A 57671-nucleotide genomic window follows, 5' to 3' on the forward strand; every position below is an offset into this window, starting at 1 on the left:
CCGTCACCCCGAGGAAACGGACCACCTCCCCGCCATGCCCCTGCTCACCGCCATCGCCGTCGGCCTCGCCCTGCTAAATGCGGCCCCGGCACCGCCCACCCCGACGCCGGGGCCTTCGGCTGCGGTGACGTGGGGAGTGGCGCCGTCGAGCGCGAAGGGCCCGAACGGCCGGCCGGCCTTCACCTACAAGCTTGACCCCGGCACCACCCTGACCGACTACGTCGCGGTCACCAACCACTCGAAGCGCCCGCTCACCCTGAACCTCTACGCCAGCGACGCGTTCACCACCGCACAGGGCGGCTTTGACCTGCTGGCCGGCGGCCAGCAACCCACCGACGTCGGCTCCTGGGTCCGCCTCACCCAACGCAGCGTGACCATCCCGTCGACGTCCCGCCTGAACGTCCCGTTCACCCTGACGGTGCCGCGCAACGCCACGCCGGGCGATCACGCCGGGGGAATCGTCGCCTCACTCGCCGCCACGACAGCGGACGCGCAGGGCAACCAGGTCGCCGTCGACCACCGCGTCGGCGCGCGGATCTACCTGCGAGTGACCGGTGAGCTGCAGCCGGCACTCACCGTCGAAGATCTTCAGGTACGGCACAGCGGCTCGCTCGACCCCCTTGCCGGTGGCACGCTCACCGCCACCTTCACCGTCCGTAACACCGGCAACGTCCGGCTCACCGGGCGGCCCTCGCTCGGGGTGGTTGGCTTGTTCGGCCTCGGTCGGCGTTCCGTGGACGCGGCGACCCTGCCGGAGATCCTGCCCGGCGGTGAACTGACCACGACCGTACGCATGACGAACGTCCCGCCGCTGTTCCGGCTGACCGCGAGCGCTGCCATCGCCCCAGCCGCCGTGGGCGGCCAGGTCCTCGACCCACCGCCAGCAGTCGACACGGCGCGGGTCACCGTCTGGGCGGTGCCCTGGTCGCAGATGGTCCTGCTGGTCCTGCTCGCCCTCGTCGGCTGGGCGCTGATCGCCGCTCGCCGACGGCGGGCGCGACAGATCGCGCGGGCGGTGGCCGCCGCCCGGGAGCAGGGCCGCGCCGAAGCCAGCCGGGAGACCGCACGGACCTCCGGCGACCAGGACGCCGCGGTCCCCGCCACGATCGGTGCGAGCGCCCCGGCCGGTGGCGACGGCGCGACGACGTCCGACCGCCCGACGTCGCAGGCGGATCGTCCCGACCAGGGCCGCAACAACCGACGACCGGACATCGACCACACGGGGAAGGACAAGGAGTGACACGGTCACCCCGTGCCTGTCCCCGGATCGCGTCGGGCGGCGGCAACGCCAACGGCCACGCCGTCGCGATGCGCACGACGACACCACCACGTCGCCTGGGGAGCAAGCAATGACGATAAGAAGCATGCGTGCCGGCGCCGCCGGCCTCGCCTTGGCCGTGCTGGCCGTGACCGCAGGGACGACGCCGGCGGCCGCGGAACCGGCCGGGGTTACCGCTGTCGGTGCGGACCTGGTTTCCCTGGCGCTCGATGGTGAGTCGATGTCGCTGCGCATCCGGGACGCCGCGCAGGTAGCTCGCGGTGTGCCCGGGCATGACCCGGCCGAGGTGATACTCGGCCCGGACGGCGGCCTTGCCGGCCGGGTACCGCCTGGAAAGGCTTTCGCCTTCCTTGGGCCGCCGGGACACCCTGTGTGGTCACTGTCCGCCGGCGACACCGGGTTTCCGGCCCTGGACACCACCGGGGTACGCCGCGGCGCCGTCGTCCACGACACGGTGACCCTCAGTCTGCGCTCGGTCGAAGGGCCGGGAAGGTTCACCGCCTACACACTGGCGGGCATCGAGGAGGCCACTGCGCTGTTCGGCAGCGGCGCGAATGTGACCCGGTCGGTGCAACTGCCGGCGGCAACGCGCACCGGCGGTGTGGTCTGGGCCTTCGACGCCGCCGGCGACTACCGGCTCACGCTGGCCGCATCGGCGGCCCTGCGCTCCGGCAGGACGGTCAGCGCCGAGGCGACGTACCGGGTCCGCGTACCCGCGATCGCCCCGGCCGGGCAGATACTGCCACCGGCTGCGCCGCAGCAGATAACCCGGTCCGAGCAGCCGACGGCGCGGACATTCGCCGCTCCCGCCGCCGAGTCGAAGCCGGCTGCGGCACCGAAACCCGCCGCCGCGCCGGCACCGCTGGCCGCGAAGGCGGCGGCCAGCACCGCGACGGGGGCCCGGCAGGTGATCGCCGACGGGCACGTCGACATGGGCCCGCAGCTCGCGGGGGACGCGTGGACCATCCGGATCAAGGACGACCGCACCAGCCCCGCCGTGTGGCGGGAGATCGCCGACGTGGTCCTGCAGGTCAAGGACAACGCGAAGATCACCGTTCCGGCCGGGGCGGACTTCCTCGGCAAGCCGGGTGACACGGTGTGGCTGCTGCCGCAGTCCCAGCAGGCTGGCATCGTCTGGCCCGGCTGGAACACCCAGCACCCGTCCGTCGTGTCCGGCGTCAAGGGCAACGTCACCTGGACGCTCAAGGGCGTCAACGGGCCGGGCCGGTTCGCTCTCTACCTGACCGGCTCGTTCGGCGAGGCCGACGTGCTGTTCAACTCCGCCAAGGCGTTCCCGCAGCAGCTGAGCGTTCCGCTGAACACCCATGCGCACGGAAACTGGGCGTTCAGCAAGCCCGGCCTCTACCGCCTGGCGGTGCAGATGAGCGGCACCACCACCGGAGGCAGGGCGGTCACCGACACCAAGACGCTCACCATCGCCGTCGGCGACAGCACTGACCCGACCAGCGGCTTCGGACCTGGCAGCGGCTCCGGAGGCGGCGGGGACAAGGACGGCGAGGACCGGGGCGGTGCTGGCCGTCTCCCGCGCACCGGCACCGGTTGGGTGCTGTCGGCCGGCGCGGCCGGCGTGGTTCTCGTCGCCGTCGGGGTGCTGCTGGTGCTGCTCACCCGTCGCCGCCGCGCCGGTCTCGCCGACACCGCAACGGCGAACACGTGAGCCCGCGGGTCGCGCCACGGCTGCGACGGGCAATCCTGCCGCTGCTGATCGTGGGGCTGGTCGCCGGTTGCCGGTCAGAGGTGGCGTTGAGCGCGAACGACGAGCGCCTCCAGGTCATCACGACCACCGGAATTCTGCGAGACCTGGTGAGCAACGTCGGCGGTGACCGGGTAGCGGTCACCTCGTTGGTGCCGGACGGTGCCGACCCGCACAGTTACGAGCCGTCGCTGCGCGACATCCGCGACGTCGTCTACGCCGACGTCGCGTTCAGCAACTACCTGCTGCTGGAAGAGCAGGCCATCATCAAGGCCCTGGATGCGAACCTGCGCGACGGCGTACCGAACATCTCGCTGGCCGAGGGGGCGGTGAAGTACGCGGCGGAGATCATCCCGCTGGTCGAGGACGTGTCGCTGGACGCGATCTGGCTGGGCATGCGGGTACGCGGCACCGGTGCGGCGCAAGGGGCGAACCGCGCTTCGGATGTGTTGCTCAGCGCAACCTCGGCTGACGGTCCGGGTGATGTGGTCGCGTACCTGACCGAGTCGTTCGGCAACCCGTCGTTCTACGTCGACTCCACCGACGGGTTCAATCCCGCCAACGGCTTCCGCGACGACACCGCCACGCTGCCGCCCGACGCGCACACGCACATGAGCTGGGCGTTCACCAAACCAGGTGTCTACCGGCTGACCATGCGGGCGCAACTGTCCGTCGACCCGCAGTCGCCGCCGGTCCCGATGGGCGAGCAAGTGTTCACGTTCGCCGTCGGGGTGGATCCGCACTCGGTGCCGGGCATGGCCGGAGCGGCGGTGCTGAATTCGGGGCACGCCGACCTCACCGTCGACCTCGACCAACGGCGGCTCTACCTGTTCGCCGACCCCGAGGGCAGCGGCGAGGCGAACCAGCGGGTCTACGACCCCGCCCGCACCGTCATCGAGGTACCGAGCAAGGCGCTGCTCGAGGTGCCCGGCGACCGGAAGTTCCGGTTCCTCGGCCGGCCCGGTACCCAGGTGTACCAGCTTCCGCAGGCGGTCCTCGGCAAGCACGTGCACGGCGAGATCGACCCGCACCTGTGGCAGAACGTCCGCAACGCCATCTCCTACACCGAGCTCATCCGCGACACCCTCATCGGGGCCGATCCCCAGGGCGCGCCGGCCTACCGGGCTAACGCCTCGGCCTACATCCGGGAACTGGAAAAGCTCGACACCTACGTGCGGGACACCATCGCCCGGATTCCGCCCTCGCGACGGCACCTGGTCACCACGCATGACGCGTTCGGCTACCTGGGGCAGGCGTACGGCGTCCAGATCTCCGGGTTCGTCACCCCGAACCCTGCCGCCGAGCCGAGCCTTGCCGACCGCCGCCGGCTCACCGAGACGATCCGCAACCTCAAGATCCCCGCGGTGTTCCTGGAGCCGAACCTGGCGGCCCGCTCCACCACCCTCAACGAAGTCGCCCGGGAGGAAGGGCTGCGCGTGTGTGCGATCTACGGCGACACCCTCGACCGCGACATCACCAGCTACGCGCAGATGATGCGGTTCAACGCCGAATCGCTGCACGACTGCCTGACCACCGACAAGCAGGGGAGAAACCAGTGACGGCAGGACGGGCGCGACACCGCACCCGCGCATCCGGAATGATCGCGCGCTGCGCGCTGACGATGCTGATTTTGCTGACCACGGCACAGACTGCCGCGACGGCGAAGGAGCCTACTCCGGGCCTCAGCCAGTCGATCGCCGCCGACCAGCCTCTCACTACCGGCCGGGCGGAACTCTCCGCCGGACACGTCGACATCGGCCCCCGCTACGTCGACAACCAGTGGACGCTGCTGATCCACGACGGCACGCAGGCACGGCCGGTGTGGCGCAACCCCGACGAGACCGTCCTGCGGGTCTCCGACGCCGCGCTACAGACTGTTCCGGACGACCCGGCGTACGCCTTCCTCGGCGTCGACGCCGGCAAACGGGTGTACGTGGTGCCGCAGGTGCAGAACCCCGACGTCGTGTGGCTCGGCTGGAACACCCAGGACCCCCGGGTGATGCAGAGCATCGACCGTGGGGTCACCCTGACCCTGCTCGGCGTGCGCGGACCGGGGACCCTCACGACGTATCTGCAGTCGGGTAACTTCGCCGCGCCCCAGCCGCTGTGGCGCTCCACCGAGTCGAAGGCGCAGCCCTTCTGGGCCGAGGTCAACACCCACACCCACGCCAACTGGGTCTTCACCGCCCCTGGGGTCTACCTGATCGCGGTGCAAGTGTCCGCTGACCTGGTCGGCGGCGAGACGGTGTCGGCGACACGCACGCTGCGCTTCGCTGTGGGAGACGCCACCAGCGCCGACGAGGCGTACGCCGCCACCGCGGACATCCCCGCGCCGGCGGGTCAGGCATCGCCCGCCGGTGACCGGGCCGAGGCCGGCGAACCGGCCGGTGAGTCCAGGACCGTGCTGCTCGTCGCGTTGGTGGCAATAGCAGCCCTGCTCGCCACCGGCCTGGTGCTTCTGCTGCTGCGCGGACGAGGCGCGAAACGGCGGGCCGAGCGAGAACGCCTGACCTCGCTGTCCGGAGGTGACCGTTGAGAGCGCTGGAGGTTGATCAGCTGGACGTGGACCTCGGCGGCCGGCCGGTCCTGCGGGACATATGCCTGCACCTGGATCGGGGCGAGCTGGTCGGATTGCTCGGTCCGAACGGCGCCGGGAAGACCACCCTGCTGCGCGCCATCCTGGCACTGACCCGCACCCGCGCCGGCCGGGTGCTGGTGGAGGGCAAGCCGTCGCGTCCCGGCCGATCCGAGATCGGCTACGTCCCCCAGCGCCACGAGTTCACCTGGGACTTCCCGATCTCTGTCGAGCACGCCGTGATGAGTGGCCGAACCGGCCGCCTGGGTCTGCTCCGCCGCCCCGGCGTCGCCGACTGGCGGGCAGTCGGCGACGCCCTGGACCGGGTACACCTCACGGAGCTGCGCCGCCGACCGGTCGGTGAGCTGTCCGGTGGGCAACGCCAACGCGTCCTGGTCGCCCGGGCCCTCGCCCTCGCGCCGCGCATCCTGCTGCTCGACGAGCCCTTCACCGGACTGGACATGCCCACCCAGGAACTGCTGGGTCAGTTGTTCACCAGCCTCGCCGGCGAGGACCACGCGGTGCTGATGACCACCCACGACCTCGTCGCCGCGGTGGACACCTGCACCCGCCTGGTCCTGCTCAACGGCCGGATCATCGCCGACGGACACCCTGCGGACCTGCAGGACGCCGAACTGTGGACGAAGACCTTCGGCGTGAGCGAAACCTCTCCGCTGCTGAAACTCGTGAGGGCGACCTGATGTCGATCACCGATTTCCTCACCGACCTGCTCAACCCCGACCTCGCGTTCCTGCCCAAGGCACTGGCGATCGCAGTCATGTCCAGCATCGTCTGCGGCGTCGTCGGCTGCTACGTCGTACTCCGAGGAATGGCCTTCATCGGCGACGCCGTGGCCCACGCCGTCTTCCCGGGCATCGCGGTCGCCTTCGTCCTGCAGGGCAGCCTGGTCCTCGGCGGCGCCGTCGCCGGCGTCGCCACCGCACTGCTGATCGCGATCTTCGCGCAGAACCGGCGCGTCAAGGAGGACTCGATCATCGGCGTCTTCCTGGTCGGCGCGTTTGCACTGGGCATCGTGATCATCTCGCAGGCCCCCGGATACGCCGGGTCGCTGCAACAGTTCCTGTTCGGCTCGATCACCGGCATTCCGGACCGAGACCTCTACCTCGTCGGCGGCGCCGGCCTGGTCATCCTCGGCCTGGTGCTCGCCCTGCACAAGGAATTCGTCGCAGTCTGCCTGGACCGGGAGATGTCCCGGTCCATGGGGCTTGCGGTCTTCTGGCTCGACATCGTGCTCTACGTCCTGGTCACCCTGGCCGTGGTGATCTCCCTGCAGACCATCGGCAACATCCTCGTGCTCGCTCTGCTGATCACTCCCGCTGCCGCGGCCCGCCTGCTCACCGACAGACTTGGTGTGATGATGCTGCTCGCCCCGGTGATCGGCGGCGCGTCAGCGACCGTCGGGCTGTACCTGTCCTGGAGCTACGACACACCGGTCGGCGGCACCATCGTCCTGGTCGCCACCGCCATCTTCCTCGCCGCCTGGCTGATCGCCCCCCGACACGGCCTGTTGACCAAACGGTGGCGGCGTCCGAGTGGGCAGGAACCCACTGACGTCACACGACCCATGCCGCTGTCCGACCTCGCTCACCCGCAGGACCCGTCACTTCCCGTGCGATAGACGAAGCCGCAAGAGTCCGGGACGGTGAGCAACCCGGTCTCCGGGAGCCGGCATCACCTTCAGGGAGGCAAACCTGGCCGGTGTCGGGCGTGAGGTGCGCCCGGCAGCTCCCGGGAGCGAGGCGCTGCCGGCCTGAAGTACCCCTGCCCGACACCACCGTCCAAATTCGTGGCCCGGCCACCGGAGACAATACGAACGCGATTGCCAGTTCACGCTCCACTGAGGAGCACGAAGCTCCGGCGGGCGGATCAGGGGAGCCGTGGCGGTCTCGGTGACGAGGCCGCCACGTCGGTATGGGCTCCGACCCGATGACCCGGGCGGTTCCTTGAACGCCACCATCAAGACGGGTGCTCCGTCCCCCGGTAGCGCCGCGCCTGCAGTGTCCAGACATGTCGCCGCGGCGCACGTACTCGCCCGAATGCCGTGCCGGTGCAGCCATGACCGCCTCCACCGATCAGCCCTTCCCAGTGTTATCGAGAACGACTATCGTTTGCAACTACTGTGGTCCAAAGGGGACCTCAGGGGGAAGGAGTTCTTCGTGCGCAAGCCCGTCCGCCTGCTGCTCGCCTCCGGGGCGGTGACCGTGGCGCTGCTCGCGGCAGCGCCACCGGCGCAGGCCACCGTGGTGACGTTCAGTTCCGGGCACGTCGACCTGGTCGATATCGCCTACGAGGCCGGCGAGCTGGAGCTCGGCGTCCACGACGAGGACAACGACGTCGAGTACGCCACCGACGAGGTCAAAATCGTCGTGAAGCGGCAGGCCAAGGTCACCGTCCCGAACGATCCCGCCTTCGGTTTCCTTGGCACCCCTGGGGTGTCGAAGGTGTGGATACTGCCCGAGATCCAGAACACCGACCTGATCTGGCCCGGCATCGCCGCCGAGGAGATCGAGCCGGGTACCTTCACCGCCGACGCGCTCACCCTCAACGTGCAGTCGGTCAGCGGACCCGGGCAACTCGCCATCTACACCGAGAACGCCGTCGGGCAGCCCAACATCCTCGCCGACAGCGGCGACGGCCTGCCCGACACCATCGCCCTGACGGCCGGCGACCACCTGCACGCCAACTGGGCCTTCGACCGCGCCGGCATCTACTGCATCACCCTCCGTGCCACCGGCACCCTCGCTGCCACCGGACAGCAGGTCACCAGCGAACCGGCCACCCTGCACGTCGTGGTCAGGGCGTGAGCGCCGTGCGTAGCCATAACCGTTTCCTCGCCGGTCTCGCCCTGACCGCCGCGCTGCTTGTCGGCACCGCCACCGCCACCCCGGCAGTCGCGGCGCCGATCGTGCTGTCCAGCGGCCACGTCGACGTCATCGACGTCGACTACGCCGGCGGCGCGCTGACCGTCAACCTGCTCGACGACACCGTCAGCCCGTCGGTGGAGCGCAACCCCGCCGACGTCGTCCTGCGCGTCCCCAACACCGCCAAGGTCACCGTCCCCAGCGGCAGCGCCTGGTCGTTCCTCGGCACCGGCGGCCAAGCCTGGGTGCTGCCCCAGGCCAGCACCGCCGGACTGCTCTGGGGCGGCTGGAACACCGCCGAAGTGCCCAGCGGCGTGTTCCAGAACAACCGCGTCACCTTCAAGCTCACCAACGTCACCGGTCCGGCCGGCTTCAGCGTCTACACCGTCTCCGGCGGCACCCCGACGGTGCTGTTCGACAGCGGCAACGGACTGCCCGACAGTCTCAACGTCAACCGCAACATCCACGCCCACGCCAACTGGGGCTTCGACGCCGCCGGCACCTACACCGTCACCTTCGAAGTCACCGGAGTGCTCGCCTCCAACGGCAGCACCATCAGCTCCGGTGCCAAAACCTGGACCTTCGAAGTCCTCCCCTGACCACCGCCACACGCAGCAGCCGCACCAGACGTCCGCCGGGGTAGGGGGTACCTGAACAGCGGCGGACCCGGCCGGCGCGAGCCCACCACCCACCCGGGCCTCGCGCCGGCCCCTACTTCCGCCGGCACGCACGGACGGCAAGAAGTGGCCGGCCTAGCGAACTCGGCGGCGGACGGACTCGCTGACGACGCCCGCGACGGTCTTGACGTGTGCGCCCGCTGGCCGGCGGGCCCGCCGCGCAGTCCAGGTGCATCGATAAGTGCGGCGAGGACGATCAAGGCTTAGCCACCCGGCCTTTCCTCCGGTGATGCCGTGCGGTCGGCCTCTTCTGCACGGTCCGGCGGTGATACCTCGCTCGTACGGCTGCCGAGGCGATGGCACGGGTTGCCAACCATCAACGTGTAGGTAGGGGATGAGCCCTTCGTTGGTCGGGTCGGTGCCGATGCGAGTGCTGCGTCGGCCAGTGACTTCTATCCACGTGTCGGGGACGAGCCCGGCAGGTGCCTTACCGGTCAGGCCGACCTTGATCGGTCTGCCGTCCGCGGCGCAACAGGATACGACAATCCGCGCCAGCAGGAGCCGGCCGTCCGGACCGGTCGCGACGAAACCGGTCAGCCGGACCCTGCGGCCGACAAGAGAGGTACCGGCGTCCATCGAGGCCCGGTGGGCGGACTCGTACAGGGTGAGCGTGACGGGATCCTCGGCAGGCAGCGCCCGGATCGACACCTCCGGCGACGAGTGCAGCACGGTGCCGGTCTGCTCCGCCCGGTAGGCGCCCAGCGCTGGCGGCGCCAGCAACGTCAGCGCGAGCACGGGCAGGACGAGCAGCCAGGCAATCGTCGGGTTGTGCTCGCCGCCGTGCTGATGGCCAACCGAGCTCTCACCGTCGCTGACGGTGGCCCGTGTGTCCGCCAGGTCCAGGTCGTAGCGCAATGCGCCAGGGCGGCGATCACCACTGTGCCGCCAGCGACCACCAGCAACGGGCGCAGCGGCTCGCCAACGTAGCGCAGGTGCAGGTCGGTCATTCCCGCCCGCAGCACGGTGGCACCGAGTACCAGGAGCAGGAGCGACTGAGTAAATCGGTGCACATGTCCTCCCAGCTCAGGACAGCAAGACCGCGCCGACGGCGGACGCGAGCCCGATGGCCACGGCCAGTGTGGCGGGTACGAAACGGTGGGTGGATGGAGCACCGAACACGCCGGCCTGCATGGTGATCAGCTTGAGGTCGACGGCGGGGCCGACGACCAGGAACACCAACCGCGCGGTCAGGGAAAACTGCGACATCGACGCCGCGACGAAAGCGTCTGCCTCTGAACAGAGTGACAGGATCACGGCCAATGTGGCGAGGACCAACACCTCGAGGACCCAGTCGCCGACAACGAGACCAAGAGCCCGTTCCGGTAGCAACACGTTGACACTCGCGGCGGCAGCCGCGCCGACGACCAGGAATCCGCCGGCGTGCAGAATGTCGTGGCGCAGCGACAGCCAGAACGCTCCCGCGCGGCGGGTCTCCTCAGGTCGGTTCGGTAGCCTGATCCAGTCCGTGCGGCCCCAGCGCAACCACAGCCAGCCCATGGTGACGGCCACCGTCATGCTGGCGAGGCCACGCGCCAGCACCATCTCCGGGTTGGCCGGGAACGCGACCGCGGTAGCCGTGAGCACAACCGGGTTGACTGCCGGCGCGGCCAGTAGGAACGTCACCGCGACCGCCGGCGTCACGCCTCGGCGCATGAGCGCAGCACCCATCGGTACGGCGCCGCACTCACAACCCGGAAGCAGCACACCGGCGGCGCCAGCAACCGGCACCGCGAGGACGGATCGTTCCGGCAGCGCCCGCGCCCAGAACGACGGAGGAACGCACGTAGCGATGGCCGCGGACAACACCACACCCGCCACCAGGAAGGGCACCGCCTGCACCAGCACCGAAACGAAGACAGTGGTCCACGTTGCCAGCAGCCGAGCGCCGAGACCGACAGCGAACGGCGACTGCCCGACCACCAGAAGTACTAGCAGTGCCGTCACGACCACGACTACGGCGATGCCGCCCCCGCTGGGTGACCCTCGGCGTCGCCGGCCGCGCCGACGGCCGGCATGAACGGCCCGTGCTGCCCCGACCGCGCCGTGTGCCCGTCCGGCTGGTCATTGGGGAGGTCCGTCTCGCCGCTGAGCTGCCCGGCCGCACCCACGTGTGGCTCAACCCCATGACGGACCCCAGCGTTGCGGGCGGCACCGCATCAAGTCCAAGCGATAGATGGGCGCCGCACCACCGGCTATCCCCGCCGGGCTCCTGCGCGCTCTGGCCAGCGACGCCATCCGGTCGAGCCTTGAGCGCCACTTCGGTGTGAAACTGGCCTTTCCAGAACTGTCACCGTGTCGCGGCGTTCCGGCTCTCCGCCGTCGACTGCGACACCTACTGCCGCTTCGTCTCCGTTCGCGGCCTGTTGCTCAATCAGTCTCCCGAGCTGCGTGACTGCTGACCCGGCCACCGCCCGGCGAGCAGGCCTAACGTGGACGTCCACCTGTTCCTGCTCGCCGGGCTCGTCGTGGCTCGACCTATCCGCGGTGCTGGCCGATGCGCAAACGTGGGGTGGTGCATGGGATGGTCGTCTTGACAGGCACGGTTGTTAGATACCCCCCGGGGGTATATGGTGCCGAGTGGAGGTGGACGGCATGAGACACGGACACACAACCCACGCCGATGCCGCAGTCATCACTGGTCCAGGGCAGCATCACGGCCATCAGATGCCGGTGGGTGAGCATCACGCCGGTGGACCGCACGACGGGCATCCGGGCGGCGCTGCGCCGGCGGGTGACCACCACGGCGACCACCACGACCATGCGGGGTACGGATCCGCCGGTGGGCACGGGGATCATGACAAGCACGCGGGGCACGATCCGGAGCAGTTCCGGCGCAAGTTTTGGCTGAGCCTGGCGCTGACGGTTCCGATCGTGGTGACCAGCCACATGGTGATGGGCTGGTTCGGCTACACCCTCGACTTTGCTGGCGTGAGCTGGGTTGGCCCGGTTCTCGGTTCGGTGGTCTTCTTCTACGGAGGCTGGCCATTCCTGGTCGGCGGCGTCCGTGAGGTACGCGACCGGGCGCCGGGGATGATGCTGCTGATCTCGATGGCGATCACGGTGGCCTACGTTGCTTCGATGGCCACCAGCCTCGGCGCGTTCGATCTGGATTTCTGGTGGGAGCTGGCCGCGCTGGTCACGATCATGCTGCTGGGTCACTGGCAGGAGATGAAGGCCATCGGCCAAGCGCAGGGTGCCCTCGCCGCGCTGGCGGCGCTGTTGCCCGACGACGCCGAACGGGTCGACGATGACGGGACCGTGCATCAGGTGTCGGTGTCCGAGCTGCGGGTCGAAGACGTGGTGCTGGTTCGTTCCGGTGGCCGCCTGCCGGCCGACGGCCGGATCGTCGACGGTGTTGCCGAGTTGGACGAGTCGATGATCACGGGGGAGTCCCGGCCGGTGCTCCGCAGCGTGGGGGATCGAGTCGTGGCCGGGACGGTGGCTACCGACTCCGCGCTCCGTGTTCGGGTCGACGCGGTCGGGGAGGACACCGCGCTGGCCGGGATCGGCCGGCTCGTGGCGCAGGCGCAGGCCTCCAGCGGTCGTGCGCAGGTTCTGGCTGACCGGTTCGCCGCGATGCTCTTCTACATCGCCACTGTTGCCGCGCTGGTCACCTTCGCCGCCTGGTGGGCGCTGGGTGACCTCGACCAGTCCGTGGTTCGGATGGTGACGGTCCTGGTCATCGCCTGCCCCCACGCCCTCGGGCTGGCCATCCCGCTGGTGATCGCGCTGTCCACCGCGGTGTCGGCGAAGGCCGGCATCCTGGTCAAGGACCGCCTCGCCCTGGAACGGATGCGTACCGTTGACGCGGTGCTGTTCGATAAGACCGGCACCCTGACCAAGGGGGCGCACACCGTCACCGCCACGGCCGCCGCCAGCGATGTGAGCGAGGACGAGGTGCTGCGCATCGCTGGCGCCGTCGAGGCCGACAGCGAGCACCCGCTCGCCAAGGCTGTGGTCAAGGTCGCGCAGGACCGGGGGTTGCGGGCGGTCGCCGGGAACTTCCGATCCCTGACCGGTCGGGGGGTTCAGGCGATCGTCGACGGCACCACCTGGGCGGTGGGTGGTCCCGCCCTGTTGCGGGAACTCGGCGCGCAGGTGCCCGAAGAACTGGCCAGCGTCACGCGGGGATGGTCGGCCCGCGGCGCGGCGGTGCTACATCTGATCCGCCTGCCGGAGACCGGCCAACCGGCCGCTGTTGGCGCGTTCGCTCTGGAGGACGAGGTCCGTCCGGAGGCCCGCGAGGCCATTTCCGACCTGCGCGAACAGGGCGTCAAGAAGATCGTCATGATCACCGGAGACGCCCGCCCGGTCGCCGAGGCGGTCGCCGCCGAGCTGGGCTTCCGGCCCGGAGTCGATGAGGTCTTCGCCGAGGTGCTGCCCGCGGACAAGGACAGGGCGGTCGCCGACCTGCAGGCCCGGGGGCTGACCGTGGCGATGGTCGGCGACGGGGTCAACGATGCGCCCGCCTTGGCCCGCGCCGACGTGGGCCTGGCCATCGGGGCCGGCACCGACGTGGCGATCGAGTCCGCCGGGGTCATCCTGGCCTCGTCCGACCCGCGTGGTGTGACCGGCGTGATCCGGTTGTCCCAGGCGTCGTACCGGAAGATGATCCAGAATCTGACCTGGGCCGCCGGGTACAACGTGGTGGCGATCCCGCTCGCCGCCGGCGCCCTCGCATGGGCCGGGGTCACGCTGAGCCCGGCGGTCGGTGCGGTGCTGATGTCCGCCTCCACCATCGTGGTAGCGCTGAACGCCCAGCTGCTGCGCCGGGTCAAGCTCACCCCCGGACAGTACTGAAACAGTAAGGATGGCGGCCCGGTCGGATCATCCGACCGGGCCGCCGCACGAGCTTCGGACGGGCGTAGCCGAGTCGGACCCCGGCTCAGGGCATCATCGGCTGCCACGTCACGCCCGCGTCGACGCTGCGCAGCACCCGACCGTCCTGGGTGGCCAGGTAGATCACGTTCTCGTGCACGGTGAAAGCGGTCGGGGCGCCCGGAGCGCGACCGGCGGCGGACGACCACGTCGCCGCCGCGTCGACGGAGCGCACCAGCGTGCCGTCCGCCATGACACCCACCAGCTCCCGTGGGGACCAGTGCAGCAATACCGCAGGCGGGCCCTCGGCCGGCGTCCAGGTGCGGCCGCCGTCGATGGAACGGCGCATGCCCTCGTCAGTGGTTGCCAGGAGGGTGTCCGAACGGTAGGGATCGACCGCCAGGTCGTAGGCATCGAGCCTGGATCGGGTCTGCCAGCTGACCCGGTCACTGCTGGCCAGCAAGGCGCCGCTGGTCGAATCGAGCCCGTACACGACGCCGCCGGAGGAGCGCAGCACGTGGAAGTCGGCCTGCCCGGCCAGAGACAGACTCCGCCAGGAACGGCCGGCATCGCTGCTGTGAATCAACCCCAGGTGCGCTGGCCCGTCATCGTCGGGGGCCGGGTGACCGGAGGCGAGGAACTCGTCGGGGCCGGTCACCGTGAAGCCCATAGTGTCCTGCCGGCCGTCCCCGACCCGGATCGCCTCACCGCCGGAGAGCCGGAACACGCCGTGGTGGGTGGCCACATACAGCTGACCGTCGGCGGGGTTCACGCCGAGTCCGTGCACGTGGCTCAGCGCACCACTGTCCGCCGCCGTCGAGGCGGTCGACGAGGCGGTGTCTCCACGCCATCCGGCTGCGGTGGCTGCGGCCGTAACCAGCAGAAGGACGCCGGCGGCGACGCCAAGCCACGCCATCGGATTCTGTCCCTTGTGGGCCACACCCAGCTCCCTTGCCTCGACACCGTGATCTGCGCGGGAAGCGCGGGACTGCCCCGCCGCAGCGCACCGATGGTAAGTCATCTACTATTGCCCGATAGTAGTGCCGTCGTGAGGGGTCACGGTGCAGACATGACCGCGACGGGTCGGGTGCGCGCCCTCCGCTGGCGCAGCGAGGAGGTTGCGGGTGCCTCAGGTCACGGCGGCGCCTGACCGGGCGATGCGGCGTGCCGCATCGGTGACTGCGGCTGTGGTACTGGCTGCGGTGGCCGGATTTGTGCTGCGGTTCGATCCCACCGACCGCGTCGCCGACCCGACCGGCCCGTGCCTGTGGCATTCCGTCACCGGCATCAACGGCCCAGGCTGTGGCGGCACCCGCATGTTCTACTACCTGGTGCACGGCAACCTAGCCGAGGCCGCTCGTCACCACCTGGCTGCCTTGGTTGCGGTCCCATTCCTGGCGTACCTTGGCCTACGCTTCCTCGCCTCGGCCTGGCTCGGGCGCGAACTACCCGCGCTGCGCCTGCCGACCTGGGTCTACGGGGCCTACATTGCCGTCTTCCTGCTCTATAGCACGGTGTTGCGCAACCTGCCGTGGACGCCGTTCTCCTGGTTCGACATCCCCAACCTGACCCCGTGACCCGCCAACCGTCAGGCGTTCCACCTCGCCCGGCCACCCTGCACGTTGGGCCTCTCCGCCGGGCACGGATAGTCGCCACTTTATACCGCCTATCATCCTGGACCGGTACAGCACCCGAGCGCCCGGTCAGGTTGGTCAGCCTGCTGCGGTTGTTGCTGCTCGTCCTGCTGTCCCTCGGTGTCTGCGGAATGCACACCTTCGGCCACGGCGGCCACGCCGCGAGCACGCACGAGACCACGGCGGCGGAGGGTGTGCTCCACGGCGCGCTCGCCGCTCCCGTTCAGGACGACTCCCGCGATTTCCACCTGATCGCGCAGGTCGACGAGTCGACGACCGGCGGCAGCACCAACCTGGACCTCTTCACGGTGTGCCTGGCGATTCTCAGCGCGTTCGGACTGACCGTCGGACTGGCGCTGCTGCGTGGGCAATCCCACCGCGACAGGTCTGTTGCCCGGACTCGTCTCGCAGTCCACAGGGGTGGGCGTAGCCCCCCGGTGCCGTTGCTGGGCCTGCGCGTCGCCGCGGTGTCGGTGCTGCAGATATAGGAAGCGCTGCCGGCCAAGCCGACATACCTATATCCGCTCACCATCAACCCGAGAGGGATTCCTTCACCATGAAGCGCACCATCGTGATCCGTCGCGCCCTGCTGACCGGCGTCACCCTGTCCGCTCTCCTCGCCACCACCGCGGCATGCGGCGACGACATGAGCGGCATGGACCACGGCAGCGGCAACAGCCCGACCGCCGCCTCGTCGGCTTCGGAGCAGACCAGCGCCACCGCCAACGACGCCGACGTCATGTTCGCCCAGATGATGATTCCGCACCACCGGCAGGCCGTCGGGATGGCCGATTTGGCGTCGACCCGCGCCAATGACCCTGAGTTGAAGGACCTCGCGACGAAGATCAAGGCCGCGCAGGATCCGGAGATCGTGACGATGACCGGTTGGCTGACCGCGTGGGCCAAGCCCACCGCCGCCCCCGAGGGGCACGACATGCACGGCACCGGCCCGTCCGGCATGCCGGGCCTGGCTGACGACGATGAGATGAACAAGCTCAAGGCGGCCAAGGGCACCGAATTCGACAAGATGTTCGCCCAGATGATGATCGTCCACCACAACGGCGCCATCGAGATGGCCAAGACCGAGCAGGCTAACGGTGCCAATCCGGAGGCCAAGGCTCTCGCTGCGAAGATTGAAGCGGACCAGGCCGCCGAGGTGAAGACCCTGCAGAAGATCCTCGACCGCCTGTAAGGAACGACGACACGGCGGCCGGACCCACCGCGGGTCCGGCCGCCGCGCCAGGTGGCCGACCGGTCCTCGACCCTGACAGTTGACAAACGCCCGTCTCGGTCCTGTCCGCGAGGGTTGTCGGATTCGCAGGGTGCAGGAACATCCGGTGACATCCCTGCGCCATGATCACGGAATGCCTTCGGCCGTCGCCGGTTGCGCAGGTGTAGACCGGAGCAGCGTCGTCGGGCGTTCGCCGCGGCCTCGGCCTTCCTGCTTCAGGCCGGTGGTGGCCGACAGCACGGCAGCGCAGCGCAGCAACCCCGTCCGGTCTGCACCGCGATCCACCAAACGCCGGTTCGGCGTCGACCCGCATTGCGTCCAGCGCGCAGGGCAAGATCCAGAGTCAGGGCGAGCTGGCTTCGAAGCTGGGCACCACCGTCGCCGGGACGGCCTCGGCGTTCGACGTCACCCGGGTCCTCAACGAAGAGCTCGGCAAGGACGTCTACCAGACCGGCGAGATCCCGAACGACATGGCTACCGTGGACGAGGTGCGGCGCCTGAGGGACGACCTCACCACTGCGATCGACAACGACCGCGTTGCCGTGCTGAATGTCATCGGGGCGGGCATCGACGTGGACGGCTGTCGCGAGACTTTCCGGTCGGGCACTACCTGACGGTGGTGGCCTATGAGGGCGACCAGGTGAAGATCGTCGACCCGTGGCAGCCGGTCGCGACGACACCTACTGGATATCCGTCGGCGAGCTGGCTGAGTGGGCTGCCCCGCGCGGTTACCCCGCCTGACACCCACGATTGATCCGAACGCGGCGGCCCTGCACACGGCCGCCGCGTTCGGCTCTCCCGCCGGCCCTGCGGGGCGCAGACGGAGGCACGGGCGCTGCAATGTCAGCGTAGGCTGACGTGGATGTGGGAGGCGTTGTGTCGTTGAACGGCCTGGGCGAGTTGGAAGCCGCCGTTATGGACGTGCTGTGGCAGACGGACGAGCCACTGCGGGTGCGCGAGGTGCTCAACAGGCTGACCGGACGGACCCTGGCCTATACCACCGTCATGACGGTGCTGGACAACCTGCACCGCAAGCAGTGGGTGTTGCGCAACAAGAGTGGTAAGGCCTACCACTATCGGCCGGCCGGCAGCCGGGAGGAACTCGTCGCTCGAACCTTGCGGCGCATGCTGGAGACCAGTCTCCAACCGGATGTGGTCCTGCTGCACTTCGCCCGTTCGGCCTCTGACCGGGAACTGACGGTGTTGCGGCAGGTGCTCGACGAGCGGTCGGATCGCCGGTGAGCCCGGCCATCGCCCTCGTCGTCGGTGCGCTCGTCGTAGCCTGGCTGGCCCCCGCCCTGCTGGAGCGCGCCGTCGGCCGGGTTCGTGATCCGGTCGCCGTGTTGCTCGCCTGGTGGGGCAGTCTGGCCGCAGTGCTGCTGACCTTCGCCGCCGGTGTGGTGCTGCTGCTCACACCCGTCAACAGCGTCGAGGCCTGGGCAGGGCATCTCGCGCACCACTGTTGGCTCGCGGTGCGCCATGGCCGACTGCCGGTGCACGACGAGCTCCTCGGGGTTGCCGGCATGGTGGGGGGTGCTGTGCTGACCACGCGATGCGTAGTCGTGGCCCTTCGGCAGTGGCGTGCCCAGCGCGAGTCCCGACAAGCGCACCAGGACTTGGTGACGCTGCTTGGTGAAACCCTGACGCCGGAGTGCGAACCGGTGCTGTGCGTTCCACACGGTGCGCCACTGGCCTACAGCGTTGGTGGCCGCCGGGGACTACTCGTCGTCAGCGCCGGCGTCCTGCGGCTACCGGCAGCGCAACGCGCGGCGGTGCTGTGCCACGAGCGGGCGCACCTGCGCGGCCGTCACCATCTGATCGTCGCCCTCGCCGAGGTCCTCGCCGCGGCCGCACCATGGGCGCCGCTGACCCGCCGCGCCCCGCGCGCCATGCGACTTCTGGTCGAATTGTGCGCCGACGCCGTCGCTGCGCGCGCCTGCGGCGCGCCCGCAGTTCGCGCGGCGCTGATCGCCCTCAATGGCGCGCCGCACCCCGCGCCTGCCCTGCCGATGGCTGCAGCGGACGTGCCGACCCGGCTGCGCCGCCTGCATACCAAGGCGGCGGACTACCCGACGTCGGCCCGTGTCGCTCTTCCGCTGGCCGCGGTGTTCGCGCCGGCCCTGGTCAGTGCCGTCACCGCCATCATGTTCTGCGGCTGAGGTTGGTACGCCGCTGATCGTAGGGCGACGTCGTCGTCACCGACGAGGCGGTTCTGAGCGCGATGACGTTCCTGTTCGACCGGATGAAGCTCGTCCGAGCACGAAGGCCACATCACTGGCGCCGCGGATTGGCTGCCCATCTAACTTCGTGGTGGCCAACAGCCTGCGATTGCAGGGTCTTCAGTGCTGTCAAGTAGCAAACCACGGGCGGCAGGGCGTGGGCCGCATCTCGCCGGCCCTCGTCGAGACGGCGAGAGGCGGCTCACGGCAACATCGCACCCAGTAAACGGAATTGAGGGCCTGCAGTTTGTGGCGCAGCGACGTCCGCGGGTGCGCCGAGGCCTGATACGTCGGCGGCGCGCTCGCGCGGCCAACCTCGCACCGGGCGTTACAGCCAGCCGCGTTCCTTGGCCAGCAGCGCAGCTTGGAACCGGTTTCCGGCGCGGAGGCGCCGCATCAGGTCCGCCACGTGGGAGCGGAACTTGCGTAGCGAGATGTTCAACGCGCGTGCCGCTACCTCGTCCTTGTCGTACAAGGCGAGCGCTTGCAGCACCTGCCGCTCGATGGCGGACAGCGGTGGATCGGTCAACTCGCGGGCGCGCGCCCACATGCCCTCGAACATGTCGATGAGGGCTGCCACCATGCCGGGTTGGCGGACCAGCAAGGCTCCCACCGAGACGTCCACAGGGTCTACCTGTATTAACGCAATTGCCCTGTCGGAGATAGAGACGCGCCTGTTGTATTCGGCGGTCACTCGGTGCAGGTCGCCGAGGGCGTGTTGCTGTTGAGCGTAGGCCATCTGGTCCGGCTGGCCGAGACTGTCTATTCCGATGAGAGTCCGGCTGATGAGCCCGTTGGACAGGCGTTTCCGGAAGTGCTGGACAGTTGTGTTGCTGATCCCGTGGCTCATCGGCGCGGGTTTGATGTTCATGAGTTCTCGTGATGAGGCGGACATTTCCCTGGCGCGCCGGTTGACGTTGTGCATGCCCTCGATCCGCTCGACGAGCTCGACAGGGCGGCCGCTGCGTTGCTCCTCTGTCAGGTCACGCACGATGTCCCACGCAGCGCTGAGCTGGTTGAGCTCGCGTGTGGTCTGTTCCATACGACGCCGGATGAGGAGGTCGACGGCGACGGTGGGCGAAACGGGTGCCAAGCCGTCGTCGATGATTCCCATGGTTTTTAGCCGGGCGACGACGGTCGGCGCGTGGGGGATGCCGAGGTCGGCGGCTGCGGCGTCAACGCTGGCGCCGGGCGCTCGCAGGAAGTACCGGTACACCCGTTCCTGCTCCGCCGTCAACCCGAGGCTGGCCAGATTCACCTCCACCTCCCTTCAGCGTGCTTGTGCAGCTTCGTGCAGCGTCCGTGCATGTTATTCACCTTCTCTCGATTCCGGCCTTTCGCCATCCTCGGCAGTGAGCACGAACACCCGGCTCTCGCCGGGGGATGACGGAGGTAGCCATCGATGGAATCGCATTCGCTGACCTCAGGCTCGTCTGCGATGAGCGTGCCCAAGAGGGCCTCCATTCCGACTGGCTCACGTGTGCGACGTGCTTGTGCACACGCCCGCCTGCCGTCGAAGGATCGAGCTAACGGTTGCCGGGATGCATGGCAGGCACGTGCCATGAAGGTGACGCGGGACGTGAGGTGCCTGCTCGCAGAGACGGGCACGCCGACGGCCGGATCGCGGCACCGTAGCGCAGGGCCCGATCCGCCTCACGATCCCCGCTGACGGCTACACCGCCACCAACCCTAACCACCCCCGTATGTGCGGCCCGACGCTGTCAGGGCCGGAAAGGACTAGTGATGTCACCGCATCCGCGTCGCTGGTGGGCACTCGCGCTCATCGCCGCCGCCCAGTTCATGGTCATCATGGACACCTCGATCATCGGGGTAGCGCTTCCGCGTATCCAGGAGGATCTCGGTTTCTCCCAGGAGAACCTGTCCTGGGTCTTCAATGCGTACGTCGTCGCGTTCGGCGGGCTTCTGCTGCTCGGCGGGCGCCTGTCTGATCTGTTCGGCGCCAGGCGAATGTTCGTCGCCGGTTGGCTGGTCCTTCTGGCCGGTTCCGCCGTGGCCGGTGCGGCCGGCACCGTCGGCGTCGAGTTGTTCGGCCGTGTCGTACAAGGTGTCGGCGCCGCGCTGATCGCACCGTCGTCGCTGACCCTGTTGATGATGTTGTTCGGCGCCGACCCGAGGGAACTGACCAGGGCTCTGGCCCTGTACGGGGCGGCGGCTCCCGCCGGTGGCACCGTCGGAGTCTTCCTCGGCGGTCTGATCACCGAGTACATCTCCTGGCCCTGGGTGTTCTACATCAACATCCCGATCGCGGTGTTCGCGGTGCTCGCCACTCCGAAATTGATGCCCTCCGCCGGGCCGGGGGCACGCGGATCCATCGACCTGCTTGGCGCGCTGACGGTGACCAGCGGTCTCGGCCTGGCCGTCTACGCGGTCGTGCAGGCACCCGAGATCGGTTGGAACTCATCACGTACCTGGTGGGTTCTGGCCGCCGCGGTCGTCCTGCTCGGGGTGTTCGTGGCCAGCCAGGCTGCCCGGCGTCAGCCCCTGATGCGGCTCTCCATCTTGCGTACGCCGAACCTCGGCGCGGCGAACCTCGCCCAGATCCTGCTCGGGGCGGCGTGGATTCCCATGTGGTACTTCCTCAACCTCTATCTGCAGCAGGTGCTCGGCTACAGTGCCTTCCCCAGCGGCGCCGCGCTGCTGCCGATGACCCTCCTCATCATGGTCGGGATGATCGCTATCGCCCCGCGGGCGGTCGGCCGGTTCGGCCCGAAGTCCATGGTCGTCGCTGGTCTTGCCCTGCTTGCGGTAGGCATGGGATGGCTGTCGCTGATACGCGCTGATGGCACCTTCCTGGTCGACGTACTGCCCGCCTCCCTGGTCGCGGCGTTGGGCATGTCGGTGGCGTTCATCCCGTCGCTGGGCACCGCGATCTCCAGCGCTCGGCCGGAGGAAGGCGGGCTGGCCTCTGGCATCGTCAACACGAGCTACCAGGTCGGTTCGGCGCTGGGCCTCGCCGCGATGACGGCCGTAGCTAGCTCCTACGGCGCAGACCAACTCGGCAACCTGAGGGCGCTGACCGACGGATTCTCCGCAGCCTTCCTCGGCGCTGCCGGCATCGCCGCCGCCGGCGCGGTGCTCGCCGGGCTCACCCTGCGAACTTCAGGAGCCGCAGTCGCCTCCGAGGCAGGCAACGCGGCGCACGATGTGGCGGACACGGCCGCGCAACCAGTCAGCCGGTAAGGCCGCGATCTGTACGGGGGCGGCGCCGAGGCCGGTAGGACGGCCCGCCCCCGGCGCCGCCGCGGCTCACCACCACCGGAGTGTCACAGCTGAAGGCTGCTCAATGACCACCTGGCGCATCGTGCCGTCAAGAAACCCAGCGGAAACGCGGAAGCCGACGGCAAGGCGTGGGGTCAGGGCTGGCGTGGCCCCGATCACCAGGCCCAGGAAGCTAATACCCCCAGGGGGTATCGTAAGGTGGCGGCATCGGGACGGCAGCGGCGCGGACCGATGAGCCACGAGTGTCATCGAGACCAATGAAAGGACATTCGTCATGGAGACCAAGAGCTACACCGTGATCGGTATGACGTGCTCGCACTGCGTCAACTCCGTCGGGTCGGAGATCGGCAAGATCTCCGGCGTCAGGGACGTACAGGTGGATCTGACCAACGGCACCGCGACCGTCACCAGCGATCGGCCGCTGGATGACGCGGCAGTCGCCGCGGCGGTCGACGAGGCCGGCTACGAACTGGCGAGGTAGGGATGCGAACTTCGGCAAAGCTGGGCGCGTACGCGCTGGGGCTGGCGGCGGTGTTCACGGCCGCCCTTGGGGCCGGCCATCTGGCCGGCCCGACCCCCGCCGTGCTGACTTCACACGACGAGGTTCACGTCGGCGACAGTTCCGGCGCGGGGGAGCACGGCGCGGGTGGTCACCTGCCGGCTGGGCTGCAGGTCAGTCAGGACGGTTACCGGCTCGTGCCGGTCTCGACCACCCTGGCCCTCGGTACGCCCAAGGAGTTCCGCTTCCGAGTGCTGGGCCTGGACGGCGCTCCGGTTACGCGGTACGTGACCAGCCACGACAAGGACCTGCACCTGATCGTGGTGCGCCGGGACCTGTCCGGCTTCCAGCACCTGCACCCGACCTTGGCTGCCGACGGCACCTGGTCGGTGCCGATCGCGGTGGGCGCGGCGGGGCAGTACCGGGTGTTCGCCGACTTCCAGCCCGACGGGCACGCCGACGGGTTGACCCTCGGCGTCGATGTGCCAGCGCCGGGGGACTACCAACCTGCGTCGCTGCCTTCGCCGGCGCGTACCGCGAGCGTCGACGGCTACACCGTCACTCTCGACGGCGACCTCACGCCGGGCACGTCCTCGAGGCTGACCCTGTCTGTCAGTGAGGCCGGCCAGCCGGTGACCGACCTGCAGCCGTACCTCGGTGCCTACGGGCACCTGGTGGCGCTGCGCGAGGGCGACCTGGCGTACCTGCACGTGCACCCCGACGGGACACCGGGCGACGGGCACACGGCAGCCGGGCCGCAGATCACCTTCCACACCGAGGTCCCGTCCGCCGGCACCTACCGGTTGTTCCTCGACTTCCGACACGGCGGGAAGGTCCGCACCGTCGCGTTCACCGCGTCGGCCGGACATCCTGATCCGACCGCAACCACGTCGAGTGCCGCCACACCGGCGCCCACCACGTCTGCCGGGCACGGCGCGCCGGGCCACTCCCACGGGTAAGGAGAAACACGACATGACATCCGTCGGTAACCGGTTGCAGGTGGCGCCGAACCAGATCGAACTGTCGATCGGCGGGATGACCTGTGCCTCCTGCGCGTCTCGCATCGAAAAGAAGCTCAACCGCATGGACGGCGTCACCGCGACGGTCAACTACGCCACCGAGAAGGCGAGCGTGACTTTCTCCGATGACGTGACGCCGGCCGACCTGATCATGACGGTGGAGAGGACCGGCTACACCGCCCAGTTGCCAACGCCTCCCCAGTCGTCCGGTGACGGACCCGTCGAGGCAGCACCTGCGGTCGATGAGTTGCGCGGGCTACGGACCCGGCTGTGGGTGTCACTGGTGCTGTCCGTACCCGTGGTCGCGATGGCGATGGTGCCGGCATGGCAGTTCACCAACTGGCAGTGGCTGTCCCTGACCCTCGCCGCACCCGTCGTGGTCTGGGGGGCGCTGCCGTTCCACAAGGCCGCGTGGACGAACCTGCGCCACGGCGCGGCCACCATGGACACCCTGATCTCGATGGGCACCCTGGCGGCGTTCACCTGGTCGGTGTGGGCGCTGTTCTTCGGCACCGCCGGCACACCCGGCATGACGCACCCGTTCAGCCTCGACATCGCCCGTACCGACGGGGCGGGCAACATCTACCTGGAGGCCGCCGCCGGGGTCACCACGTTCATCCTCGCCGGCCGGTACTTCGAGGCCCGGTCCAAGCGCCGCGCCGGAGCGGCACTGCGGGCCCTGCTCGAGCTCGGCGCCAAGGACGTCGCGGTACTGCGCAACGGCGTGGAGACTCGCATTCCGGTCGCCGAGCTCACGGTGGGGGACTGGTTCGTCGTACGCCCAGGGGAGAAAATCGCTACCGACGGCGTGGTCGAGGAAGGCTCCTCCGCGGTCGACGCCAGCATGCTGACCGGCGAGTCCGTCCCCGTCGAGGTCGGCCCCGGTGACGCGGTAGTGGGGGCTACGGTCAACGCCGGCGGTCGCCTCGTGGTACGGGCGACGCGAGTCGGCGCCGACACCCAGCTGGCCCAGATGGCGAAGCTGGTCGAGCAGGCGCAGACCGGCAAGGCAGCCGTGCAGCGCCTCGCCGACCGGATCTCCGGGGTGTTCGTGCCGATCGTGATCGCCCTCGCGGTGGGCACGCTGGGCTGGTGGGTAGGTGCCGGTGCCGGCCTGACCGCCGCGTTCACCGCCGCCGTGGCGGTGCTCATCATCGCCTGCCCGTGCGCCCTCGGCCTGGCCACGCCGACCGCGCTGCTGGTCGGCACCGGCCGCGGCGCCCAACTCGGCATCCTGATCAAGGGATCCGAGGCGCTGGAGTCCACCCGGCGAATCGACACGGTGGTGTTGGACAAGACCGGCACCGTCACCACCGGGAAGATGACTCTGGTCGACGTGCTGCCCGCCAGCGGTCAGGACGCGGATGAGCTGCTGCGGCTGGCCGGTGCGCTGGAGGCCGCCAGTGAGCACCCGATCGCCCAGGCGATCGCCGCCGGGGCGTCGCGGGCAGGGGCACTGGCACCGGTGACCGGCTTCGCCAACGTCGAAGGCCTCGGCGTGACCGGCACTGTGGAAGGCCGGGAGGTGCTGGTCGGTCGGCTGCGGCTGCTGCGCGAGCGCGGGCTCGACGTACCGCAGGAGCTGGAGCAGGCGGCGACGGCGGCGGAGGCCGACGGCCGAACCGCCGTGCTGGCCGGCTGGGACGGAAAAGCCCACGGCGTCCTCGCGGTCGCCGACGTCGTCAAGCCGACCAGCCGGGCGGCTGTCGCCGGGCTGCGCGCACTCGGCCTGACCCCGGTGCTGCTCACCGGCGACAACACCACCGTCGCCAAGGCGGTCGCCGCCGAGGTCGGCATCGGCCAGGTAATCGCCGAGGTGCTGCCGGCCGACAAGGTCGACGTCGTCAAGCGGCTTCAAGCCGAGGGCAGGGTGGTGGCGATGGTCGGCGACGGCATCAACGACGCCGCCGCCCTCGCGCAGGCCGACCTGGGTCTGGCCATGGGCACGGGTACGGACGTGGCGATAGAGGCATCAGACTTGACCCTGGTCCGGGGTGATCTGACCGCCGCCGTGGATGCCATCCGGCTATCCCGTCGCACCCTCGCGATCATCAAGGGCAACTTGTTCTGGGCCTTCGCCTACAACGTGGCGGCCTTGCCACTGGCCGCCGCCGGCCTACTCAACCCGATGATCGCCGGTGCCGCGATGGCCTTCTCCTCGGTGTTCGTGGTTGCCAACAGCCTGCGCCTGCGCGGCTTCCGCGCCGTCAGCTAGCGACCGCACGTCTAGGCGCACCTGCGAGTTTGCAGGTGCGCCTAGACGTGCGCATAGGCATCTCGTTCAAGGGTGTGAGCCGTACCCTCGCAGGCATCGTTGGACCTCGCCGGTGGCGGTCAACCACACGGCTCCGGCCTCGGCTAACGGCGATTCTGCGCTGCCCGTATGCGGTGATTCCTCGGGGCTTGAGCACGGACAGAACCAGGGCCGTGAGCAGCAGCAGCACCACCGCCGCCGCGGCGTGCACGACCGGGGACAGATTGTTCGCGCGATCGACGTCTGCGGGAGCGAGCTCTGCCAGTCGGTCTGGCGACGCTCGTTGGAGCGCGTGTCGCGCTGGTCATCTCGTGGGCCGCCTCGATGCCCGGACAGCCAGGGGGTTGAGCAGCAGCATCGGCGAGCACACGTGGTTGGGGCCGACCAGTAACCGCGGCCGGCCCCAACCACGTGTGCTGGGCGAGGTCAGCGGCTGTTCGCCGCCACATGCTGGGGCGGTGCGGCGGCCGGTGTTATTTCCGAATCTGCATCCGGTGCCTTCGAGCTGAGGCTGCCGCGCTTGCCAAGCGCCGCGACCGCGGTCGCGCACACGACTCCGGTCACAGTCAGTGCTATCCACGGCAGAGCGGGGAAGCCGCTGCTGCGGCCGGTGTCCAGGGCCAGGCCGGTGAGCACGTTCCCGGCGGCGATGCCGATACCGGACAGGGTGTTGTAGAAGCCGTAGTAGGTGGCGACGGTTCGTTCGCTGGCGAGGTTGACGATGGTGGCCATCTCGAACGGGTACACGATCATGGTGGCGAGCGTCAGGAGAACCGTGCTGATCAGCACAGGTGCCATCGCAAGCAGAAACTCGAACCAGCTCAGCGGTCGGTTCGTGCTGGCCGACGGTAGCCCGGCAGCCAGCGCCAACGGCACGAACGACGCCCCCATGAGTAGCAGTCCGCGGGTGATGGCGAGTGTCGGCGTCCACCGTGCCTTCACCTTGTTGGTGAGCCGGACCTGCCCGGCCACGGTGAGTACCCCGGAGACGGCGAACAGTACCGCCACGCCGGTCTCACCGCCGGTGACTCGCCGGACCTCGATCGGCAGTCCCAGGTAGACCTGAAAGTTGAGTACGTATGAGCCGATCATGGCCAGGGAGAACAGCAGGAAAGGCCGGTGCCCGACGACCTGCCGCCAGTCCGCCAGCATGCTCTGCTTCGGTTCGTCGCCGGCACCACGACGGGACGGCAACGCGCGGGCCTGCAGCACGAGCAGAACGAGAAACAGCGCGGCAGCCACGACGCACACCCACCGGAACGCGACCCCGAGCAGCGTGAGGCCGATGAGCGGGCCGACGAGGATGCCCGCCTGGTAGAAGACGTTGAACAGGGCGAAGGCTTCCACCTTTCGCTCGCCGGCTTCGGCAGCCAGGTATGCGCGCACGGCGGGGTTGAACAGGGCACCGGCGAGGCCGGTCAACGCGGAGGCAACCAGCAGGCTCGGCACCGACTGCGCGAAACCGAGCATGGCGAAACCCGCCACCCGCAGTCCGAGCCCGGCCAGGATCATCGGCTTGTACCCGATGCGGTCGGCGAGGCTGCCGCCGATGAGGAACATGCCCTGCTGGCTGAGGTTGCGCATGCCGAGGATGAGCCCCACCATCCAGGCGGCCATGGCCAGATTGTTGGACAGGTAACCGGCCAGGTACGGCATGAGCATGTAGAAACCGACGTTGATGGTCAGCTGGTTGACCAGAAGCAGCTTGATGGGCCGGTTGAACGAGCCGACCTGTGACATGGTGGCCCTCACGCTGGCCCCCCGACGGGGTTCACCAGTGCGGTGGAGGTCTGCCGGTCGGCCCCGGCCTCTGTCACCGCCGCCTTGGCGGTGCCTCTGTCTGTGACGTTGTCCATCGCAACGGGGTCCAGCACGGTGGTGCACCGGGTCCACCGGATGACCTCGCGGTCGCGGGGGTGGCTGATGTACTCCGGTGCTGATGCCGGGGGCCGGTCCAACAGGTTGTGCTGCCGGCAGTAGGCGTCGTTGTAGATCGTTTCGGCGTAGCGTTGCGGTCCGTCCGGGAAGACCGCGGCGATGCGGATGTCGTCCGCCAGTGTGCGCGAAAGCCACGAGGCCACCAGGGCCACCGCGCCGACACTCCAGCCGCCGGTGACGTACCTGCCGGCGGCTAGCTGCCGGCAGGCCCAGACCGCTTCATGGGCGGCGACCCAGTGGACCTCGTTGAAAGCGCCGTAGTCGACGTTGCGCGGGTAGATACTGCTGCCCAGTCCACGCATCCGCCGGGTGCGGGCCGGCTGACCGAAGATGGTGGAGCCGGTGGTGTCCACGCCGACCAGACGCAGGTCGGGGAAGAACTGGCGCAGCACCCGGGTGACGCCGGCGCTGTGCCCCCCGGTGCCCACGCTGCAGACGAGGACGTCGATGCGCCCGAGCTGGGCGGCGAGCTCTAGGGCGAGGCCCTGGTAGGCGTCGACGTTGTCGGGATTGTTGTACTGGTCGGGGCACCAGGCATCCTGGTGTCTGTTCATCAGCTCCGCAACGCGGTCGCGGCGTGCCTGCTGCCAGCCGCCTGTCGGGTGCGGCTCGTTTACGACGTCAACGCGGGCGCCGTAGGCGGACAGCAGGTTATACATCGGCGGTTCCATGCCTGGGTCGGTGACCAGGGTGACGGGATGTCCGTACACCATCCCAGCCAGCGCAAGGCCCAGCCCCAACGTGCCCGAAGTGGACTCGACGACCGGGGCGCCTGGAGCCAGGTCGCCACGTTCACGTGCGCGCTGGACCAGGTGCAGCCCGGGACGGTCCTTGATGCCGCCGGGGTTGTGCCCTTCGAGCTTGGCCCAGAACCCGTGGGTTGAGCCGCCGCCAATGTCGGGGATCCACAGCACGGGGGTGTTACCGACGAGTTGGTCGAGCAGGTGGCACGGCGAACTGGCGATCAGCTGACTCACAGTGGGCAGGTCAGCGGGACGGATGGAAGCAAGGTTGACCACGACGGTCCTTTCAGCGACGTGACGTAGCCGCATCAATGTGAAACCAGCAGCCTGAGATGCGGCATGTCGGGCGAAGCGCCCAATGACGTGCGGGCAGACAGCGCTACCGCGGCTCGGGCACGCCTGACGGACAGGCGGGTTTCAGAACCGAGCGCGGACCAGTGCGCTGATGTCAGGGTGCCGGTGACGTCACGTCCGGCTGACGCAAATCTTCAGCAGAAGAGTCCGTCCGGGCCGGGCCGTCGGATGTACGGTTGAGGCGGCGACAAGGTCGCCTCCGGCGTGAGTGGCTGGCGGCGTCGAGAGAACACCCAGTGAGGCGAGGATGACGGTGCGCCAAACGACGGAGGACACGGCGTCACAGGAGCTTCCATGCTCGCCGTGACCAACCTCCCCGGCATGGCCGCCTACAGAGGCCGTCAGACTGCCGTCAGGCACCTCACCTGGCTCGGTGATTGATGTCGCCGCGGCAGTGGCGTGACCTGCATGGTGGTGGGTGGTGCCATCGTGCACCGTGGCGACGCAGATCAGCAGAGCCAGCAGCATGAGGGCTCGCATGAAGGGTCGGTGCACCATGGACCTTTCGGTCAACACTGCCTAGCCGGACAGACCGAGGCTGACTGTATAGCCGAGCCGCTGCGGCTGGAAGGTTTCTTCTCAAGAAAGACCATTTGTTCACAAAGCCTTGTGTCATCGTCGGTCTGCTGGTCAACCTGGTCGCGTTGCTCACGCTGCGTTCCGGTGTGAACGGAGGTCTCAACACCAAGGGCCCCCACCCCGAGGTGATGGTCGACTCGGCGAGCTTGGCGTCATTGCGGCGGGCGGCTGGTGACCGCTACCGGTCAGGGGTTCTGAGACATCGTTGTTGCGCTTGGCATCTTCGTCGTTGTGCGGTCGGTCGTTGTCGCGTCTGCTCGAACGCTCGGAGTCCAGACGGGAGGTTGCTGTTGTTGGCTGACCACGAGGTACGGCATTCGATCACACTCACTGCTACGTCAGGTCACTTCCCCCGACGGGGTCGTCCCTCTCCCGGAGACCTTCCAACCAGGTGAAGCCACGTGGCCAGGGTCGGCCCGTAGTTTTCGAGCGGCCCGGGCATCTGAAGGCGACCCGCCGCAGTCACCCGTAGACGTAAAGGGTGGTCGTCGGCGGTGGGGGAGGGCGGGCGCCTGCCAGTCGGCGCTGCGGTGAGGTTATCGACTGTAGGAGGCCGGTTCGGTTACTACGGTGCGGATCCCCCGAGTTATTCGTTTGTCCGTCCACGCTTCCTCGCCGAAGAGTCAGGCGGAGCCTGGGCGGCTTGTTCCATGTTCAGGATGTTCTGGATGATCGCGGCGATGCCTTCGCGTGCTGCGGGCGAGAGTTGTTCGATGGACCGCGTCATCACCTGGACCTCTGCGCTGCTCTGCGATGGGTCCAGGAAGAAGGCCGGGCTGGCGCCGAAGAAGTCGGCCAGTGCCGTCAGTGTCGCGGCTGTCGGGTTGGTGTGCCCGGCGGTGCGAAGTCTTCGCAGGGTCTCCGCAGAGATGCGATGACCTCGAGCCTTCAGCGCCTCGGACACCTCGGCGTCCGTGTAGGGACCCCGGCCCTTCGGGTGGTGGTGCGTATACAGGTATCGAGGCCGATTTCTAATGAGTGCCGAACCCGAGCCACCTGGTTGGTCCTCGTTCGGTGCCGCCATGACGCCCCAGACTACGACTAGAGTTGGTCCCAACCCAACTTTATGTGGAAGTTCCACGCCATCCGTGGCGTCGGCAGTGCCTCGTCCAGTTGCATGAGAAAGGCGAGACGGTGCGGTGGCAGCCAGTCTCGCACACCCTGGCGCGCTCGCTGGTGCAGCACTATGACGATCGAGTAACGAGCGAAGGCGACGGGCAGGTGCTGAGGTATCGAAACGGAGCACCAATCACACGCCGCCGTTACGACTACCTCTGGAGTCGCTTGGGAAAACACCTTCCGTGGGTGGCGACTCAGCAAATCAGCACACACTGGTTACGCCACACAACGCTAACCTGGGTAGAGCGCAACTTTGGGTACGGTATCGCGCGAGCCTACGCAGGCCATGACGGCCGCTCCGCTGCCGGAACAACAAGCACCTACGTCAAGGCAGATGTATATGAGGTGGCGCGCGCGCTCAGTGCTCTCACCGGCGAGAAGCACCCGCTGGTTGCTGGGATTCCTGAATCCCTCCGCAAAGGAGATGACAAAGGTGTTCATACGCTACCAGCGATGCCGTTATGGATCGCCAAAGGTTAGATCGCCCCACTGGCGCCGTCATTCCTGATGGTCTCCTGGAGGCGTGGGTGCCAGAGATGCGGCTTCGCCTGCGGCCAGGGCCACTTGATCCTATGCGTCGCCATCCGTCCGTAGAACGCGAACGCAGACTGCCATGTCCTCGGGTTCGCGGCTTCGTACGCGCCTCCGACTGCTCGTTCAGCCATCGGGTCAAGGGATCTCGTCACCTTGGTCATCTGACACGTCGACCTTGATGCCGAAGAATCCTCGTGGTGGAGGCGCATGGGAGGTTCGTCTTCACCGGGGCCCAGCTTCCGGCCGGTTAGGTTGGCAGCGGCATCGATCGGCCTGTCGGAGCCATCAGGCGCGAACCGGAGTCGGGCAACCTTCGCCACACGGCAGCGGGGGAACGCAACTTCTTCGTCGCACGGCGCCAACCAGGGCCGTAGCTACTCCAGTGCGTCGAAGTGGACGAGGTGCGCCAACTGCTCCTTTTGGGCGTACCGGTGTACCTCGTCGAGGGTGGGTGTGGTCACCTCAAGTTGTTCGGCTAGCTGTGGTGCAGTGAGAGAACCCGGAGCGGGACACTGCCAGGACCCGGCACAGCTGCTTGACGCCGAAGGCGGCGCGGTGGGCGGAGATGAACCGCAAGCGGCTGGTGACCGATCCATCTCCTTCGCGAAATCGGCGGCTTCCGGGTACGTCGAACAATGCCGCTGTCGGCTTCCTGCATCGACGAATGACAGTGTCGACGGGTTCGGCGATTCTTGGTCCACCGTGTGGGTCACCGGATGGCGGGGGCGGCGGATGCGACTGCGACAGGCAGCGAGGGTGACCGTGGTGGCGCTGGTCGCCGTGGCCGGGCTGGTGGCCGGGGTGGAGCCGGCGGCGGCGCTGCCGTCCCTGCTGGCCCCCGGTCCTGTGACCGTGACCGACAACGCCGACGGCCGGCTGGAGGTCTTCGCCGTCGGCGCGGGCGGCGACCTTGTGCACGTGTACAACCCCGGGGCGGACCGCTACGAGTGGAGCGCCTTTTCTCCCTCGGCCGAGCTGCCGGACGAACGGTTACCGGCACCCCTGCGGTCGCCAGGCAGCGCAACGGTCGACTCATCGTGTTCGTCCGCGACGTGTTCGGCGAGTACTGGTACATCCGCCAGGGCTACCCGGCCTGGGAGGGGTGGCGCCGGCTCGGCGGCTTCGGTACGAGCTCCCCGGCTGCGGTGACCCACACGATCCTCACCAGCACCGGCCGGGTGCCGGCCGAGGTCGAGGTCTACGTGCGCGGCGACGACGGCAACCTGCACAGCGCACAGCAGGTCGGCGTCGACTCCGACGTCTGGCGCTGGACCACGGTGGCCGGCGGGATCAAGGGCGACCCGGGTGCCGCCATGAGGCGGAACGGGGACGGGGTACGCGTGTTCGTGCAGGGCGAGGACGACACGCTCTACAGCATCGTGAAGAACCGGCTCGGGTACGGCGTATGGGAAGGGGCCGACCCGGTCCCGTTCGTCGGTCGGCTGTCGGTCGGGGTGGACGAGCGCGGCCGTCCGATTGCGTTCGTGTCGACCGGCAGCGAGATCCGCGGCGTGTCCCGGTCGGAAGCCCTCGGCATGGAGTGGGTCCGCCGGCTTGCCGTGACCCCCCACGTCGGGTCGCCCGCGGTCGCGACGACGACCACCACACCGCGATTCCTCGACACCACCGTCTACGTCCGCCACTTCACCCGCTCAGTGCGGGAACAGCCGTTCACGGAAGGGCGGACGGGCGCGCAGACCGACCTCGGCGGCGACCTGTCGAGCGACCCCGCTGCCTTCGTGGCCGCGGACGGCAGGCGGCACGTCTTCGCCCTCGGCGGCGACTTCCGGCTGTGGGCCAGGCAGGAGTGCCGCTCCGGCGACGGCCGGATCCGGTACGCGAACTGGCGGCTGGTCGAAGGCGGACGCCCGGCCGAGTGCGCCAGCTGAGTCAAAGAATATGTCGAGCGGAAGGGGGTTTCCGCCAGCTTGGTCGAGCCCCACGGTGATCACCGCCAGGAGCAGACCAAGGGTGTCGGTGGCGAGGATCTTCGGTGCGCTGGACGTTGCAAGCCACCACGAGTGATCACCGAGCGGTCCTCGGCGTACCGCCCAAGCTGTCCGCACGGGTGCGGGTCTTCGACACCGGCCAGCATCGCAAGACCGACCCGGTCGATGCGCACAGCGTCGCAGTCGCCGGTCTGCGCAGCCGCGGCCTGCGCACCACCATTCGACACCTGCTGCTCGAACTTGTCCCCGGCGGAGCGAAGAAGTTCCTCACCCGTGGCCAGGCCAGCTACTTGCTGCGCGCCGCGCCGCCACCGGACGGCATCGTCGCCCAGACCCGCCACGGTTCCGCACCGACGCGCGCTCCGCGCCCTCAACCACCAGCTGTCCGACGTCATCTACAAGCGGATGCTGCACGACGCCAGAACCAGCAGAGTTGGGAAACGGGCTCGGCAGGACACTCGGGAGCGACTCTGCAATCCAGCGCGGACAGCCTGATCCCGACAGCAGCCTCTTCGGACAAGTCGCAACCTGCCGTACCCGAATGCCGGCAGGCTCCTGGTCGCGGCGGCCGGGCAGGCCTGATCGCGGCACCGGCCGCGCCTGCCGGTCCCGCCCGTCGGATAGCGCCGGCCGGGCAGGTATGCGTGGTCGAGCACCGGATGGGGCGGTTCGGGATGACCGGCGTTGGTGGCCGCCTCGTTGGCGACGCGGCTCGGCCTCTTCCGGCCGACATGGCCTCGCGGGCCGAAGTACACGGTCGTGCCGCAGGGGGAGTGGCTCGACCAGGGCAGACATGTCGACCAACGGCACAGGAATATCTTCGGACACCACGTGACCAGCGTGCCGACCGATTCGTTTGACCACACAGTTTCCAGTTGGACGGGCCAGGGATCACGCGATGACCAGCGACTACGACGACCTGCCGGTACGAATCCCTCTAAGGGCCATCGGGACGGTGGAGCGCAACCAACTCGTCGGCTACCGGTAGCCGGCCGCGACGGATGGCGGACCGGCAGAACAGACGTCCGGCTGAGCGGCAGATCGCCCGGGTGATGCGCAAGCCTGAGCAGCCGGAGCAGGCCAACTTCCTGGAGCTCTTCTTCGACCTGGCGTTCATCTTCGCGCTCACCCGGGTCACCCTGCCGTTGATCGATCGTCTCGACGTCGTCGGCGCCGCCCAGATGCTCGTGTTGCTGCTCGCCCTCTTCTGGCTGTGGTCCTTCACCGCCTGGGTGACCAACTACTTCAACCCGGAATCGAGCGAGATACAACTGCTCACGATCGTCAGCATGCTCGGCGCCGTGCTGATGGCGGCCGCGGAGCCCCGGGCGTTCGCGGATCAAGGCATGCTGTTCGCCGGCACGTACGTGGCCGTCCACATCGGCCGTACGCTCGCCATCGTCTACCTCCTCCGAGCCGACGAGCGGCGACTCAATCCCACCCGGATCCTGTTCTGGTTCGGTGTCTCCGCCGTGCCGTGGATCGCCGGCGCGCTCAACTCCGACAGTACGGCCCGCCTGGCGCTGTGGGCGGTGGCGCTGGCGGTGGACTACACGGGCGGAAGGCTCCTGTGGCCCACGCCCAAACTGGGGCGGGTCCCAACATCGCAGTGGGTGTTCGCCCCTGAGCATCTGGCCGAGCGGTACCGGCAGTTCTACGTCATCGCGCTGGGTGAGACGATTTTCATCCTTGGCCGCACGCTGTTCTACAACGACCTCACGGCCGCCCGGATGGCGGCATTCGTGGTGGCGTTCACCACCACCGCGTTGATGTGGCGGATCTACATCCAGCGGGCCGGGCGGATCATGGGTGAGGCCATCAGGAGGTCGGCGCAACCCAACCGGCTCGGTCGATCGATTGCCAACACCCACCTGCTGATGGTGATCGGCATCGTGTTCACCGCGGTGGGGTACGGGCTCGTCATCGGCGAGCCGCTCGGGCACACCGACCTGTCGTGGCTCGGTCCGATCCTCGGCGGGCCGGCGCTGTTCATCGTCGGGCGGGCCCGCTTCGAGTGGGCGGTGTTCTCCCGTGTCTCACCGTCCCGGCTGGTCGCGCTGGTCGTGATAGCCGCCCTCGCGGCACCGCTGCTCCTCGGGCCGCCGCTGCTCGTCACGGTCACCGCCGCGACGGTCCTGACCGGAATGGCCGTAGCCGACGCGCGGCGTGCCCGGGGCTGCCCGCCCGAGAAGCCGTCACCACCGCGCCGGTAGCCAACAGGCCGGACGCGAAGCGGACAGCGGCATCGAACACGGCCTGCACCCCAACGAGATAAGCAGCCCCTTCGACCTGGTCGAAACCCTCGACTGGCTACGCGCCGTCCCCAACCACCAAGATCTACGAACAAAACCTACGACCGGCAAGTTAACAAGAGAGGTGCCGTCAGATCCACACTCTTTGCCCGTACAAGCGACGCAATAGGGACTGTAACTACTTGAAGGACGCCCTGATCATGAGGGATGGTGATTGGCGTAGGTCAGTCGGCGGAGTAGGTTTTCGGCCGGCCCTCGCCATCCGGCCCGGCGCATCACCTCGGCCAGTAGCACGGTTGTCAGCCACGTACCGATCGCTACCGCTGATGCACCGGCGTCGCTGAGCTGCCCGCCGAGTCCAAGGGTGAACGGTGCGAAGAGCGCCACGAAAACGACCGATTGAAGCAGGTAGCAGGTGAGTGACCGTTGCCCGCAGGCGGTCAGCGCGATGGTCACCCGGCCGGGCGCGCCGGCGACGCGGTGAGCGATGAGACCGACGATTGCGGCGTAGGCGAGCCCGCCGGCGATGCCGGTCACGCTGTGCATCGCGTACGCGGCTACCGCCGTGCCCGTCGTCCAGTCCGTCCAGATCTGTGCGTCCATCAGCGCCAGCGGGGTGCCGCCGACGACCGTGATGACGATTCCGGCCACCGCGACCCGCGCCAGCAGGGCTCGGTGCTGGCCGGGTTCGTCGAGCAGCCGGCGCCGGGCCGCCCAGATGCCGAGCAGGAAGGGGGTGACGATGTCGAGGACCAGCATCGGGCCGAGTCCGGCCCAGATGGCCAACCGCTGGCCGGCTGCCTCGATCGGCGACTCGACGCTGGTGGGCAGGGGCGGCGACCCCTCGATGACGATGGCCCACGCGGGCAGCGTGGCGAGCGCGGCGAACACCAGGGTCCATAGCCCGGCGACCCAGAGCAGCACCCGGTCCCGGGCCCGCAGCATGCCCACGAGGACCAACGCCAGCAGCCCGTACGTGACCAGGATGTCGCCGAAGAACAACAGCAGCGCGTGGGCGAAGCCGAACACGATCAGCCAGAGGCTGCGGCGGCGCAGCAGGCGGCGTACGTCCCGCCATTCGGCTCCGGCCGCGATTCGCCGGTTGGCGAGCTGGATCAACCCATAGCCGAACAGCGCGGCGAACATCGGCAGGGCGCGGGCATCGACGAAGAGCACCTGAAGGCCGGCGACGAAGCGGTCGACCGGGCCACCGTTCAGGTCGTAGCCGCGGAACCCGCTGGAGTCGCTGTTATACAGGTACATGTGCGCGTGGGCCAAAGCGATGAACAGCAGCATGACGCCGCGGGCGAGATCGGGGGCGGGCGATCGGTCGGAGAGTCTGGTGGCCGCCCCTGGCGGACCGGCGGCGGGCTCGAGGACAAGTCTGGACACCTGACACTCCGTTGTCGAAAGTGGACCTTCGTGGAGGCGCGGCAGAATTGCCGGGAAGCCGGCGGCAGGCCCGGATCGATTAGATACGCAGACGTATCTAACACCATGGAGTTAAGCTACGCAAGCGTGCCTTAGTTGGGAGCCGTCTTGAGTGAGAAGCCGCAGGACCCGACGCTGCGACGGTCTCGACGCCGGGGAGATGATCTGATCCAGGCCATCCACTCCGCCGTGCTCGCGGAGGTGGCCGAGGTCGGAGTCGGCGGGCTCACCATGGAGGGTATAGCCAAGCGCGCGGCGACCGCGAAGACGTCGTTGTACCGGCGCTGGCCCTCGCCACGAGAACTGCTACTGGACGCGCTCTACGAGGCGCATCCCGAAGAGCTGCCGTCGCCGCGCGCCAGCGATCTGCGCGGTGACTTGATCCGAGCGCTGCGGCAGCTCGTCGCCTGGATGGTCCAACCGGCCGGGTTGGCCGTCATGGCCATCATGTCCGAACGGCAACGCCATCCGGAGCTGGTCGAGGCGCTGTATGACCGGGTTTTCGACGCCCGCGGCACCACCTTCACCTACACGGTGCTGCGCCACTATGCCGAGCGCGGACAGATCGACCCTGACCTGGTCACACCGGTCGTGCGCGACATCGGGGAGGCGCTGGTGTTCAAGCACGTGACGGACACCAACCAGCTGCCGGACGACGACAAGCTGGCCGCGATCGTTGACCAGGCGATACTGCCGGCGGTCGGCATCCTGCCCAACCGCCGTTCCTCATGATCAGGGCGTCCTTCAAGTAGTTAGAGGGCGGTTATGGACGTTCGGTTTGATCTTTGCGTTCGGTCCGTTTGGAGATCGCTCTGCGGGTTCGCGGTAGATAGTGATCATTCGATGACAGGGAAATGAGCGGTGGTCGTGTCCTGTTCGTGGGCTTCGGTGTTGGGTCGGTATGAGCCAGCGCAAGCCGTATCCGAGCGATGTCACCGATGAGCAGTGGGCGTTGATCGGCCCGTTCCTGGACGCCTGGCGAGCCAGGCGGGTCTCGGTCACGGGCCGCTACGGCGAGCAGAATCTCCGGGAGATCGTGACGCGATCTTGTGCCAGAACCGGACCGGCTGCCAGTGGGCGTACCTGCCGCACGACCTGCCGCAGGAGCCGGTGACCTACTACTACGCCGTGTGGCGCGACGACGGCACCGATGCCGCGATTCATGACCTGCTGCGCTGCCAGGCCCGGGAGAAGGTCGGCCATCGCGAGGACCCGTCCGCGGTCGCGGTCGACACCCAGTCGATCAAGGCCGCGAACCACGTCCCTGCCGCCACGACCGGCAAAGACGCGAGTAAAAGGGTGCCGGGCAGGAAGCGAGGACTGGCCGTGGACGCCCTGGGGCTGATCATCGCGGTCGTGGTCACCGCGGCGTCGGTTACCGACAACGCGATCGGTATCCGGCTGCTCGACACGGTCGCCGAGCACGCCCCGACGGTGACCCATGCCTGGGTCGACGCGGGCTTCAACAGGACTTCGCCGTGCACGGCGCGTCATCGGGTGCACCCCGAAGTCCTCGGCGATCTGCTCGACGGTCACGCCCGGGTCACGTTCACGCGCGACCCGCACCACGTCGTCGCGGAACTCTCGAGGGTAGGGCTTGGGCACAGTGGCATCCTTCCAGCCCGCCCACAGGGCAAGCCATCTCAGATGTCACCTATCGGTGCAGCAGACCCCGGAGGTCCTGGTGCAGCTGCGTTATGGCATGAACCCTCAACAGAGTCCGGCATCGGTCGAGCCGATCGGTGCGGCACCGTTTACCGTGGTGCACGGGCGTCCCTCCTACCTCAACCTGCTCGACGCGATCAGTGCACGGCAGTTGGTCCGGGAGGCCGCGGCCGAGCCCGGGACCACTGCTGCGGCGTCGCCGGACGTACCGTTGCAGTGGGTCAGCCTGGCATCCGACGGGGCCCTGCCGTTCGAGGACAACATCACCGAAGCAGCTGAGTTCGGCGTGCGGCACATCGCTGAGCCGGGCGGCTCTATCCGCTCGCATGCGGTGGCCGAAGCAGCACGCAGGCACGGAATCGGCGTAACCCGCACCGGACTGCGGTTGTTCCGCCATTGACCCGCCAGCGGCTGTTGCCGTTGCACGGTCTGCACGTCAAGCCAAAACTATCTCTGCGTTAAGACCAGCACGCCGACAGCTGTAGCCGCAACGGCGGTTTTCGTCATGCTGCGCGGCCGCGCGACTGCCTAAGCGCCGGCACCGTGCCCCTGAGTTCCGGGCACGGTGCCGGTGCCGGTGCCAGACGGGGTTGTTGGTACTGCCTTCGATCAAGGTGTGGCGCGCCGATCAACATCGCATTGACCTCGGCGTTTCCGAGGTCAACGCCGGCGGCTGACGTCGGCTGCGTAGGCCGCACAGTCAGGGCAGGCGGTTGGTGGTGGTGAGGCGGTGGTACCAGTGGGCGGAGTCTTTCCAGGTGCGTTGCTGGGTGTCGTAGTCGACGTGGATGATGCCGAAGCGGCGGTCGTAGCCGTACGCCCACTCGAAGTTGTCCAGCAGGGACCAGACGAAGTAGCCCCGCACGTCCGCCCCGGCCGCCATCGCCTCGGCCGTCGCGGCGATGTGCCGACGCAGGTAGTCCACGCGGCGGTCGTCGTGCACCGCGCCGTCGGAGGAGACAACGTCGTCGAAGGCGGCACCGTTCTCAGTGATCATCAAGGGCAGGTCTGGGTAGTCGTGGTGCAGTCGCAGCAGCATCTCGGTCAGGCCGGCCGGTTCGATGTTCCAGCCCATCGCCGTGTGCGGGCCGGGTTGGGGCAGGAACTCGACCTGATCGGCGCCCACCCAGGCCGAGTGCGCCGAGCGGCCGTGACCGTCTGCGGCCGACCTGGGCGAGACGCCGTCCCAGGCGCGAACCAGCGTGGTCGAGTAGTAGTTGACCCCGAGCACGTCCAGCGGAACGGCCGTCGTGGCCTCGTCGCCGTCGTGCACGAACGACCAGTCGGTGACCTCGGCCGTGTCGGCGAGCAGATCCGCCGGGTACGCCCCGTCCAGCATCGGGCCGAGGAACGCCCGGTTGGCCAGGGCGTCGATCCGGCGCACCGCGTCGTGGTCGGCCGCAGAGTCCGATGCCGGCCGGATGACGTGCAGGTTCAGCGTCACCGACAGTTGCGCCGCCGGTGCCAGGTCGCGGATCACCCGGCCGGCCAGGCCGTGCGCCAGGTTCAGGTGGTGTACGGCCCGCAGCGCCGCGGCCGGTTCGGTCCGTCCCGGCGCGTGCACCCCGGAGGCGTACCCGAGGTATGCCGAGCACCACGGCTCGTTGAAGGTGGTCCAGGTGTGCACCCGGTCGCCGAGCGCGCCGACGATGTGTGTGGTGTAGTCGGCGAAACGCGACGCCGTGTCCCGGGCGGGCCAGCCGCCGGCGTCCTCCAGTTCCTGCGGCAGGTCCCAGTGGTAGAGCGTGGCCACCGGCCGGATGCCGAGTTCGAGCAGCCGGTCCACCAGCCGGGAGTAGAAGTCCACACCGGCGCGGTTGAGCGCGCCCGAACCGCCCGGCTGCACTCGGGGCCAGGCGATGGAGAACCGGTACGCGCCGAGCCCGAGGGCGGCCACCTGGTCGAGGTCGGCGGCCCAGCGATGGTAGTGGTCGGCCGCCACGTCGCCGGTGTCCCCGTTCAACGTCCGCCCTGGCGTGTGGCTGTAGGTGTCCCAGATCGACGGTCCCCGACCGTCCTCCTTCGCCGCGCCCTCGATCTGGTACGCCGCCGTAGCCGAACCCCAGACGAAGCCCTGGGGGAACACCACATCGCTGAGTTGATCATTCGCTCGCTGACGATCGCTCAATTCGCCACCTCCGTAACCTCGCAGCTGTATCCCGACGAGACGCCCGCCACCAGCTCCACGGTGGCCGTTCCACCCTGGTGGTGCACCTCGAACTCGGTGCCCGGACCACCGTCCGGCGACGGTATCCGAACCCGGGTCCGCTGCCCGGGTGCTGGGGCGAACAACCGCAGCCGGACGCCGTCGGCCCACGGGTAGTCGGGCCGGTCGGTGACCGATCCGAACGCGATGACCGCGCCGGGGCGGGCCAGCACCGGAACGCTGTCGTAGCCGTGCTTCTCGGTCACCCAGCCCGGCCCGGTGACCTGGGCACCGGTCATCAGCTGCGTCCAGGTGCCGGCCGGTACGTAGTAGGTCACCTGGCCGTCGGCGCTCATCACCGGCGCGACCAGCAGGTCCGGACCGAGCATGTACTGTCGGTCGAGGTACGCTGCGGTGGGATCGTCCGGGAACTCCAGGATCATCGGCCGCATCATCGGCACGCCCTCGACGTGGGCCTGTTCGGCCGCTGCCGCCAGGTACGGCATCAGGCTCAGCTTGAGCCGGGTGAAGCGGCGCAGCACGTCGACCGCCTCGTCGTCGTACGCCCACGGCACCCGGTACGAGCCGGAGCCGTGCAGCCGCGAGTGCGACGACAACAGGCCGAAGGCGATCCACCGTTTGAACACCGCAGGGTCGGGCGTGCCCTCGAAGCCGCCGATGTCGTGGCTCCAGTAGCCGAACCCCGACGCCGCCAGTGACAGCCCTCCGCGCAGCGACTCGGCCATCGCCACGAAGGTGGACTCGCAGTCGCCACCCCAGTGCACCGGAAACTGCTGGCCGCCGGCCGTCGCGGACCGGGCGAAGACGACCGCCTCGCCCTGCCCGCGTTCGGCCTCGAGCAGCTCGAAGACCGTCCTGTTGTAGAGGTGGGCGTAGTAGTTGTGCATCCGCTGTGGGTCCGAGCCGTCATGCCACACCACGTCGGTGGGGATGCGCTCGCCGAAGTCGGTCTTGAAGCAGTCCACGCCCATGTCCAGCAGCACCTTGAGCTTGCCGGAGTACCAGGCGACCGCGTCCGGGTTGGTGAAGTCGACAAGCGCCATGCCGGCCTGCCACTTGTCCCACTGCCAAACCGACCCGTCCGGGTTGCGGACCAGATATCCGGCTTGGCGGCCCTCCTCGAACAGGTACGACCGCTGGGCGATGTACGGGTTGATCCAGACGCAGACCTTGAGACCGCGCTCGTGCAGCCGGCGCAGCATGCTCTCCGGTTCGGGGAAGGTCGCCGGATCCCAGATGAAGTCGACCCAGTGGAACTGCCGCATCCAGAAGCAGTCGAAGTGGAACACCGACAGCGGCAGGTCCCGTTCGGCCATCCCGTCGATGAACTCGGTGACCGTCTTCTCGTCGTACGCGGTGGTGAACGAGGTGGACAGCCACAGCCCGTACGACCAGGCCGGCACCCGCGCCGGCCGCCCGGTCAGCGCTGTGTAGCGGCGCAGCACGTCCTTGGGGGTGGGGCCGTCGATCAGGTAATACGTCAGCGACTGACCCGGCACGCTGAACTGGGTCTGCGACACCACCTCCGACCCGACCTCGAAGGACACGTGTTCGGGGTGGTCGACGAAGACGCCGTAGCCGGCGCTGCTCAGGTAGAACGGCACGTTCTTGTACGCCTGCTCGCTGGCCGTGCCGCCGTCGGCGTTCCAGATGTCGACGGCCTGGCCGTTCTTGACGTACGCCCCGAAGCGTTCGCCCAACCCGTAGATCGTCTCACCGACGCCGAGCGCCAGCCGCTCGTGCACGTACCTGTTGCCCTCGCCGTCGGTGACCACGCCGATGCTGCGCTCGGTGGAGGAGGTGACCAGCCGGTCGCTGTGCAGGAAGTCGACCCGCCACGGGCCGGTCAGCGCCACCCGGACCGTAAGTTCGCCGGTGGTCAGCCGCGCGCTGATCCCGGTCACCTCCACCCGCACCGGATGGTCGGTGCTCTCGGTCAGGGTGAAGCGGGGCTGCCTGGGCAGCCCGCCGCTGTGGTGACCGATCGTCACGCCGACCACGCCGGGTGCGGGAGAGAAGAACCGTACGGTGATCACCGGTTGGTTGAGGGTGTCGCCGCGTCCGGTGATCTGCCCGGTCGGTGCGAAGACGGTGAAGGATCGCTCGTCCGGCTCCACCGACTCCACCGTGCCGGGACGCAGCACACTGACCCCGGGACGCAGTTGCCAGTATCCGTCGGTGAACTTCACTTGTCGGCTCCTGCCGTGATGCCGCGCGAGAGGGTGCGCTGGAAGATGAGGAAGAACAGGATCGCCGGGAGGAGGCTGATCAGTGCCCCGGCGTTGGTGGTGGGGGCGTCCATCAGCCGGTCGCCCTGCAACGAGGCGAGTGCGACCGGGACGGTCTGCGTCTGGTTGTCGATGAGCATGACCAACGGAATGAGGAACTCGTTCCAGGTCCAGATGAAGAAGAAGACCAGCAGCACCGAGATGGTGGGGCGGACGTTGGGCAGCACCACCCGCCACAGGATCCGCCACCGGCCGGCCCCGTCGAGCGCGGCGGCCTCCAGCAGGGTACGGGGGAATGTGCCGAGCACCGAGGCGAGCAGATAGGTACCGAAGGCGGCCTGGATGACGGTGAAGATGATGATCACCGCCAGCCGGGTGTTGTAGAGCCCGGCCTCCTTGGCGAAGTGGTAGAGCGGATAGATTAACGCCTCCTGCGGCAGCATGTTCGCCAGCAGGAAGAGGCCGATGATCCAGAGCCGGCCGCGGACCCGGCCGACGCCCAGGGCATACGCGCTCAGCAGCGAGACGACGACGGCGAGTACCGCCACCGAGCCGGAGATGAGGACCGAGTTCCACAGCTTGACCGGGAAGTCGACCTGCTCCCAGTAGGTCCGCAGCCCGGTGGTGTAGAACTCGCTCGGCCAGCTCAACGGTCCGTTGGTCGAGTAGTCGGCGGGCGACTTGAACGCGTTGAGCAACATGAACGCGAACGGCACCAGCATGGCGAGCGCCGCCGCACCGACCAGCGCGAGCACGATCCACCGGCCGGCGCCCCGGTGCCGCCGGTCGGCCGGTCGCCGTACCCGCTGGGGCGGGGTGAGGGTGATCGCCATCAGAGCACTCCGTCCCGGCGTTCGGCCCGGTTCTGCGCCCGGATGAACAGCACCGCCACCACGACGATGATCAGTGTCAGCACCATCGAGATCGCCGAGCCGTAGCCGACCTGCAACCGTTTGAAGAAGGTGAAGTACGCGAAGTAGGACGGCACGTTGGTGGCGTTCTCCGGCCCACCCCGGGTCAGGGCGAAGATCGGGCCGAAGACCTTCATCGCCGCGATGGTGCAGGTGAGCCCGACCACGAACGTCTCCGGCCGGATCTGCGGCAGGGTGATCGCGCGGAACCGCCGGAACCAGCCGGCCCCGTCGATCTCGGCTGCCTCGTACAGCTCCGGGTTCACCCGCTCCAGGGCAGCCATGAAGACCACCACCGGATAGCCGAGCTGCACCCAGATCATCACGGCCATCACGGCGGGCAGCGCGGTGTTCGGGTCGCCGAGCCAGTCATGGGCCAGCGAGCCGAGCCCAACCGCGTCGAACAGTCCGTTGAGGGCACCGCCGGGCCGCAGGATCCAACCCCAGACGATGCCGGCTACCACGACCGGGAGCACCTGCGGCAGGTAGAAGGCGGCCCGGAGGGCGGCGGCGGTACGGGGCCGGAACCGGCGTCCGATGGTGTCGAAGAGCACCGCGGCGAGCACCAGCCCGATCAGGGTGGGCAGCACCACCATCGCGATGATCATCGCGACGGTGTTCTGGAAGGACGTCCAGAAGACATCGTCGGTCAGCAGGTTGCGGTAGTTGTCCAGTCCGATGAAGGTGGGGTCGCCGACGCCGGACCATTTGGTCAGCGAGAGGTAGCCGGTGTAGACCAGCGGACCGCCGATGACCAGCAGGAAGAGCAGCGCGCCGGGCAGCAGGTAGAGCCAGTACCCGGTGTCGGAGCGCGACCGCCGTCGCCGGCCGGCGGATGCCGGTGCCGAGGGAGGTGTCGAGGTCGCCGGTGCGGCGACGACCGTGTCGGGGGATGCCATGGGAATCCTTCCAGGGTGGGGCAGGCGCGCCGGTCGTCGCACCTGCCCCGGCCGCCGTCAGTCGCGCTTGATCTCCGCGACGCCGTCCTGGTAGGGCTTGGCGATCGCGTCGAGCACCTGCTCGGGCGAGCGGGACTGGTTGATCAGGCCCTGGAAGCCGGAGACCAGCACGTCGTAGTAGCCGGGGACCGGCCAGTCCGGGTAGAAGGCCAGGCCGTCCTGGGAGCTGACCCGGTTGAAATCCTCGATCAGCTTGCGGTCCTTCGGGTCCTTGATCGTCGCCGGGTCACCGGCCACCGGAATCCCGCCGTTGTTCCCGATCAGCGTCTGGATCTCCGGCCGCATGGTGATGTCGATGAAGTCGTAGGCCAGGCTCTTGGCCTTGCTCGTCTCCGGGACCACCCACAGGTTGCCCGACGAGCCCGCGTGCAGGGTGTTGCCGGGAAAGAGGAAGGTGTCCCAGTCGAAGGAGATTTCGCTCTTGAAGCGGCCGAACCACCAGCTGCCCGAGACGATCATCGGCGTCTTGCCCGAGATGAAGCCAGTGCCCATGTCCTCGGCCTTCAGGCTGGCCGAGTCCTTGGCGACGTACCCCTTGCGGACCCACTCGGCGAACGTCTCCGCGCCGTAGCGCAGCGGGTCGGCCTTGAAGTCGACGGGGTTGGCGTAGAGCTGGTAGTTGTTCACGAAGGCTCGGTCGGCCCGGGAGAGGGCGAGCTGGTAGAAGAGCTGGCCGGCCGGGTACTCGGCGCCGGACATGCCCAGCGGGGTGACGCCCTTGGCGACGAAGGTGTCCATCGCCGCCGCCATCTCGGCCAGCGTCCTCGGCACCGTGACGCCGTGCTCGGCGAAGAGTTCCTTGTTGTAGTAGACCGTCACGTACTCGCCGTAGTTCGGCACGCCGTACCAGTTGCCGGATCCCATCACGCCGTTGTCGTACCGGGCGGTGGTCTGCAGGCTGGGGCTGAGCGCGGTGTCCCAGCCGCGCTTGGTCGCCTCCTCGGTGAGGTCGGCGAGCAGGCCCTGCGAGGAGAGCAGGCCCGATGTGGCGTTGCCCTTGTTGTACTCCATGATGTCCGGGCCCTCGGACGAGTTGAGGATCATACCGGCGTTCTGCTGGATCTGCTCGAACGCCTTGCGCTCGAAGCGCACCTCGACGCCGGGGTGCTCGTCTTTGAAGATCTCGATCGCCCGGTCCCAGGCGATGCCCATGGCGCTGTTGGCGCTCTCGTAGTGCCAGAGCTTGAGGACCTTCGCCTCGCTGTCACCGCCGTCGTCGCCGCAGGCCACCAGGCCGGTTGCCGCGAGCGCCGCCACTGTGACGGCTATGGCTACTTCACGGAATCGTCGCATTGCTAGTCTCCCTGGTGAGTATCGAGCCGGTACTCCTTCAAGCCCGCCGTCGCGTGGCAGCGCGGCGGCGGGCTGCTTCGGTGCTCGGGGACAGCCGGTCAACGGCGGGCCCCGGGTCTACTGCGCTGGCGGCCGGCGTACGGGGCGGTCCACTGGAGCCACGGACCTCCAGCACGCACGGCAGCAACTCCTGGTGGATCTCGCCGGCGCCGCCCTCCACGTGCCGCAGCAGTGTCTCCACCGCGATACGGCCCAAGGCGGACCCGGGCGAGGTCATCGCGGTCAGGGCCGGGGTGGCCAGCTCGGCGACCTGGGGTGAGGTGACCATCGAGACGACGGAGACGTCGCCGGGGACGGTCAGGCCCCGGGTGGACAGCTCGCCGAGCAGCCCGAAGACGGCGCTCTCGTTCATCGCCAGCACGGCGGTGAGGTCGGGTGCCTGTCGCAGCGCCACGGCCAGCGCGGCCCGGCCACTGGCCGCGCTGTCCTCGGCGGGAATCATCAGCGGAGCCAGGCAGTGCTCGGTCATTGCGGCGATGAACGCGTCGCGGGTGCGCAGCGCCGGGCCGTAACCCTCGGCGATGGTGTCGGCCGAGTGGTTGACGTAGACGATGCGACGGTGGCCCAGCCCCACCAGGTGGTCGACGGCGTCGCGGACGGTCCGGTCGAAGTCGATGTCCACGTACGGCAGGCCGGTGGTGTCCTCGGTGCGTCCGATCAGCACCGTGGGTACGCCCGCCTCACGCAGCACGTCCACCCGCGGGTCGTGTAGCTGAACCTCCATCAGTAGCGCACCGTCGAGCATCCGCTGGCTCGCCAGCCGGCGCAGTTCGTCGAGGTCGCCCACGCCGATCGGGGAGAGCACCAGGTGGTAGCCGGCCGCCACGGCGGCGGCGGTGGCGCCGGTGACGAAGGCGGTCTCGGTAGCGCCGATGCCCCGTTCGTCCATCGGCAGCAGCAGACCGAGGATCCGGCTGCGTCGGCTGGCCAGCCCTCGCGCCAGGGCGTTCGGCTGGTAGTCCAGCTCGGCCATGGCGACGAGGACCTTGTCCCGGGTCGCCTGGGAGATCGGGCGTGCCCCGGTGAGCACGTACGACACGGTGCTGACCGAGACCTGGGCGCGGCGCGCGACGTCCTGCATGGTGGCCATCGGGCACCTCCTCACGGTCCGCCTCGGCTGCTGTCGAAGCGCTTCGACTGAGCGGTTCGACAGAAAGTAGGTCAGGTGTTACGACCACGTCAATAGGCAGTGACCAAGTGAGGTCGGATCACGCCCGATCAGCCCGCGGGCAGGCCGAGCAGGCCGGTGGCGGATCCGCGGCGGGCCGACCGCAGCCACTCGTCGGCGAGCCGGACCAGGGCGGTTGGGCCGCGGCCCTGCCCTGTGGCGCGGCCCGGCGCTAACCGACGTGCCCGTCGGCCGGATCCTGTCCCTGGAGATCATCGACATGCACGAGGCCCGCATGCGGATCGAGGAGCAACGCATCGTCAGCGAGCTTGCCCGGATCGGACGCGACGGCGTGCACGTGCCCGAACCCCTCGTGCCCCGCACCCGCCGCGCCGTGGTGGTCGATTAACCATCTATATGCGCGGCACACCGGCTGAGCCGCTGATCCGGGCTCTCGCAGGCGATCCCCGCGAACCTTCGACGACGACAATCGCGATGTGGCGCAACGCGGTCGACAACGTCGATTCCGCATTCGCGGCCAGGATCTGCCTGCATCAGCTTGCCCTCAGAGGCGCGCTCAGCACGGCTGAACTGGCCCGGCTGGGGCCGGCTCAACACGGTCCGGCCTAGCGATGTTGTCGGCAAGACGCGTCGCTGGCTGGCCTCTGAACTCATTGCCGAGCTCGTGACGACCGACAAGAAGATCAAAGTGGCGAACCAGGAGCTGACCGAACTCGTCGGGGCGACCGGGAGCCGCCTTCAGTAACTGCACGGCATCGGCCCGTCCGGCGCCGCCCGGCCGATCGGCGACATCGGTGACGTCAGCCGCTTCACCAGCCGTGCCCACTTCGCGTCCTGAAACGGCACCGCACCCATCGACGCTTCCTCCGGCGACCAGAACCGGCACCGGCTCTCACGGGCAGGCAACCGGCGCATCAACCGGGTCCTGCACATCATGGCCATCGTCCAGCTCCGCAACGACACCGAAGGCCGCCGCTACTACCGCCGCAAACTCGCCGACGGCAAAACCACGATGGAAGCCATGCGCGCCCTGAAGCGGTGACTTTCCGACGTCGTCTACCGGCAGATGACCTCTGACGCCACACGACTCAGGACGGGCCCGGGAGGACAAGCGGGGGCGACTCTGGAATCCAGCGCGGCCGACCCGAACCCCGGGGCCGACACTTCGGAGAAGCCACTTCCCGGACCGCCGAACCCCACCCTAGAACACCGGCTCCGGCCACGCCTTGACACAGAGGGGTGCCATGAGCGGACATTGGGGTCTATCTGTTTCATTCGGTGTCGTTGGCTACGTGCCGGGTGGTAGTGGTGCGACCGGGCGGACTGCGGTGAACTGGGTGTGCTGGTATCGGGTGGCGGCGAGCAGGAGGAGCCATTCGTCGCAGCCCTGCCAGGGGTAGACGTCGGCGGCGCCGCCGCGTACCACCCTGGGACCGTCACCGGTGCGTGCGCGGCCATCCGTCGGCGCGCCCACGAAACCGGGAATCCACACGTCGGCGCAGATCTCGTTCGCCGAGCCCATGGCTGCCAGCCCGAACGCGTTCTCAACGGCAGCGATCCGCTGCTCATCACCGAAGTCGTCGAGCAGGTGGTCCTCGCCGGGCTTTCCGTCACCGCGGAAGGTCAGGGTGGTGGTGCCGGCCCGGGCTGCGTACTCCCACTCCGCCTCGCTGGGCAGCCGGAAGGGCAGCGCCTCGAGCAGGTCGTCGAGGTCATCTTCGAGCCGTGCCGTGCCGGAGTCCGCGTCGGCGTAGTCGTCCTCGTACTCGGGCAACCAGTGCCGGACCTGCGCGACCGTCATCGGATGCCGGGCGATCAGGAATGGTGTGACCCGCACCTCGCGTACCGGCTGGGCGGTCCTGGCGTCGGCGAAGAACGGTTCAAGAGAGTCCTCGGCTCCTCCACCGTGCTCGATTGCGCGCACCGCCGCCAGTTCCGCCTCGGACAGACCCATGCGGAACGTCCCACCTGGCACCTTGCGGAAGACCATGCCGGATGGGATGTGCCGCCAGGCCGGTCGCCCGGCCACGACTTCTTCGCTCCACATGGCGCCGAACGCTAGCAGCCCGAGCACTCGGACGAGTACGAGCATTCAGGCGGCACACGCGCTCATCTCGGCATGCTCGAGCGTCGTGACCCGTCAACCGGTCGCACTCCACAACGCGTGGTCGGCGGTGGATGCGGATGCTCAAGATCCGAACCATGCGCGAGGTCGTTAGAACCGCGCGGGTTGCCAGGACGGTCCCGAGATGTTCGGCGGTGCGGTCAGTGTGGGCTCGATGGGGTGCCAGGTGGCGTGCCAGGTGCTGGGTGGACGTGCCAAGGTGGCGCACACCTCGCGCGCCAGCTCCTCGGGGCTGCGACCGTGCCACGGGGTGTCGGCGAAGACTTGGTAGTCACCGTCGATCTGAAGGGCGACCCGGAACAGCTCGCCAGGTGTCTCGGGACCGCTCATGTCGCCACGCTGGCTCACGACCGCCCACAAAGCGGCTCGCCCTATGCGGTCAAGGAGTCCCGGTAGTAGGCGTCGAGGAAAGCGGCGTAGCGTTGCTGGTCAGCGTCCCGCTCGTACCGATCATCCATGTCCATCCCCATGCGCCCTGTGTAGCAGGAGCCAAGGGCATCGGCCAGACAACGCTCACGATCTGCGGCAGTTGAGTGAACCTAGTCCTGACACCAGGATGTCGCACAGGCACGTCGGCCGAGTGAGCTCATCGTTGCGGCACGTAGCGCCCGGATCGTGGCACCAGCCGCAAATGGGCGTGATCTTGGTGGCTGAGCCCGGGGGTTGGCTTCCGAGGGCTGCGCCAGAGCACGCTGCTACGCGATGATGTCCGGCCATGGCCCGATCACTGGATCTCGATGAGTTTGTCGGGCACTGGACGCTGTTGGATGACGAACGGGCGCTGATCTCTGGCAAAACGTGGGCCGACGCGGTTGGGATTCGCGCTGCTGTTGAAGTTCTATACGCGGGCTGGCCGGTTTCCACGCGGCCGCGGCGAACTGCCCGACGAAGCGGTGGAGTTCGTCGCACGCCAGGTCGGCGTGGACCCGAACGAGCTGGGCTTGTACGCGTGGGCGGGGCGCACCATCGAGTACCACCGGGCGCAGATCCGCGGGCACCTGGGCTTTAGAGAGTGTTCGGTGGCCGACGCGGACAAGCTGACCGGGTGGCTGGCCGCCAGCGTGTGTGAGGCCGAGCGGCGCCTGGAGTTGGTGCGTGACGAGCTGCTGGTGCGCTGCCGGGCGGAGCGGATCGAGCCGCCGGCTGCCGGGCGGATTGACCGTATCGTGCGTTCGGCGCTGCACCAGGCCGAGCAGGCGCTGACCGGCGGCCGCGTCGACATGCTGGACGGCGGTGTCCCGCTCGGCCGCGACCGCTGCTACCTGGTCATGCAGCTGCGCGACCTGCTCGGTCAGGTGGGCGCCCCGGGCCCTCGGCCTGCTGGGCCCGGTGCACCGCGGCGGCGTGCTGCCGGCGTTCGGCGGCGTCGGCGCGGGCGGTCTCCAGCGCGGCCCGGGGTGGCGTCGAGCTGGCCGCATACCTCGCCCAGGTGGGGCCTCGATGGTGGCAGCCCGCGCGTCCGCGGCCTGACGGCGCTCGGTCTGCTCGGCCTGCGCGGCGCGCGCGTTCTCGGCGGCAGCCAGGGCGTGGCCCCGTTCGCGTTCAACTGGTCCTCATCTTGTGGTGGCGAAGCGGTCCACTGCGGACGGCGGCCGGCACGCATCCTGACTGGACAACAACGAGAGTTCCGCGCCCCAGCATCCCTGCGCTACAAGGATGGCGCGTTCTCGCCACGGGAGGAAGGCAATGAAGGGCACAGTCATCATCGGTTCCCCACGGCGCGGCGCACTGATGGCGCCTGTCGTCGCGGTCATGGCGGCCACGCTCGGGGCGACCGTCCTCGCGGCCCCCGCCCGCGCCGCGGTCACCTTCAACGTCAACAGCTTCGACGACCGCCGGGACACCAACCTCACTGACAACGTCTGCCGGACCTCGGCCGGAGACTGTTCGCTGCGAGCGGCCATCCAGCAGGCCAACGCGACCGCGGGCGCGGACACCATCCGGCTACCGGAGGGCACCTATCGGCTGGGCTTCGCCGGCGGGGTGCGGCAGTCGGCCGCGACCGTCGACCCCGCGGACAACTCTCGGGACCTGGACATCACCGACAGCGTGACGATCGCGACGAACGGGAGCTACACCGTCATCGACGGTGGTCGGTTCAGTAGCATATTCGAGGTCCACAACTCGTCGACCGTTGTCAACATGCGCAACCTGACGATCACGAACGGCGGCGAGGACGACGAGGGTGGCGGCCTCGGCTGGGGCGGCGGCCTGAGGATCCGAGACGGATCGGTGTACCTGTATCAGGTGACGGTGCGTGACAACGTCACGACACAGCAGGGCGGCGGTATCGGCAATGCGGGGTCGCTGACCCTGGTCGAGAGTACCGTCGACAACAACCGCAGCGCGTCACTCATCGGCGGTGGGGGGCGCTCGTCGGTCGGCGGCGGCATCTACAACTTCACCGGCGGCTCGATCATGATCGATCGCAGTACGATCAGCAACAATCTCTCGCTCCGCGGCGGCGGCATCGGCAATGCTTCCGGTCGGGTGACGATCACCAACAGCACCATTAGCGGAAACACCGCGCGCAACAGCGGCGGGGGAATCGTCAACTACGGCGCGGCGGGCACCTTCAACATCGGGTTCTCCACGATCGTCGGTAACCAGGCCAACGTGTCCGGTGCCGACGAGGAGAAGCTCGGCGGCGGCATCGCCAACTTCGGCGGTCAGATCTTCATGGGCGGAACGATTCTGGCGGGGAACACCGACAACCGCGACTCCTACCATGCCTCCTTGACCCCGGACTGCCACAGCCCCGATGCCGGCCGGTTCAGCTCGTACCGCAACAACGTGATAGGGCTCGTCGCGGGATCATGTGTCGTCCACGACTACTTCTGGGGCGACCGCCTGATCTTCGACCGGGTCGGCCGGGATCCCGCCGCACCGCTCAAACCGCGGGTGGGCGATCTGGCGCACAACGGTGGATCGACCACGACCCGGTTGCCGCTCGGCGGCAGCCCGGCGGTGGATTTCGCCGAGCCGGCTGGGTGGTCCGGCACGGTTTTCGACTGCCCCGGGATCGACCAGCGCGGCGTCTCCCGCCCCCGCGACGGTGACTCCAACGGCACGGCCATCTGCGACTCCGGCTCGGTCGAGATCGGTTGAGTGGCGGAACACCGCGCACGCCGGTCCGCCGCAGCCCTCACGGGCTGCGGCGGACCGCTTCGGCGCGGTCGCGCAGGTCGATTTTCGTGACCCCGCGCTCGCGGTACCAACCGCGCAGCGCCTCCAGGCACGCCCGCGCGTAGCCCCGCCGTCGGCGGCCGGGGTCGGTGGCCACGCTGAACACGTACCCGATCTCGCCGCTCGGATTGTCCGGCCCGCCCAGCCGGCGGTCGATGGAGCCGATGGCGCACGAGGCCAGCGCCCCGGCCGAGCGGGGTCATCCGCGACGAAGGCCGCGAACGCAGCGTCCGCGTCCGCCAACCGCTCGCGCAGCGTGGCCCGCGCGATCTCCTGCCACCGGTCACGAGGTCCGCCCTGGCAGACCTGCGCCGGGCTGCGCGACCTCGGGCCACTCGCACTCGGCCGCCGCGGAGATGGCGCGGGTGGTGGCGTGGTCGCCGCGGGCGGCGGCGAGGGCGGCCCGGCGGGCGGCGCCGCTGCCGGCGCGCTCGGCCTGGACCGCGGCGTCACGGTCGTTCCACTCGGCTCGTGCGGCTCGGCAGCCGCCGTGGCGGCGTGGTCGACGACGTCGCGGCGGCGGGCGGCGACAATCTCCTGGCGGTGCTGGTCGTAGCGGCAGGCCGGGTGCGGTGGCTCGTGCTCGCCGGTCAGGGCGTCCGGTGCCGAGTTCGTCAACCACCCCGGCCAGGTCGGCCCAGAATGCCGCGTCGGCGGAGCGAACGTCGACGTGGTCGTCGTCCAACCCGAAGACGTACGGCGAAGTGGAGATCGGCTCCGCGAAACAGAGAGTTCGGCCAGCGATAGCATGCCGAACTCTCCGGAATCACGGTAATCGAACGAGATCAGCTCACCCGGTACGCGCGCAGCACGGTCTGGACCACGCTGTTCTGCTGCCCGTCAGCGGCCTTGACCCGCAGCGACACGAAGCCCCGCTGCAGGTGCGGCACCTGGGCTCGCCAATTCCGCCCGTCGGAGGTTCCGGTGACCACGCCCTTCCAGGTCTTGCCGTCGTCATGGGAGAACTCCACCGTCACCCTGGTGACCGTCGGCGCGGAAAGACCGTGCTGGCGGTGCGGCGTGATCAGTACCGGGTTCGCGTCGTTGACACGTACCGAGTTGCGCAGGTCCACCGGGGCGGCCACGGTCACCCCGAGCAGCGGCAGCGCTGTCGGGGCGGATGTGGTGTCCGAGCGGAATGTCCAGACAACCCCGATCTTCGTGGTCGGCGGATCGTTCGGCGCGTTCCGTACCGCTTCCGCGGTGAGCCGGTAATCGGCGGCACCGGCCGGTACGAGGAAGCTAGCCGACCCGGCCTGTTGCGCCGTGCCGATCCGGACGCCGTTACGGTCCAGGCTGGTCGAGCCGGTCACACCTGGCGTGTAATGAACCGGCCGCCAGTGCCCGTCCGCGTCACCGAGCAACGGCAGATCCACCGCGATCACGTTGTCGTCACGGGTGGCGAAGAGCCGACCGTTGCCACCCTTCACGCCCAACGTCGGACCGGTGACGGCACGGTCCCACCGCAGCGGCCGGTTCGCGCCGGCCCGCAGATCGAGCCCGCTGGCGACGAGACCTGGTTCGCCGTTCCGGTTGTTCCGCGACTCCCAGACTCCCGGGGTGTAGTACTCCGTCCGGGCGAGTGGGCCGTAGACCTCCACCGAGCGGCAGACGCAGAAGCTGTCGCCACCGATGGTGTACTGAGAGATCAGATAACGCAGCTCATCGCCCGTGGCGTGGTAACTGGTCGGCACTGCGGCCAGTTCACCGGTCGACGTCTGGTGCTCGCCCTGTTGCGCGATGGCGCCCTTCTCGGTGAAGGCGAGCACGTACCGGTACGGGCTGACCGGGTTGCCCTGGACGGATGCGGTCAGGGCACCGGTCGCGGCGAGCCCCACGAACCGTTCGGTGGTCGAGCCCCACAGCCTCATGCTGGGCAGGGCGAGCGGCTCTCCGTCGTACGGCAGGTCGGCGCCGGCGGCCACCATCCCGGCACCGGCGGTGGCGAGCGCCTGGACGGTGGGGGCGAGGGCCGGTGTCTCTTCCTCCTGTTCCGGAGCGGTGAGCACGACCAGCTTGCCGGCGACGGTCGTCGGGGGTGCCGTCGCCGCGATGTCCGCCGGGACCGCGACCGCGGCCAGCTCGACGCGGCCGGTGAAGGGAGGTTGCCCGTTGGTGGTGTACCAGAAGCCGGTCGTGCCGAGATGCTCCGGTGCGGTCGCGGTCAACTGCAGGGTCGGGCGTTCGAGGCTGGCCGTGTCGACGAAGCGGAACTGGGTTCCGTTCACACCCGGGGCGGTTCCGGCGTACACGTCGACGCTTTCCGGCGGAAGCGTGACGACCTGGCCGAAGATGCGTGAGCCGTCACGGGACGATATCGCTTCGACTTGGACACTGCGCACGCCGGCCCGGGCCTCCGGCCGGTCGGTGACCCCCAGTTGTACCGGGCGCGTCCACCTTCCGTCCAGGGTGACCGTGGTGTCGTTGCTGAGCCGCATTTCTGGATGTGCCGCCTGCACCGCCGCCCACTCCTCACCGAAGGTGCCAACGATGGCGTAGCGGCCGGCGGGAAGGCGCAGGTCGGTGTCGCCCCAGAGATGTTCGGTTTCCTCGGTGTCCAGGTTGATCACCGAGATCATCGCGTCGACCGGGGCGCCGTTCCGGTCCACGGTCCGCAGGCTCAGCGCGTGCTGTTCCACATCGAGTTTCACGGTGACCGGTGTGCGGATGGTGACGCCGCCGCCGGTGGCGGTCAGCACGCCGCCGTAGATGCCTGGCCGGTCTGGCTGGCCGGTGACGGTGAGCTGGGTTCTCGCCTGCCCACCTGCCGGGACGGTCACGCTGCCGTCGAGCCGCACCAGACCGGTGGGCGCGGCCTTCCCCTCGGGGTCGGTCAGGGTCAACTCCAGTTTCAACGTCATCCCGCTGGCGCCGCTGTTGTGGTAGGTGACGGTGAGCTGCTTCGTCGCCCCCCGCTCGCTCCACGGCAGCCGGGTGGCGACCGTGGCAGGCACGGCCCGCACGGGCTGGGCGACCGCTCGGGCCGCATCCAACCGGCCCGCGCCCACCTGGAACACGCCGGCGCCTCCCATCGGGGCCGCCGCCCCGGTGAGCGCGGCCTTGATTTGGTCGCCGCGCCAGTCCGGGTGCCGCTGGGCGAGGATCGCCGCCGCACCCGCCACGTGCGGGGCCGCCATCGACGTGCCGGACAGCGGTACCTGGGACGCCGAACCGGCGATCTCCGGGAACGCGCCAGCGGCCCGGGCAGCGACGATGTTCTCCCCCGGCGCGACGATCTCCGGCTTGACCAGCCCGTCCCCGGGGCGGGGGCCATGGTTGGAGAAGTCGCTCAGGGTGTCCTGCCGGGTCACACTCCCCACGGCGAGGGCGGCGTCGGCAGCTGCCGGCGCCTGCACCGGAACCGGACCGACGTTGCCTGCCGCCGCCACGAACAGCGTCCCGTAGTCGGCGCTGAGCCGGTTGACCGCCTGACTCAACGGCCCGGTACCGTCAGCGCCCGGACCGCCGAAGCTCATGTTGACCACCTTGGCCCGTGCCTCGCCGGCCGCCCATTCCATGCCGGCCAGCAGCGCGTCCTCCTGGCCGTAGCCGTCGTCCTCGAGCACCTTGCCGACGGCCAGCCGGGCGTCCGGAGCGACCCCCCGGCGTGCGCCGCCCGAGGCCGCGCCGCTGCCGGCGACGATGCTGGCCACGTGCGTGCCGTGACCCAGCACGTCCCGCATCTGGCCGGTGTCGCTGAAGTCCTTCTCCGCGACCACCTTGCCCGCCAGATCCGGATGACCGGGATCGTAGCCGGAGTCCAACACGGCCACCGTGACGTTCCGGCCGGTGTAGCCCGCCTGCCAGGCCTGCGGCGCACTCACCTGAGCCGTGCTTCGCTCCAAGCTGGCCTGGTAGCGACGGTTGAGCCACACCTTCCGCACTCCGCCGCCGAGCGACCGGACGCCCGGCGCGGCCTGGCCGCGCAGCCGGGTCCAGAACCCGCGGGCGCCGTCCTTGGCGACGTCGTTCGCGGTCATGTCCAGCTTCGGAAGTCTCCGCCTGGGCGTGACGCCCGCCAGCGCCTGAGCCCGCTTCGTCGCTGTGGTGTCCGCGTACTGCACCAGCAGCGGAACGGTCCTGGAGGAGGTGTCGTCGTAGCCCTGTCGCACCAGGCCGGTCACGTTGAACAGCTCCACGTCGATCAGCCCGGCACGCACCAGCCTCACCGCGTCGGTGGGCATCACGTACCAGTCGCCGTCGCGTTTGTAGCGAGCGAAGAAAACGGGTTCCCGCTTCGCGTCCTCCCCCGGTACGACGGTGACATCGCCCTCGGCGTCCACCTGGACCCGGTCCCCGCTGATCAGGGTGACCCAGTGTTCCGGCGAACCCGCCGCGCCCGTTCCGACGGAACTCGGCACGGCCGGGGCAACGGCCGAGGCCGGGCCGACCGTCGCGAGCATCGCCAGGGACGTCACGCCGGTCGCCAGGACGGCGACCCATCTGCGCGCATGTCCGCGCATCGTGCTCCTCTCGTTCTCTCTGCCTCGCTTGAGGACAGTGAAGGTCAGTGGGACAGTGATGATCAGCCGACGAGCTTGGTCGGCCAGGTAGCCGGATCGCGCAGGTCACCGTCGACCGTGATGCCCTCGCCGATGACGGTCAGCTCGGGATAGTCGTACGCGCCTCGCCCGGACAGCTCGATGTCGACTCCGTCGAAGTCCGGTGCCACGATGAGCCACTCACGGCGGTCGTTTTTGGTCATGTTGGCCGGGTGCCCCTGAAGCGACATGTCTGGCGTGGTGGGCAATCCCAACCGCCGGGTTACGCGGACCTTTGCCTCGTTGTCGTTGACGCCGACCGTCACGATCGCCTCCGACAGCCGAGTGGATGCCCCCTTGACGTCGGTCACTTCGTCCCCGGTGAGGCCCACCTTGCAACCGAGGAGCTTCGCCTTTGACGGCAGGGCGGCGATCCGGATCGGAAGCACACACCGGTACGCGGCGTCCAATCTGAGCCTCGACGCCACCTCGGCCGCGTCGGCTGCGTTGTCCGGGCCCCACACCTG

47 protein-coding genes and 3 pseudogenes (1 of these 50 running past the window's edge) are annotated in these 57671 nt (G+C 68.8%); 29 read left to right on the forward strand and 21 right to left on the reverse strand.

Going from position 1 to position 57671, the window contains the following annotated elements; translation table 11 throughout:
• Nucleotides 1-34: 34 nt before the first annotated feature.
• The 8 genes from E1166_RS05405 (at nt 35) to E1166_RS05440 (ending at nt 9049) form a co-directional block, all read left to right on the forward strand.
• Nucleotides 35-1240 (forward strand): DUF916 domain-containing protein, encoded by a 1206-nt coding sequence (locus E1166_RS05405; protein WP_132336336.1) that lies wholly within the window; start codon nt 35-37, stop codon nt 1238-1240.
• Nucleotides 1241-1349: 109 nt separating this feature from the next.
• The gene (locus E1166_RS05410; protein ID WP_132336338.1) at nt 1350-2957 is read left to right on the forward strand and encodes a TIGR03773 family transporter-associated surface protein; all 1608 of its coding nucleotides are present in this window, start codon (nt 1350-1352) and stop codon (nt 2955-2957) included.
• The gene (locus tag E1166_RS05415) at nt 2954-4552 is read left to right on the forward strand and encodes an anchored repeat ABC transporter, substrate-binding protein (RefSeq protein ID WP_132336340.1); all 1599 of its coding nucleotides are present in this window, start codon (nt 2954-2956) and stop codon (nt 4550-4552) included. The genes E1166_RS05410 and E1166_RS05415 overlap by 4 nt, the downstream gene beginning before the upstream one ends.
• Nucleotides 4553-4590: 38 nt before the next feature.
• Nucleotides 4591-5529, forward strand: coding sequence for a choice-of-anchor M domain-containing protein (locus E1166_RS05420; protein WP_132336422.1), 939 nt, complete (start codon nt 4591-4593; stop codon nt 5527-5529).
• The gene (locus E1166_RS05425; protein WP_132336342.1) at nt 5526-6269 is read left to right on the forward strand and encodes an anchored repeat-type ABC transporter ATP-binding subunit; all 744 of its coding nucleotides are present in this window, start codon (nt 5526-5528) and stop codon (nt 6267-6269) included. Before E1166_RS05420 ends, E1166_RS05425 begins: the two co-directional genes overlap by 4 nt.
• The gene (locus tag E1166_RS05430; RefSeq protein WP_132336344.1) at nt 6269-7207 is read left to right on the forward strand and encodes an anchored repeat-type ABC transporter permease subunit; all 939 of its coding nucleotides are present in this window, start codon (nt 6269-6271) and stop codon (nt 7205-7207) included. Before E1166_RS05425 ends, E1166_RS05430 begins: the two co-directional genes overlap by 1 nt.
• Nucleotides 7208-7745: 538 nt before the next feature.
• The gene (locus tag E1166_RS05435; RefSeq protein WP_132336346.1) at nt 7746-8393 is read left to right on the forward strand and encodes a choice-of-anchor M domain-containing protein; all 648 of its coding nucleotides are present in this window, start codon (nt 7746-7748) and stop codon (nt 8391-8393) included.
• Complete coding sequence (locus E1166_RS05440; RefSeq protein ID WP_132336348.1) at nt 8390-9049, forward strand: choice-of-anchor M domain-containing protein; 660 nt, start codon at nt 8390-8392, stop codon at nt 9047-9049. The genes E1166_RS05435 and E1166_RS05440 overlap by 4 nt, the downstream gene beginning before the upstream one ends.
• 153 nt (nt 9050-9202) lie before the next feature.
• Here the strand turns inward: E1166_RS05440 and E1166_RS05445 are convergent, their stop codons facing one another.
• Together E1166_RS05445 and E1166_RS05450 are read right to left on the reverse strand one after the other, a co-directional pair.
• Complete coding sequence (locus E1166_RS05445) at nt 9203-9982, reverse strand: TIGR03943 family protein (RefSeq protein WP_243710179.1); 780 nt, start codon at nt 9980-9982, stop codon at nt 9203-9205.
• Nucleotides 9983-10150: 168 nt separating this feature from the next.
• Nucleotides 10151-11089: a permease gene (locus E1166_RS05450; RefSeq protein WP_132336350.1), complete on the reverse strand. Its 939-nt coding sequence runs from the start codon at nt 11087-11089 to the stop codon at nt 10151-10153.
• A 244-nt stretch (nt 11090-11333) separates the two neighbouring features.
• Here E1166_RS05450 and E1166_RS05455 point away from each other — a divergent pair.
• Together E1166_RS05455 and E1166_RS05460 are read left to right on the forward strand one after the other, a co-directional pair.
• Nucleotides 11334-11526 (forward strand): annotated as a pseudogene (locus E1166_RS05455) (SCO5389 family protein); the annotation flags it as partial.
• Between the two features lie 271 nt (nt 11527-11797).
• Complete coding sequence (locus E1166_RS05460; RefSeq protein ID WP_243710181.1) at nt 11798-13927, forward strand: heavy metal translocating P-type ATPase; 2130 nt, start codon at nt 11798-11800, stop codon at nt 13925-13927.
• An 85-nt stretch (nt 13928-14012) separates the two neighbouring features.
• On the opposite strand, the gene E1166_RS30760 is transcribed toward E1166_RS05460, so the two are convergent.
• Complete coding sequence (locus E1166_RS30760) at nt 14013-14885, reverse strand: F510_1955 family glycosylhydrolase (RefSeq protein ID WP_165944247.1); 873 nt, start codon at nt 14883-14885, stop codon at nt 14013-14015.
• A gap of 184 nt (nt 14886-15069) precedes the next feature.
• Here E1166_RS30760 and E1166_RS05470 point away from each other — a divergent pair, with 184 nt between their 5' ends.
• The 6 genes from E1166_RS05470 (at nt 15070) to E1166_RS05490 (ending at nt 18969) form a co-directional block, all read left to right on the forward strand.
• Nucleotides 15070-15522 (forward strand): DUF2752 domain-containing protein, encoded by a 453-nt coding sequence (locus E1166_RS05470; protein WP_132336354.1) that lies wholly within the window; start codon nt 15070-15072, stop codon nt 15520-15522.
• A 131-nt stretch (nt 15523-15653) separates the two neighbouring features.
• Nucleotides 15654-16067: a hypothetical protein gene (locus E1166_RS05475; protein ID WP_132336356.1), complete on the forward strand. Its 414-nt coding sequence runs from the start codon at nt 15654-15656 to the stop codon at nt 16065-16067.
• Nucleotides 16068-16135: 68 nt separating this feature from the next.
• On the forward strand, nt 16136-16771 hold the full coding sequence (locus tag E1166_RS05480; RefSeq protein ID WP_132336358.1) for a DUF305 domain-containing protein: 636 nt from the start codon (nt 16136-16138) through the stop codon (nt 16769-16771).
• Nucleotides 16772-17280: 509 nt separating this feature from the next.
• Nucleotides 17281-17424 carry a hypothetical protein gene (locus E1166_RS30765; RefSeq protein WP_165944248.1) on the forward strand — a complete coding sequence of 48 codons (144 nt, stop codon included), beginning with the start codon at nt 17281-17283 and terminating at the stop codon, nt 17422-17424.
• Nucleotides 17425-17668: 244 nt separating this feature from the next.
• Nucleotides 17669-18052, forward strand: coding sequence for a BlaI/MecI/CopY family transcriptional regulator (locus E1166_RS05485; RefSeq protein ID WP_347813009.1), 384 nt, complete (start codon nt 17669-17671; stop codon nt 18050-18052).
• A complete protein-coding gene (locus E1166_RS05490; RefSeq protein ID WP_132336360.1) occupies nt 18049-18969 on the forward strand; it encodes a M56 family metallopeptidase in 921 nt (306 codons plus the stop codon). Before E1166_RS05485 ends, E1166_RS05490 begins: the two co-directional genes overlap by 4 nt.
• A 388-nt stretch (nt 18970-19357) precedes the next feature.
• Here the strand turns inward: E1166_RS05490 and E1166_RS05495 are convergent, their stop codons facing one another.
• On the reverse strand, nt 19358-20287 hold the full coding sequence (locus E1166_RS05495; RefSeq protein WP_132336362.1) for a LuxR C-terminal-related transcriptional regulator: 930 nt from the start codon (nt 20285-20287) through the stop codon (nt 19358-19360).
• 485 nt (nt 20288-20772) lie between these two features.
• On the opposite strand from E1166_RS05495, the gene E1166_RS05500 reads away from it, so the two are divergent.
• The 4 genes from E1166_RS05500 (at nt 20773) to E1166_RS05515 (ending at nt 26002) form a co-directional block, all read left to right on the forward strand.
• Complete coding sequence (locus tag E1166_RS05500; RefSeq protein ID WP_132336364.1) at nt 20773-22230, forward strand: MFS transporter; 1458 nt, start codon at nt 20773-20775, stop codon at nt 22228-22230.
• Between the two features lie 313 nt (nt 22231-22543).
• Nucleotides 22544-22750 (forward strand): heavy-metal-associated domain-containing protein, encoded by a 207-nt coding sequence (locus E1166_RS05505; protein ID WP_132336366.1) that lies wholly within the window; start codon nt 22544-22546, stop codon nt 22748-22750.
• A 2-nt stretch (nt 22751-22752) separates the two neighbouring features.
• Entirely contained in the window at nt 22753-23727 is a 975-nt protein-coding gene (locus E1166_RS05510; protein WP_132336368.1) for a hypothetical protein, read from the forward strand.
• 13 nt (nt 23728-23740) lie between these two features.
• A complete protein-coding gene (locus E1166_RS05515) occupies nt 23741-26002 on the forward strand; it encodes a heavy metal translocating P-type ATPase (protein WP_132336370.1) in 2262 nt (753 codons plus the stop codon).
• A gap of 465 nt (nt 26003-26467) precedes the next feature.
• Here the strand turns inward: E1166_RS05515 and E1166_RS05520 are convergent, their stop codons facing one another.
• The 4 genes and pseudogenes from E1166_RS05520 to E1166_RS31820 all read right to left on the reverse strand — a co-directional run.
• Nucleotides 26468-27793, reverse strand: coding sequence for an MFS transporter (locus tag E1166_RS05520; RefSeq protein ID WP_132336372.1), 1326 nt, complete (start codon nt 27791-27793; stop codon nt 26468-26470).
• Nucleotides 27790-28956, reverse strand: coding sequence for a PLP-dependent cysteine synthase family protein (locus E1166_RS05525; RefSeq protein ID WP_279433207.1), 1167 nt, complete (start codon nt 28954-28956; stop codon nt 27790-27792). Before E1166_RS05525 ends, E1166_RS05520 begins: the two co-directional genes overlap by 4 nt.
• Nucleotides 28957-30241: 1285 nt before the next feature.
• Complete coding sequence (locus tag E1166_RS05530) at nt 30242-30559, reverse strand: hypothetical protein (protein WP_132336376.1); 318 nt, start codon at nt 30557-30559, stop codon at nt 30242-30244.
• Nucleotides 30560-31809: 1250 nt separating this feature from the next.
• A pseudogene (locus E1166_RS31820) lies at nt 31810-31932 on the reverse strand (IS3 family transposase); the annotation flags it as partial.
• A gap of 413 nt (nt 31933-32345) precedes the next feature.
• On the opposite strand from E1166_RS31820, the gene E1166_RS05545 reads away from it, so the two are divergent.
• The 3 genes from E1166_RS05545 to E1166_RS05555 all read left to right on the forward strand — a co-directional run bounded on the left by E1166_RS05545 (nt 32346) and on the right by E1166_RS05555 (nt 35470).
• Nucleotides 32346-33197, forward strand: coding sequence for a hypothetical protein (locus tag E1166_RS05545; RefSeq protein ID WP_132336380.1), 852 nt, complete (start codon nt 32346-32348; stop codon nt 33195-33197).
• A 104-nt stretch (nt 33198-33301) separates the two neighbouring features.
• Nucleotides 33302-34117, forward strand: coding sequence for a hypothetical protein (locus E1166_RS31415; protein ID WP_207914017.1), 816 nt, complete (start codon nt 33302-33304; stop codon nt 34115-34117).
• 192 nt (nt 34118-34309) lie between these two features.
• Complete coding sequence (locus tag E1166_RS05555; protein ID WP_132336382.1) at nt 34310-35470, forward strand: low temperature requirement protein A; 1161 nt, start codon at nt 34310-34312, stop codon at nt 35468-35470.
• Nucleotides 35471-35707: 237 nt separating this feature from the next.
• Here E1166_RS05555 and E1166_RS05560 read toward each other — a convergent pair whose 3' ends face one another.
• The gene (locus tag E1166_RS05560) at nt 35708-36901 is read right to left on the reverse strand and encodes a DUF418 domain-containing protein (protein ID WP_207914019.1); all 1194 of its coding nucleotides are present in this window, start codon (nt 36899-36901) and stop codon (nt 35708-35710) included.
• Nucleotides 36902-37129: 228 nt separating this feature from the next.
• On the opposite strand from E1166_RS05560, the gene E1166_RS05565 reads away from it, so the two are divergent.
• From E1166_RS05565 to E1166_RS31420, 3 genes and pseudogenes are all read left to right on the forward strand, one after another.
• On the forward strand, nt 37130-37672 hold the full coding sequence (locus E1166_RS05565) for a TetR/AcrR family transcriptional regulator (RefSeq protein ID WP_243710183.1): 543 nt from the start codon (nt 37130-37132) through the stop codon (nt 37670-37672).
• Between the two features lie 169 nt (nt 37673-37841).
• Nucleotides 37842-38430: pseudogene (locus E1166_RS32640) on the forward strand (transposase); the annotation flags it as partial.
• Nucleotides 38431-38600: 170 nt separating this feature from the next.
• A complete protein-coding gene (locus E1166_RS31420; RefSeq protein ID WP_243710184.1) occupies nt 38601-39005 on the forward strand; it encodes a hypothetical protein in 405 nt (134 codons plus the stop codon).
• 300 nt (nt 39006-39305) lie between these two features.
• Here the strand turns inward: E1166_RS31420 and E1166_RS05580 are convergent, their stop codons facing one another.
• The 6 genes from E1166_RS05580 to E1166_RS05605 are packed head-to-tail and all read right to left on the reverse strand — an operon-like array spanning nt 39306 to nt 47313.
• Nucleotides 39306-40733 (reverse strand): GH1 family beta-glucosidase, encoded by a 1428-nt coding sequence (locus E1166_RS05580; protein ID WP_132336384.1) that lies wholly within the window; start codon nt 40731-40733, stop codon nt 39306-39308.
• Entirely contained in the window at nt 40730-42961 is a 2232-nt protein-coding gene (yicI, locus tag E1166_RS05585; RefSeq protein ID WP_132336386.1) for an alpha-xylosidase, read from the reverse strand. The genes E1166_RS05580 and yicI overlap by 4 nt, the downstream gene beginning before the upstream one ends.
• Nucleotides 42958-43833: a carbohydrate ABC transporter permease gene (locus E1166_RS05590; protein WP_132336388.1), complete on the reverse strand. Its 876-nt coding sequence runs from the start codon at nt 43831-43833 to the stop codon at nt 42958-42960. Before E1166_RS05590 ends, yicI begins: the two co-directional genes overlap by 4 nt.
• Nucleotides 43833-44810 (reverse strand): sugar ABC transporter permease, encoded by a 978-nt coding sequence (locus E1166_RS05595; protein ID WP_132336390.1) that lies wholly within the window; start codon nt 44808-44810, stop codon nt 43833-43835. Before E1166_RS05595 ends, E1166_RS05590 begins: the two co-directional genes overlap by 1 nt.
• A 57-nt stretch (nt 44811-44867) precedes the next feature.
• Nucleotides 44868-46163, reverse strand: a complete 1296-nt coding sequence (locus E1166_RS05600) for an extracellular solute-binding protein (RefSeq protein ID WP_132336392.1) — start codon at nt 46161-46163, stop codon at nt 44868-44870.
• 37 nt (nt 46164-46200) lie between these two features.
• Nucleotides 46201-47313, reverse strand: coding sequence for a LacI family DNA-binding transcriptional regulator (locus E1166_RS05605; protein ID WP_132336394.1), 1113 nt, complete (start codon nt 47311-47313; stop codon nt 46201-46203).
• A 259-nt stretch (nt 47314-47572) separates the two neighbouring features.
• Here E1166_RS05605 and E1166_RS31830 point away from each other — a divergent pair, with 259 nt between their 5' ends.
• Nucleotides 47573-47740 carry a hypothetical protein gene (locus E1166_RS31830; RefSeq protein ID WP_243710186.1) on the forward strand — a complete coding sequence of 56 codons (168 nt, stop codon included), beginning with the start codon at nt 47573-47575 and terminating at the stop codon, nt 47738-47740.
• A 900-nt stretch (nt 47741-48640) separates the two neighbouring features.
• Here E1166_RS31830 and E1166_RS05620 read toward each other — a convergent pair.
• Both E1166_RS05620 and E1166_RS05625 read right to left on the reverse strand, forming a co-directional pair.
• Nucleotides 48641-49399 carry an SUMF1/EgtB/PvdO family nonheme iron enzyme gene (locus tag E1166_RS05620; RefSeq protein WP_132336396.1) on the reverse strand — a complete coding sequence of 253 codons (759 nt, stop codon included), beginning with the start codon at nt 49397-49399 and terminating at the stop codon, nt 48641-48643.
• 168 nt (nt 49400-49567) lie between these two features.
• Nucleotides 49568-49807 (reverse strand): hypothetical protein, encoded by a 240-nt coding sequence (locus E1166_RS05625; RefSeq protein WP_243710187.1) that lies wholly within the window; start codon nt 49805-49807, stop codon nt 49568-49570.
• Between the two features lie 482 nt (nt 49808-50289).
• Between E1166_RS05625 and E1166_RS05630 the strand changes: the two genes are divergently transcribed.
• Both E1166_RS05630 and E1166_RS05635 read left to right on the forward strand, forming a co-directional pair.
• Nucleotides 50290-51333 (forward strand): DUF4158 domain-containing protein, encoded by a 1044-nt coding sequence (locus tag E1166_RS05630; protein ID WP_132336398.1) that lies wholly within the window; start codon nt 50290-50292, stop codon nt 51331-51333.
• Nucleotides 51334-51526: 193 nt separating this feature from the next.
• Complete coding sequence (locus E1166_RS05635) at nt 51527-52585, forward strand: choice-of-anchor Q domain-containing protein (RefSeq protein WP_132336400.1); 1059 nt, start codon at nt 51527-51529, stop codon at nt 52583-52585.
• A gap of 37 nt (nt 52586-52622) precedes the next feature.
• Here the strand turns inward: E1166_RS05635 and E1166_RS05640 are convergent, their stop codons facing one another.
• The 4 genes from E1166_RS05640 to E1166_RS05655 all read right to left on the reverse strand — a co-directional run.
• Nucleotides 52623-52844, reverse strand: a complete 222-nt coding sequence (locus tag E1166_RS05640) for a GNAT family N-acetyltransferase (protein WP_207914029.1) — start codon at nt 52842-52844, stop codon at nt 52623-52625.
• A 102-nt stretch (nt 52845-52946) separates the two neighbouring features.
• Complete coding sequence (locus E1166_RS05645; RefSeq protein WP_243710192.1) at nt 52947-53348, reverse strand: hypothetical protein; 402 nt, start codon at nt 53346-53348, stop codon at nt 52947-52949.
• Nucleotides 53349-53448: 100 nt separating this feature from the next.
• Nucleotides 53449-57126, reverse strand: a complete 3678-nt coding sequence (locus tag E1166_RS05650; protein ID WP_132336402.1) for a S8 family serine peptidase — start codon at nt 57124-57126, stop codon at nt 53449-53451.
• 62 nt (nt 57127-57188) lie between these two features.
• Nucleotides 57189-57671, reverse strand: partial view of a hypothetical protein gene (locus tag E1166_RS05655; RefSeq protein WP_132336404.1) — the 3' portion only. It continues 672 nt past the right edge of the window; 483 of the gene's 1155 nt are visible here — the last part of the coding sequence; the start codon falls outside the window, past its right edge — the gene reads right to left on this strand; its stop codon occupies nt 57189-57191.

The sequence above is a fragment of the Micromonospora sp. KC213 genome, assembly GCF_004348325.1.
GTDB lineage: Bacteria > Actinomycetota > Actinomycetes > Mycobacteriales > Micromonosporaceae > Micromonospora.

Excerpts from the sequence above, each read along its gene's own strand:
- E1166_RS05405 (WP_132336336.1), top strand. The coding sequence starts at position 35 with ATGCCCCTGCTCACCGCCATCGCCGTCGGCCTCGCCCTGCTAAATGCG.
- E1166_RS05410 (WP_132336338.1), top strand. The coding sequence starts at position 1,350 with ATGACGATAAGAAGCATGCGTGCCGGCGCCGCCGGCCTCGCCTTGGCC.
- E1166_RS05420 (WP_132336422.1), top strand. The coding sequence starts at position 4,591 with ATGATCGCGCGCTGCGCGCTGACGATGCTGATTTTGCTGACCACGGCA.
- E1166_RS05430 (WP_132336344.1), top strand. The coding sequence starts at position 6,269 with ATGTCGATCACCGATTTCCTCACCGACCTGCTCAACCCCGACCTCGCG.
- E1166_RS05480 (WP_132336358.1), top strand. The coding sequence starts at position 16,136 with ATGAAGCGCACCATCGTGATCCGTCGCGCCCTGCTGACCGGCGTCACC.
- E1166_RS30765 (WP_165944248.1), top strand. The coding sequence starts at position 17,281 with ATGGCTACCGTGGACGAGGTGCGGCGCCTGAGGGACGACCTCACCACT.
- E1166_RS05500 (WP_132336364.1), top strand. The coding sequence starts at position 20,773 with ATGTCACCGCATCCGCGTCGCTGGTGGGCACTCGCGCTCATCGCCGCC.
- E1166_RS05505 (WP_132336366.1), top strand. The coding sequence starts at position 22,544 with ATGGAGACCAAGAGCTACACCGTGATCGGTATGACGTGCTCGCACTGC.
- E1166_RS05510 (WP_132336368.1), top strand. The coding sequence starts at position 22,753 with ATGCGAACTTCGGCAAAGCTGGGCGCGTACGCGCTGGGGCTGGCGGCG.
- E1166_RS05515 (WP_132336370.1), top strand. The coding sequence starts at position 23,741 with ATGACATCCGTCGGTAACCGGTTGCAGGTGGCGCCGAACCAGATCGAA.
- E1166_RS05555 (WP_132336382.1), top strand. The coding sequence starts at position 34,310 with ATGCGCAAGCCTGAGCAGCCGGAGCAGGCCAACTTCCTGGAGCTCTTC.
- E1166_RS05590 (WP_132336388.1), bottom strand. The coding sequence starts at position 43,833 with ATGGCGATCACCCTCACCCCGCCCCAGCGGGTACGGCGACCGGCCGAC.
- E1166_RS05595 (WP_132336390.1), bottom strand. The coding sequence starts at position 44,810 with ATGGCATCCCCCGACACGGTCGTCGCCGCACCGGCGACCTCGACACCT.
- E1166_RS05600 (WP_132336392.1), bottom strand. The coding sequence starts at position 46,163 with ATGCGACGATTCCGTGAAGTAGCCATAGCCGTCACAGTGGCGGCGCTC.
- E1166_RS05605 (WP_132336394.1), bottom strand. The coding sequence starts at position 47,313 with ATGGCCACCATGCAGGACGTCGCGCGCCGCGCCCAGGTCTCGGTCAGC.
- E1166_RS05620 (WP_132336396.1), bottom strand. The coding sequence starts at position 49,399 with ATGTGGAGCGAAGAAGTCGTGGCCGGGCGACCGGCCTGGCGGCACATC.
- E1166_RS05625 (WP_243710187.1), bottom strand. The coding sequence starts at position 49,807 with ATGAGCGGTCCCGAGACACCTGGCGAGCTGTTCCGGGTCGCCCTTCAG.
- E1166_RS05650 (WP_132336402.1), bottom strand. The coding sequence starts at position 57,126 with ATGCGCGGACATGCGCGCAGATGGGTCGCCGTCCTGGCGACCGGCGTG.